53 protein-coding genes (2 of these 53 running past the window's edge) are annotated in these 57,671 nt (G+C 44.0%); 20 read left to right on the top strand and 33 right to left on the bottom strand.

The window, feature by feature from the left end; genetic code table 11:
* Positions 1–941, top strand: partial view of a sulfur carrier protein ThiS gene (gene thiS, locus AB1Y31_11565; GenBank protein ID MEW4983817.1) — the 3' portion only. 34 nt of this gene lie to the left of the window's left edge; 941 of the gene's 975 nt are visible here — the last part of the coding sequence; its start codon lies beyond the left edge, outside the window; it ends in the stop codon at positions 939–941.
* Between the two features lie 15 nt (positions 942–956).
* On the top strand, positions 957–1,652 hold the full coding sequence (gene trmB, locus AB1Y31_11560) for a tRNA (guanosine(46)-N7)-methyltransferase TrmB (GenBank protein MEW4983816.1): 696 nt from the start codon (positions 957–959) through the stop codon (positions 1,650–1,652).
* Here the strand turns inward: trmB and AB1Y31_11555 are convergent.
* From AB1Y31_11555 to AB1Y31_11535, 5 genes are all read right to left on the bottom strand, one after another.
* On the bottom strand, positions 1,645–3,528 hold the full coding sequence (locus tag AB1Y31_11555; protein ID MEW4983815.1) for a dynamin family protein: 1,884 nt from the start codon (positions 3,526–3,528) through the stop codon (positions 1,645–1,647). The genes trmB and AB1Y31_11555 overlap by 8 nt on opposite strands.
* A 113-nt stretch (positions 3,529–3,641) precedes the next feature.
* Complete coding sequence (locus AB1Y31_11550; GenBank protein MEW4983814.1) at positions 3,642–3,926, bottom strand: DUF167 family protein; 285 nt, start codon at positions 3,924–3,926, stop codon at positions 3,642–3,644.
* 101 nt (positions 3,927–4,027) lie between these two features.
* Positions 4,028–4,576: a YggT family protein gene (locus AB1Y31_11545; protein ID MEW4983813.1), complete on the bottom strand. Its 549-nt coding sequence runs from the start codon at positions 4,574–4,576 to the stop codon at positions 4,028–4,030.
* Positions 4,576–5,403 carry a pyrroline-5-carboxylate reductase gene (proC, locus tag AB1Y31_11540; protein MEW4983812.1) on the bottom strand — a complete coding sequence of 276 codons (828 nt, stop codon included), beginning with the start codon at positions 5,401–5,403 and terminating at the stop codon, positions 4,576–4,578. The genes AB1Y31_11545 and proC overlap by 1 nt, the downstream gene beginning before the upstream one ends.
* Before the next feature lie 31 nt (positions 5,404–5,434).
* On the bottom strand, positions 5,435–6,124 hold the full coding sequence (locus tag AB1Y31_11535) for a YggS family pyridoxal phosphate-dependent enzyme (GenBank protein MEW4983811.1): 690 nt from the start codon (positions 6,122–6,124) through the stop codon (positions 5,435–5,437).
* A gap of 123 nt (positions 6,125–6,247) precedes the next feature.
* On the opposite strand from AB1Y31_11535, the gene AB1Y31_11530 reads away from it, so the two are divergent.
* Entirely contained in the window at positions 6,248–7,285 is a 1,038-nt protein-coding gene (locus tag AB1Y31_11530) for a type IV pilus twitching motility protein PilT (GenBank protein MEW4983810.1), read from the top strand.
* Between the two features lie 16 nt (positions 7,286–7,301).
* The gene (locus AB1Y31_11525; GenBank protein MEW4983809.1) at positions 7,302–8,438 is read left to right on the top strand and encodes a PilT/PilU family type 4a pilus ATPase; all 1,137 of its coding nucleotides are present in this window, start codon (positions 7,302–7,304) and stop codon (positions 8,436–8,438) included.
* A gap of 235 nt (positions 8,439–8,673) precedes the next feature.
* On the opposite strand, the gene AB1Y31_11520 is transcribed toward AB1Y31_11525, so the two are convergent.
* Complete coding sequence (locus AB1Y31_11520) at positions 8,674–9,093, bottom strand: type IV pilin protein (protein MEW4983808.1); 420 nt, start codon at positions 9,091–9,093, stop codon at positions 8,674–8,676.
* Positions 9,094–9,267: 174 nt separating this feature from the next.
* Between AB1Y31_11520 and AB1Y31_11515 the strand changes: the two genes are divergently transcribed.
* The 6 genes from AB1Y31_11515 (at position 9,268) to AB1Y31_11490 (ending at position 16,726) form a co-directional block, all read left to right on the top strand.
* Positions 9,268–9,828, top strand: a complete 561-nt coding sequence (locus tag AB1Y31_11515) for a GspH/FimT family pseudopilin (protein MEW4983807.1) — start codon at positions 9,268–9,270, stop codon at positions 9,826–9,828.
* Positions 9,829–9,830: 2 nt separating this feature from the next.
* Positions 9,831–10,466 carry a prepilin-type N-terminal cleavage/methylation domain-containing protein gene (locus AB1Y31_11510; protein ID MEW4983806.1) on the top strand — a complete coding sequence of 212 codons (636 nt, stop codon included), beginning with the start codon at positions 9,831–9,833 and terminating at the stop codon, positions 10,464–10,466.
* Positions 10,467–10,471: 5 nt separating this feature from the next.
* Positions 10,472–11,833, top strand: a complete 1,362-nt coding sequence (locus AB1Y31_11505) for a PilX N-terminal domain-containing pilus assembly protein (GenBank protein ID MEW4983805.1) — start codon at positions 10,472–10,474, stop codon at positions 11,831–11,833.
* 15 nt (positions 11,834–11,848) lie between these two features.
* Positions 11,849–13,615 carry a prepilin-type N-terminal cleavage/methylation domain-containing protein gene (locus AB1Y31_11500; protein ID MEW4983804.1) on the top strand — a complete coding sequence of 589 codons (1,767 nt, stop codon included), beginning with the start codon at positions 11,849–11,851 and terminating at the stop codon, positions 13,613–13,615.
* Positions 13,616–14,028: 413 nt separating this feature from the next.
* On the top strand, positions 14,029–14,739 hold the full coding sequence (locus tag AB1Y31_11495) for a transposase (GenBank protein ID MEW4983803.1): 711 nt from the start codon (positions 14,029–14,031) through the stop codon (positions 14,737–14,739).
* Entirely contained in the window at positions 14,711–16,726 is a 2,016-nt protein-coding gene (locus AB1Y31_11490; GenBank protein ID MEW4983802.1) for a hypothetical protein, read from the top strand. The genes AB1Y31_11495 and AB1Y31_11490 overlap by 29 nt, the downstream gene beginning before the upstream one ends.
* Before the next feature lie 127 nt (positions 16,727–16,853).
* Here the strand turns inward: AB1Y31_11490 and AB1Y31_11485 are convergent, their stop codons facing one another.
* The 12 genes from AB1Y31_11485 to AB1Y31_11430 all read right to left on the bottom strand — a co-directional run bounded on the left by AB1Y31_11485 (position 16,854) and on the right by AB1Y31_11430 (position 32,453).
* The gene (locus tag AB1Y31_11485; protein ID MEW4983801.1) at positions 16,854–17,144 is read right to left on the bottom strand and encodes a SelT/SelW/SelH family protein; all 291 of its coding nucleotides are present in this window, start codon (positions 17,142–17,144) and stop codon (positions 16,854–16,856) included.
* Positions 17,145–17,172: 28 nt separating this feature from the next.
* Positions 17,173–18,231: a uroporphyrinogen decarboxylase gene (hemE, locus tag AB1Y31_11480; GenBank protein ID MEW4983800.1), complete on the bottom strand. Its 1,059-nt coding sequence runs from the start codon at positions 18,229–18,231 to the stop codon at positions 17,173–17,175.
* A gap of 41 nt (positions 18,232–18,272) precedes the next feature.
* On the bottom strand, positions 18,273–19,691 hold the full coding sequence (locus tag AB1Y31_11475) for an FAD-dependent oxidoreductase (GenBank protein MEW4983799.1): 1,419 nt from the start codon (positions 19,689–19,691) through the stop codon (positions 18,273–18,275).
* Between the two features lie 19 nt (positions 19,692–19,710).
* Complete coding sequence (gltB, locus tag AB1Y31_11470; protein ID MEW4983798.1) at positions 19,711–24,189, bottom strand: glutamate synthase large subunit; 4,479 nt, start codon at positions 24,187–24,189, stop codon at positions 19,711–19,713.
* Between the two features lie 177 nt (positions 24,190–24,366).
* A complete protein-coding gene (locus AB1Y31_11465; GenBank protein MEW4983797.1) occupies positions 24,367–25,815 on the bottom strand; it encodes an SPOR domain-containing protein in 1,449 nt (482 codons plus the stop codon).
* A complete protein-coding gene (gene aroB / locus AB1Y31_11460) occupies positions 25,816–26,895 on the bottom strand; it encodes a 3-dehydroquinate synthase (GenBank protein ID MEW4983796.1) in 1,080 nt (359 codons plus the stop codon).
* 8 nt (positions 26,896–26,903) lie between these two features.
* Positions 26,904–27,422 (bottom strand): shikimate kinase AroK, encoded by a 519-nt coding sequence (gene aroK / locus AB1Y31_11455; GenBank protein ID MEW4983795.1) that lies wholly within the window; start codon positions 27,420–27,422, stop codon positions 26,904–26,906.
* Positions 27,423–27,613: 191 nt separating this feature from the next.
* On the bottom strand, positions 27,614–29,671 hold the full coding sequence (locus AB1Y31_11450) for a type IV pilus secretin PilQ (protein MEW4983794.1): 2,058 nt from the start codon (positions 29,669–29,671) through the stop codon (positions 27,614–27,616).
* 42 nt (positions 29,672–29,713) lie between these two features.
* Positions 29,714–30,190 (bottom strand): pilus assembly protein PilP, encoded by a 477-nt coding sequence (locus AB1Y31_11445; protein MEW4983793.1) that lies wholly within the window; start codon positions 30,188–30,190, stop codon positions 29,714–29,716.
* A 62-nt stretch (positions 30,191–30,252) separates the two neighbouring features.
* On the bottom strand, positions 30,253–30,837 hold the full coding sequence (locus AB1Y31_11440) for a type 4a pilus biogenesis protein PilO (GenBank protein MEW4983792.1): 585 nt from the start codon (positions 30,835–30,837) through the stop codon (positions 30,253–30,255).
* Positions 30,838–31,392 (bottom strand): PilN domain-containing protein, encoded by a 555-nt coding sequence (locus AB1Y31_11435; protein ID MEW4983791.1) that lies wholly within the window; start codon positions 31,390–31,392, stop codon positions 30,838–30,840.
* A complete protein-coding gene (locus tag AB1Y31_11430; protein ID MEW4983790.1) occupies positions 31,392–32,453 on the bottom strand; it encodes a pilus assembly protein PilM in 1,062 nt (353 codons plus the stop codon). The genes AB1Y31_11435 and AB1Y31_11430 overlap by 1 nt, the downstream gene beginning before the upstream one ends.
* Positions 32,454–32,708: 255 nt before the next feature.
* Between AB1Y31_11430 and AB1Y31_11425 the strand changes: the two genes are divergently transcribed.
* The gene (locus AB1Y31_11425) at positions 32,709–35,189 is read left to right on the top strand and encodes a penicillin-binding protein 1A (protein MEW4983789.1); all 2,481 of its coding nucleotides are present in this window, start codon (positions 32,709–32,711) and stop codon (positions 35,187–35,189) included.
* Between the two features lie 61 nt (positions 35,190–35,250).
* Here the strand turns inward: AB1Y31_11425 and AB1Y31_11420 are convergent, their stop codons facing one another.
* The 3 genes from AB1Y31_11420 to rpmE form a co-directional block, all read right to left on the bottom strand.
* Complete coding sequence (locus AB1Y31_11420) at positions 35,251–36,543, bottom strand: citrate synthase (GenBank protein ID MEW4983788.1); 1,293 nt, start codon at positions 36,541–36,543, stop codon at positions 35,251–35,253.
* Between the two features lie 90 nt (positions 36,544–36,633).
* Positions 36,634–38,061 carry a M48 family metalloprotease gene (locus AB1Y31_11415; protein MEW4983787.1) on the bottom strand — a complete coding sequence of 476 codons (1,428 nt, stop codon included), beginning with the start codon at positions 38,059–38,061 and terminating at the stop codon, positions 36,634–36,636.
* A 110-nt stretch (positions 38,062–38,171) separates the two neighbouring features.
* Positions 38,172–38,378: a 50S ribosomal protein L31 gene (gene rpmE, locus AB1Y31_11410; protein ID MEW4983786.1), complete on the bottom strand. Its 207-nt coding sequence runs from the start codon at positions 38,376–38,378 to the stop codon at positions 38,172–38,174.
* A 147-nt stretch (positions 38,379–38,525) separates the two neighbouring features.
* On the opposite strand from rpmE, the gene AB1Y31_11405 reads away from it, so the two are divergent.
* A complete protein-coding gene (locus tag AB1Y31_11405) occupies positions 38,526–39,305 on the top strand; it encodes an exodeoxyribonuclease III (protein MEW4983785.1) in 780 nt (259 codons plus the stop codon).
* Between the two features lie 11 nt (positions 39,306–39,316).
* Complete coding sequence (locus AB1Y31_11400; protein MEW4983784.1) at positions 39,317–40,852, top strand: MFS transporter; 1,536 nt, start codon at positions 39,317–39,319, stop codon at positions 40,850–40,852.
* A 29-nt stretch (positions 40,853–40,881) separates the two neighbouring features.
* On the opposite strand, the gene AB1Y31_11395 is transcribed toward AB1Y31_11400, so the two are convergent.
* The 3 genes from AB1Y31_11395 to AB1Y31_11385 are packed head-to-tail and all read right to left on the bottom strand — an operon-like array spanning position 40,882 to position 43,066.
* Entirely contained in the window at positions 40,882–41,328 is a 447-nt protein-coding gene (locus tag AB1Y31_11395) for a DUF4426 domain-containing protein (protein ID MEW4983783.1), read from the bottom strand.
* Complete coding sequence (gene metW / locus AB1Y31_11390; GenBank protein MEW4983782.1) at positions 41,325–41,927, bottom strand: methionine biosynthesis protein MetW; 603 nt, start codon at positions 41,925–41,927, stop codon at positions 41,325–41,327. The genes AB1Y31_11395 and metW overlap by 4 nt, the downstream gene beginning before the upstream one ends.
* Positions 41,924–43,066: a homoserine O-acetyltransferase gene (locus tag AB1Y31_11385; protein ID MEW4983781.1), complete on the bottom strand. Its 1,143-nt coding sequence runs from the start codon at positions 43,064–43,066 to the stop codon at positions 41,924–41,926. Before AB1Y31_11385 ends, metW begins: the two co-directional genes overlap by 4 nt.
* A 111-nt stretch (positions 43,067–43,177) precedes the next feature.
* Here AB1Y31_11385 and AB1Y31_11380 point away from each other — a divergent pair, with 111 nt between their 5' ends.
* Both AB1Y31_11380 and AB1Y31_11375 read left to right on the top strand, forming a co-directional pair.
* Complete coding sequence (locus AB1Y31_11380) at positions 43,178–44,821, top strand: nitrite/sulfite reductase (GenBank protein ID MEW4983780.1); 1,644 nt, start codon at positions 43,178–43,180, stop codon at positions 44,819–44,821.
* Complete coding sequence (locus AB1Y31_11375; protein ID MEW4983779.1) at positions 44,808–45,242, top strand: DUF934 domain-containing protein; 435 nt, start codon at positions 44,808–44,810, stop codon at positions 45,240–45,242. Before AB1Y31_11380 ends, AB1Y31_11375 begins: the two co-directional genes overlap by 14 nt.
* Positions 45,243–45,369: 127 nt before the next feature.
* Here the strand turns inward: AB1Y31_11375 and AB1Y31_11370 are convergent, their stop codons facing one another.
* The 4 genes from AB1Y31_11370 to gpmI are packed head-to-tail and all read right to left on the bottom strand — an operon-like array spanning position 45,370 to position 50,219.
* Positions 45,370–46,134, bottom strand: coding sequence for a divergent polysaccharide deacetylase family protein (locus AB1Y31_11370; protein ID MEW4983778.1), 765 nt, complete (start codon positions 46,132–46,134; stop codon positions 45,370–45,372).
* Between the two features lie 54 nt (positions 46,135–46,188).
* Entirely contained in the window at positions 46,189–47,487 is a 1,299-nt protein-coding gene (locus tag AB1Y31_11365) for a S41 family peptidase (protein MEW4983777.1), read from the bottom strand.
* Positions 47,488–47,511: 24 nt separating this feature from the next.
* On the bottom strand, positions 47,512–48,645 hold the full coding sequence (locus AB1Y31_11360; protein MEW4983776.1) for a peptidoglycan DD-metalloendopeptidase family protein: 1,134 nt from the start codon (positions 48,643–48,645) through the stop codon (positions 47,512–47,514).
* Positions 48,646–48,701: 56 nt separating this feature from the next.
* Positions 48,702–50,219: a 2,3-bisphosphoglycerate-independent phosphoglycerate mutase gene (gpmI, locus tag AB1Y31_11355; GenBank protein MEW4983775.1), complete on the bottom strand. Its 1,518-nt coding sequence runs from the start codon at positions 50,217–50,219 to the stop codon at positions 48,702–48,704.
* A 142-nt stretch (positions 50,220–50,361) separates the two neighbouring features.
* On the opposite strand from gpmI, the gene AB1Y31_11350 reads away from it, so the two are divergent.
* From AB1Y31_11350 to AB1Y31_11335, 4 genes are read left to right on the top strand one after another with little or no spacing between them, the layout of a single operon-like run.
* Positions 50,362–50,670, top strand: a complete 309-nt coding sequence (locus AB1Y31_11350) for a metalloregulator ArsR/SmtB family transcription factor (GenBank protein MEW4983774.1) — start codon at positions 50,362–50,364, stop codon at positions 50,668–50,670.
* Positions 50,671–50,700: 30 nt separating this feature from the next.
* Complete coding sequence (locus tag AB1Y31_11345) at positions 50,701–51,126, top strand: rhodanese-like domain-containing protein (GenBank protein MEW4983773.1); 426 nt, start codon at positions 50,701–50,703, stop codon at positions 51,124–51,126.
* A gap of 22 nt (positions 51,127–51,148) precedes the next feature.
* Positions 51,149–51,610, top strand: coding sequence for a protein-export chaperone SecB (gene secB, locus AB1Y31_11340; protein MEW4983772.1), 462 nt, complete (start codon positions 51,149–51,151; stop codon positions 51,608–51,610).
* 11 nt (positions 51,611–51,621) lie between these two features.
* Entirely contained in the window at positions 51,622–52,632 is a 1,011-nt protein-coding gene (locus AB1Y31_11335; protein ID MEW4983771.1) for an NAD(P)H-dependent glycerol-3-phosphate dehydrogenase, read from the top strand.
* Between the two features lie 9 nt (positions 52,633–52,641).
* Here the strand turns inward: AB1Y31_11335 and trmL are convergent, their stop codons facing one another.
* Positions 52,642–53,100 carry a tRNA (uridine(34)/cytosine(34)/5-carboxymethylaminomethyluridine(34)-2'-O)-methyltransferase TrmL gene (trmL, locus tag AB1Y31_11330; GenBank protein ID MEW4983770.1) on the bottom strand — a complete coding sequence of 153 codons (459 nt, stop codon included), beginning with the start codon at positions 53,098–53,100 and terminating at the stop codon, positions 52,642–52,644.
* Between the two features lie 62 nt (positions 53,101–53,162).
* Here trmL and AB1Y31_11325 point away from each other — a divergent pair, with 62 nt between their 5' ends.
* Positions 53,163–54,092 carry a dihydroorotate dehydrogenase gene (locus tag AB1Y31_11325; protein MEW4983769.1) on the top strand — a complete coding sequence of 310 codons (930 nt, stop codon included), beginning with the start codon at positions 53,163–53,165 and terminating at the stop codon, positions 54,090–54,092.
* A 10-nt stretch (positions 54,093–54,102) separates the two neighbouring features.
* Here AB1Y31_11325 and ntrC read toward each other — a convergent pair whose 3' ends face one another.
* The 4 genes from ntrC to glnA all read right to left on the bottom strand — a co-directional run.
* Positions 54,103–55,512, bottom strand: coding sequence for a nitrogen regulation protein NR(I) (gene ntrC / locus AB1Y31_11320; GenBank protein MEW4983768.1), 1,410 nt, complete (start codon positions 55,510–55,512; stop codon positions 54,103–54,105).
* 79 nt (positions 55,513–55,591) lie between these two features.
* Complete coding sequence (gene glnL, locus AB1Y31_11315; GenBank protein MEW4983767.1) at positions 55,592–56,638, bottom strand: nitrogen regulation protein NR(II); 1,047 nt, start codon at positions 56,636–56,638, stop codon at positions 55,592–55,594.
* 149 nt (positions 56,639–56,787) lie between these two features.
* Positions 56,788–57,288, bottom strand: a complete 501-nt coding sequence (locus tag AB1Y31_11310) for a DUF4124 domain-containing protein (GenBank protein MEW4983766.1) — start codon at positions 57,286–57,288, stop codon at positions 56,788–56,790.
* 105 nt (positions 57,289–57,393) lie between these two features.
* Positions 57,394–57,671 carry the 3' portion of a glutamate--ammonia ligase gene (gene glnA / locus AB1Y31_11305; GenBank protein MEW4983765.1) on the bottom strand. 1,132 nt of this gene lie beyond the right edge of the window, so 278 of the gene's 1,410 nt are visible here — the last part of the coding sequence; its start codon lies off the right edge, out of view; the stop codon is at positions 57,394–57,396.

Here is a 57,671-nt window from a genome sequence, read left to right as displayed (position 1 = left end):
GTCATAACGACGACACGCTTGAACAGCTCATTCAACACATGGGGTTAACGGGCAAGCGCATCGCCATTGAATTAAATGAAGAGATAAAACCCGCGGATCAATTTAATACCATTCAACTCAAAGAAGGCGATATTGTGGAAGTTGTACAAGCCATTGGCGGCGGCCAGCCAGATGACCTTATCATTGCGGGGCAACGTTTTTCTTCTCGACTACTAGTCGGTACTGGAAAATACAAGGACATGGCCGAATCACAGGCCGCAATTGAAATGAGTGGCGCTGAAATAGTGACTGTCGCCATCCGTCGCACCAATATTGGCCAAAATCCTGGCGAGCCAAACTTGCTCGACGTTATTTCGCCTGACAAATACACCATTTTACCGAATACTGCGGGCTGTTTTACCGCCAAAGACGCATTACGAACTTGTCGCCTAGCCCGTGAATTATTGGGTGGACACAAGCTCGTCAAACTTGAGGTATTGGGCGATAAGAAAACACTTTTTCCTGATATTACAGCGACCTTAGAGTCAGCTGAAATTTTGGTTAAAGAAGGCTTTGACGTAATGGTTTATACCAACGACGACCCGATTATCGCAAAGCGCCTTGAAGAAATGGGCTGTGTTGCGGTAATGCCGTTAGCGGCTCCCATCGGCTCAGGCCTAGGCATTCGTAACCCGTACAATATTCTCACCATTATAGAAAACGCCAATGTTCCCATTATTGTAGATGCTGGCGTTGGCACCGCATCTGACGCAGCCATTGGAATGGAACTGGGTTGCGATGGCATTTTGATGAACACCGCCATTGCTCATGCCAACAACCCTATTTTGATGGCATCATCGATGAAAAAAGCCGTACAAGCTGGCCGCGAAGCATTTTTAGCTGGCCGCATGCCTCGGCGCCGCTATGCCTCCGCTTCCTCTCCATTGGATGGTTTAATTTAGCTCTAAGCTTTTTGTATGATCGACGACAACCCTGATTTCTTACGGCGTATTCGCAGCTTTGTTAAACGCGAAGGACGCTTAACGCCTGGACAACAAACAGCCATCAAAACAGGCTGGCCACTCTTTGGATTAGACCTTACCAACCGCATCAACCCTAACGCGCTGTTTGGTAACGATAACCCCATTACGCTTGAAATCGGTTTTGGTAATGGTGAAAGTTTAGTGACCATGGCTAGCGATAATCCAGACCGAAACTTTATCGGCATTGAAGTTCACCGCCCGGGCGTTGGACACTTGCTGCGCACCGTCTTAGAAAAAAAACTCAGTAATGTTCGCGTCTTTGATACTGACGCGATTGAAGTCCTTCAACAAGCCATCCCTGACCATAGCCTAGACTGTGTACAACTGTTTTTCCCTGACCCTTGGCACAAGAAAAGGCACCATAAACGTCGTATTGTGCAAATAGAATTTTTAGACCTTATCCACTCAAAGCTAAAAATGGGTGGTCGTTTTCATGCCGCGACGGATTGGGAAAATTATGCCGAACACATGATCGAGACTCTAAACGCTCACAACGGCTTTGTTAATTCTAGCGACACCACCTATATCGAACGCCCCGAGTACCGGCCATTAACTAAATTTGAAAATCGCGGCTTACGCTTAGGTCACGGCGTATGGGATATGGTTTTCTTAAGCGTCGATCTTAAATAACCGCTTCACGAAATTCTAAGCCAGCAGCCTCATCTATTGCGGGCGAATTAATATCATTAAAAATCGTTTGAAGGCTGTCTAACTGGTCTGTTAAAACGAGCTCCATTGCTTTGTTTTGTGCAATTTTTTCGTCTAACTCGTCTCTACTCGCCGAGACGCTTCGTAAGCTTTCCAGCTTACTTTCCATAAACCTTTTCTGCTCATTCACTTCTCTAATCAAATTAGATAGCGCCACCGACTTCCAAGTATTAACATCTGCCTGCGCCTGTTTGAAAATAGCCATGGCTTGCCCGCCAATGGTATCTACAAACCGTTTAGCCAAAGTGTTCTGCTCCGTTAAAGCGGCCGAAGAACTGGTGCTAAACTCTATCCCTTCACGCAGTAATTGCTCTAATTGTCTCTGATAAACCGTCACATCAAACCCATTCGGTTGCTCAACATCGAGATCATGTTCATCTTTAAATCTTTTATAGATGGCATCCAATAGCTTAATACTCGCCTGCGTTGTACTCAGCGTTTCATTCAACAATGAATTTAAGCCGTCAAAACTATTTTGCATACCCTGACGAATACCCACGCTTGTCCAGCTTTTAATCATTTGTTCGCGGCCTTCATCAACAATACCCGCAACCCGCTCCGGGCTCACAACCTCTAATAAATCCGCTATTTGCATATAAAAAATATGCCGGCTGGTTTTCAAATGGGTCAAATTTTTATTGTAAACCGTCTGTTCCTGCCGTGTTTCCAGCAGTAATTCAGCCGTTGCTAGCTCGCTCTTACTGCAAATACCACGTAATTCACCAGTATGCTTGGCAACGTTTTGCAATCGACTAGTTAAGGTATGACTAGCCAATTCAATATTCTCAACAATATCACCCACAACCTTATGCTGAAGAATCTCTTTTTGTGAACTTAGTATTCTGTCAGACAGAAAATTTTCTAAGCCTGACAAGCGACTGGTCGATAATGCCCCCTCGTCGCTCTTGATCTTTGCGATCAGCGCTTGCTTGGCCGATAAGGGAAAAATAGCCTGCTCATCCAGCTCCAATAAACGCGCTGTTTCCATTGTTTGCTTATGAATGGATTGGAGCCACTCATCATCACTCATCAACTCATCGTTCAAGGTGTCAATCTTATTGAGCACCACCGCCAAACCATGCGGGTGCTTGCTTCGATAAGCCTGAATATGCTGTTCCCACATCGCCATATCGCTTTGCGTCACACCCGTATCAGCCGCTAAGACAAAAATCATCGCCTGCGCATTCGGTAACATACTCAGGGTCAGCTCCGGCTCACTACCCAAGGCGTTCAAGCCAGGCGTATCTAATATCGTTAGGCCTTTTTCTAATAGCGGGTGCGGAAAGCTGATCAACGCGTGACGCCAAAAAGGAATGACGACGTCGGCCTCCCCTTCTTTACCTGCAAGCCCCAAGGCTTTAGCCTGATCAGCCGAGACCGTTTTAGTTTTTAACAGCTCCAAAAAACTGTCCTGCATTTGTTCCGGTGAATCACAATTGAGCTCAATATACGTCCACTGTTTGGCCTCTTTCTTAAAGTCCTCAAGGGACTTATCGCTCAACCTCGTTTCAATATCTAGCAGTCGAAGATAGGGCTTTTCAGTTGCGTCATAAAAAAGTTCGGTGGGGCACATTGTCGTACGGCCAGGGCTAGATGGTAGCAAGCGAATACCCGCTGAGGAAAAAAACAAGGCATTAATCAATTCCGTTTTGCCGCGCGAAAACTCGGCAGCAAATGCAATGGTGATACTGTCCTTTTCCAGTAGCCTTAAATTCTTGATCAACATCAGCTCTGTCTCAGTATCACTAAGGCTTGCGCCATCTAGCCAGCGCTGATAGTCATGTATTGAGTCAGACATTGACTGCTTCCACAGGTCATAACTACGGAGTTGAGCATCAAGATTCATGTGTTAATCACCTGTTATTCTGGACGTTTATCCCATAAACGTTTGCTATAGAGTATAGATGATTATTAAAAAAAACCCGCTGGGGTTTGTGACGGCTCGCACACCCTGACACGTTTGTGTCGACTGTGCTCACCGCTAACGATCGCAATAGCAGATTTTTTCACACGAAATAGCTTGGACAAGAATTTAATAAGCTGCTTATTCGCTTCCCCGTCCACGGGTGGTGCGGTTAATGAAATTTTAAGCGCGTTATCATGCAAGCCCAGCAAGCTATTTCTACTAGCACGCGGTTGCATAAAAACATTAAAAACCAAACTCGTGCCTTGCCACGAAAAATATTCAGCTGCCATGTTGATGCCTAACGATCAATATTTTCACCTTGAAACAGGGCTGCCTCTTTCGAAGAGAGGCTATCAGCTACCTAGCAAGTAAACCCTTCGTGCATTGCTTACTATAACAGCGCAAAAAGAGGTGGAATCAGCAACATTTTCAATACTTGCAATGCCAATAGCGCGGCTATCGGGCTTAAATCCATCCCTCCCATCGGTGGGATTATTCGCTGAAAAGGCTGCATGACCGGCTCTGTTATTTTGTACAACAAACTAACGACCGGGTTATACGCGCCAGGGTTAATCCAACTTAGGATGACCGTCGCAAAAATACTGTAAATGAAGACATTAATGATGAGGCTAATCAGCTCTGTTAGGCTCCAAATAAAAATAACCCAAATATTTGCACTCATGGCTAAAAAGCCTAGGCCCATTTGCAACAAAAGCATAAGAGCTATAGCGGATAAGTTGACGTTTTTAAGTGTTGGAAAAAAGGGCTTTAATAGCGTTAGCGGCGCTTTAGTCGCCTTGATAATAAAGCTAGATACGGGATTGTGAGAGTCCGCGCCTGTGTACTGCAGCAACACTCTAATCACTAATACAAAAATATACGCACCAACCACTGAGCTTATAATCAGCATTAACGGGTTTGATAAATATCCTGCGGGCATCAGCTAGCTCCCAACTCATCAGACAGCTCAGTCGACCGTTCTTTAGCCGCCATCACCGCCTCACGAAAAATAGCCTTGAGTCCTCGTTCGTCCATTACGCCAAGAGCACGTTCAGTTGTACCGCCTGGAGAAGTGACTCGCTGACGTAACACGCCTGCCGACTCACTAGATGCCAGCGCCATTTTCGCAGCGCCCAATGCCGTTTCTTGTGTTAATAGTTGCGCCGTTTTTTGATCCAACCCTGCTTCAATACCTGCCATTTCGAGCGCTTCCATCATCAAAAAGAAGTAAGCTGGTCCACTACCCGACAAGGCTGTCACTGCGTCAAGCTGGGTTTCTTCTTTAACCCAAACCGTAACCCCAACCGCCCGCAAGAGTGATTCCACTAGATCTTTTTGCAGCTCGCTGACCTGAGCATTTGCATAAAGCCCTGTTGCGCCTGTTTTAACCAATGCCGGCGTATTTGGCATGCAGCGTACTATCGGTAAATCGCCACCAAACCAGCGATCTAAGGCATCTACTCGAATGCCAGCAGCAATAGATACCAGCACCGGCCTTTTCTCTTTAGCCGCCGAACTAACCCCTTCAGCGACTACTTGCATGCTTTGCGGCTTCACCGCCAACACCAAAACATCCACACTCTCGGTCAAGGCGCTGCTATCTTGGGTAATATTAATACCAAACGTTTTACTCAAATAGCTTAATTTTTCGGTGCTTAAATCCGACACCGTGATTTTATCAGCAGGATAGCCATTACTCACTAGCCCCCCAATCAAGCTGCTTGCCATATTTCCACCACCAATAAACCCAATGTGTTGTGTATTCATAATCTCACTTAATTAAAAAATTTATGTGTCATTAAACCGTATTTTTTACCCTAGCACCAAAAATAGCCGTACCAATTCTCACCATTGTTGAGCCTTCGGAAATAGCCGCTTCTAAATCACCACTCATCCCCATCGATAACGTACCCAGTTGCAAATTAAAACGCTGGTTAATATCTTGTTGTGCGTCCGCCAAGCGTTTAAAAGAATCGCGTTGCTCAGCCACCGACTCAGCCACTTTAGGAATCGCCATCAACCCACGTAACCTGATGTTTTTTAACTCCAACACCGGCTCAATGACATCTGGCAACTGATCAAGGGCAAACCCCGATTTCGTTTTTTCCTGATCGATATTAACCTGCAAACATATATTTAAAGGCGGCAAGTTTTGCGGGCGCTGTTGGCCTAGTCGAGTAGCGATTTTTAAGCGATCAACACTATGCACCCAGCTAAAATAGCGCGAAATATCGCGGGTTTTATTCGACTGAATGGGGCCAATAAAGTGCCAAGCGATATCCAGATGCGCTAGCAAGCGTTGCTTTTGCAAGGCATCTTGCAAATAGTTCTCACCAAAATCACGCTGCCCTGCTTTATACAATGCCATCACCTCGTCAGCCGGCCTTGTTTTACTCACCGCTAACAAGGCCACCGGCGAACCACGCGTATCCGCTAACCTATTAACTAGTTCACGCTGAGTAATATATCGTTGTAATAAAGAGGGCATTTTTTTAAATTCGTATCTATACTTTTGCTAACAGCTAGATTTACATACGCCTATGTTAGTGTTATTTTCTAGCATACTTCATTATACAAATAACGAAGCTCACAAGGGTAAATGGATTTAAACATGGATATTTCAGACTTATTAACTTTCAGCACCAAGAATAACGCGTCCGATTTACACCTGTCAGCCGGCCTGCCGCCTATGATCCGAGTTGATGGTGATATTCGCCGGATTAATATGCCAGAACTTGAGCATAAAGAAGTTCACGCCATGATTTACGACATCATGAACGATAAGCAACGGCGTGATTTCGAAGAGTTTCTTGAAGTCGATTTCTCGTTTGAACTGCCTGGAACCGCACGCTTTCGTGTTAACGCATTCAACCAAGACCGTGGTGCAGCAGCCGTTTTCAGAACTATTCCAGTAGACATTCTGTCGCTCGAAGATCTTAACTGCCCTCAGTCCTTCAAAGAAATCATCAATGTCCCGCGTGGCATTGTATTGGTGACAGGGCCAACAGGGTCAGGCAAATCAACGACCTTAGCCGCGTTAATGGATTATAAAAATAATAACGTGTATGAACATATTCTAACCATTGAAGACCCGATTGAATTTGTCCATACAAGTAAAAAATGCCTGATTAATCAACGTGAAGTTCATAAACATACGCACGGTTTTAGTGAAGCGCTGCGCGTTGCGCTTCGTGAGGACCCCGATATTATCCTTGTCGGCGAAATGCGAGACCTTGAAACTATTCGTTTAGCATTAACAGCCGCAGAAACTGGTCACTTAGTATTCGGCACCTTGCACACCAGCTCTGCCGCAAAAACTATCGACAGGATCATTGACGTATTTCCAGAAGGTGAAAAAGGCATGGTTCGCTCCATGCTGTCTGAATCACTTCGTGCGGTTATTGCGCAAACTTTGATGAAAAAAATTGGCGGTGGGCGTATCGCCGCATGGGAAATCATGACTGGTACAGCCGCGATCAGAAACCTTATTCGTGAAGATAAAATCGCGCAGATGTATTCCACCATTCAAACCAGCCGCAAAGATGGCATGCAAACACTCGATCAACACCTAACCGAACTTGTTCAGGCCGGTATCATTACAAGGCAAGACGCCAAAATGAAAGCCGTCGACAAAAAAGCGTTTAGCTAGGACTCAGGAGACACTCATGGATTTTGACGCACTCTTACAACTCGTCGTTCACAAAAAAGCATCTGATTTATTTATTACCTCCGGTTGGGCGCCGACCATCAAGGTAAACGGTGTGCTTCAGCAAGTGTCCAAAACGCGTTTAAGCGCCAATCAAGCCTTAGATATCGTTCAAAGCATTATGTCCGATGATCAAAAACAAGAATTCACTGACACCAAAGAATGCCAATTCGCTATTCAGCGCCCTGATATTGGCCGCTTCCGTGTCAGTGCCTTCGTACAAAAAGACGACGCCGGGATGGTTCTTCGTCGAATTGAAACCACTATTCCAACCACCCAAGAACTAAATTTACCGCCCATCTTAGATGAGCTAGCCATGACCAAACGGGGCTTAATTATCTTCGTTGGTGCAACCGGCACAGGTAAATCAACCTCGTTAGCTGCCATGGTCGGCTACCGCAATAGAAACAGTTCCGGCCATATCATCACCATTGAAGACCCAGTGGAGTACGTACACGAACACGCAGGCTGCGTCATTACTCAACGTGAAGTCGGCATTGATACCGAATCCTACGAAGTCGCGCTAAAAAACACATTGAGGCAGGCACCAGACGTTATCCTAATTGGCGAAATTCGTTCGCGCGAAACCATGGAACACGCCATGACTTTTGCGGAAACTGGCCATTTATGCCTATCCACACTTCACGCGAATAACGCCAACCAAGCACTCGACCGAATAATTCACTTCTTCCCAGAAGACGCCCACAAACAACTGTTCATGGACTTATCGCTCAATCTAAAAGCCATGATCGCGCAGCAGCTAGTACCCGCCATTGACGGCAAGACACGAAAAGCCGTTATTGAAATAATGCTCAACACGCCGCTCGCCTCCGACTTCATCAGAAAAGGCGATATACACAAGCTAAAAGAATTGATGAAAAACTCCACCGAACAAGGCATGCAAACCTTCGACCAGGCGCTATATGGCTTCTACGCCAATGGCGACATAAGCTACGAAAATGCCCTTGCATATGCCGATTCAAGCAACGAAATACGCCTAATGATAAAACTCGGCGATGCAGGCGTTAAATCACCATCTGACGATGACGGCGATAATGATGGTGGAATGGAATTAATTGATAATTATGATGGTTAACCGTAAAAGCAATAATTTCATGTAGGTTGATGCTACGCTTTTCAAGCCCAACAAAATAAAAACATACTTTCCAGCGTTGTTATTATCAGTGATTTGTTGGATTGCGCGAACTGGCAAAAGAAAGCTCTAGAAAACAGTAGGTTGCGGCTGAGGCACGAAGCCCAACAGACCTCTCATTAAAGCAAGTTTTGAACTAAAGTTGTTGGGCTTCCTTACGTCAGCACCAACCTACCAATTACCAACAACTAGCTGTCTCAGCTGAAGAGGCATTATAGGATTTTTTGTCATTATTCTGGTCCAACGTAAAACTATCACATTCAGAATCATTCGTTTGAAGGTCAGAGCTATCCACATCAGCAGTCAATAAGTAAGTGTTAGCTGCTGAACTAGTAATTTCCAAATCATAATACCCGTCTAGCGAGTTACCCGTCGCCCACCCCAAATCACTGAGTGTAGAAGTATATCTAATATTATTCGCCCGCCATTTCTCTTGCTCAAGCTGCATATCCAACAGCGCATGCTTAGCATCCGAGCGTCGAGCCTTCTGCGAATAGCTCTGATAAGCAGGCAAAGCTATCGCCGCTAAAATACCAATAATTACTACTACAATCATCAGCTCTATTAAAGTAAATCCATTTGAAGGCGTCGTACGCATTTGTTTGCTCCAGTACTGTAAATTAGCTATATGCTAACGATAAAAACATTATTTCCATCAAAAATAGCACACAAATAGACAAACGGCTATTCTCACGCGATAAGTGGTATGCCTAACACCTTGAAAGTATTAACATCACTACTATAATTAAAGCCACCTAGGAGAACTCTTTATATGGACCTAAAGAAAAATCAAAATATACAAAAAGGCTTTACGCTGATAGAGCTACTAATCGTCGTAGTGATATTAGGAATCCTTGTTGCTATCGCTGCGCCATCTATGTTCAGTATTTTAGAGGGGCGCAAGCTTAAGGGTGCTGCGGAAAACTTCCAAGTTGATTTAATGTTTATTAAAACCGAAGCAATAAAAAGAAACTCTCCCGTAAGAATTCAATTCAAATTCGACTCTGTAGATACAGCTAAGTGGTGTTACGGAATGAAAGTTAACGCTGCTTGTGATTGCTTTGAAAACGTCGCTACTGAATCTGATTACTGTGAAATTGATGACGTTAAAAAAGTAATCAACCGAGCTGACTATGGTGACAATGTGTTAATTAAAGATAACGATGTCAATTTTGGCAGTGACCTGGTTTCTTTTACTCCCCTACGCGGACATTCAAATGCCGGTAACGTTGAATTTTCCTTAACCGACGGTAGGAGTATAAAAACTAATGTCAATGTCCGTGGGAGAGCAACTATCTGCTCCGACAGCGGAATGGGGTTCGAGGACTGCTAATTATGTTTAATCAAAAACAAGCTGGCTTAACCCTCATCGAAATGATGATAGCACTGGTGCTTGGGCTATTTGTTACTGCTGTCATCATTACTGTTTTTTCAACTAATGTTCGCTCAAGCACAGAAAACATAAAAATGATTCGCCTTAATCAAGAATTAAGGGGTGTTATGACCATGATGGCAGACGAGTTAAAAAGAGCTGGCTATTCCGCTAACCCCTCTGTGTCCGTTTTTATGGACGACCTTAATTTTACGTCAACTTGTTCGCGATACTCCTATGATGACGATGCTGATGGAGTGCAAGATGCTGATGAAAAGTTTGGTTTTAGACTGAACGATAGCAAAGTACAATGGTCTCGAAATGCTACAGGGACGGGTTGTACTGGGGGCACTTGGAACTCATTAACAACCCTAGGTATAGCGTCTATCACCACTTTGGATTTTGATATCACTGGCAGCGTTAACACAGGCGGGGTATCTGGTGTAACGGCTTTGACAACCACGACCGGTGTTAGTGTTTATGATGTGACCATCACATTAACGGGTATAACTGATTTACCGCATAGCTCTGATGCAAACGACCCAAGGCGAACTGTTACCGAAACTATCCGAATTAGAAATGAAGACCCTAAAGACTGAGGTTTATGATGAAGCAGATTAATCCACAAAACTCCGTCAACAAACAAAAAGGTGCGGCTGTTTTACTCGTATCCATTGTCCTATTGATAGGCGTCACGTTAATCACCATTTTCGCCGCGCGAGTAGGCGTGATGGATCAACGCATTGCAGGTAATGAATACCGCCATAAGGAAGCCTTTTCCGCCGCTAACGCTGCTTTAGATCAAGGCGCAGCTTATCTTGAAGAAAATAATGAACTATATGAATCAACTCATGCGTCATGGGTGGCTTGCACGGGTGGCTTGGCCACAAAGTTCCCTTGCCAAGTTGTTGGCTCAACCGTAACCGATACTTACGAATTTGCCTATGACGGCAACCTAACCACAACAAATACCATAGACCCCGTTGAGACGACTGTTGACCTTCCTAATGTGGCTTCTGACAGTTATATGGTTTTTACCACCTCTGTGACAATAGGAAACATGATCACAGTGTTAGGAACAGGGGAAAGTGCGGATGGCACGGGTGAGGCGATTGCCCAACTTTCTTATGCAAAAACCACCACTATTGGTATTGATAGATTACCTCCTGTTTTAGCTCCGGTTGCCAATTTAAGTGGTTCTTTTATGATCGTTGCCGACCCTCAAATGAACCTCATAGAGGGTAGGGAATGTACAGACGGACGATCTGCTTTTGAAGACCCAAAAAATGCGACCGACATTTCTGTTTGGACGACGACGGCAACGGGCGCAAATGGCAACTGGACAACTTGTTTAACGGGTGATTACCAAAATTCCTTAGGTGAGGAATGCGCCGATGTATACGACGATTCCACCCCCCATGCCACTTGGACTAGCTGTACATGTAATAGCGTTTTAAGTACAGGTGGTGGCGGCGGCCCAGCCGATTTGGATTACGATATTCGCATTGAAGGCAGTAACTCAACAACACCCTTCCCAGCCTCACCTTTAGCTTATATTTTCGGCACATCAGATATGGGCGTAATCTCGATCCTCGCTGACGATAGCCTTACGTGCGCAGAGGCTGGTGCCAACGACTATGCGAGCCAGCCTTTTATTTTTGTTACCGAAGACTGTAGTTTTAGCTCTATCGGCACCCAGCTCAACCCCGTTTTTGTCGTGGTTAACGGCGACCTTACTATATCTAATAACTCCGATATTTGGGGAATTATGATTAGTAATGGCAATATTACTTTTAATGGTAACCCGATGGTTCACGGGTCCGTGGTTTCAGAGGATCCTACGAATTTAACTAACGGTAACTACACGCAAGTTTTTGATTGGTGTGTAGGCAGCAATTTAATTAAGTCCATAAATGAGCCAAAGCTTTTAAAAGTTAAATATAGCTGGCGAAATTTTATTCCCTAAATTTCTGGAAAAGTCATGAAAAAAAATATGAAAAAACAGCAATCTGGCTTTAGTTTGATAGAAGTCATGCTGGCTGTGTTAATTTTGGGTATTGGTATTCTTGCTGTTTCTAAATTACAAACATCCCTACTAAGGAGTGGTGCGGATGCCAATAACCGAGCGGTGGCGGCCTCGATTGCTCAGAGAAAAGCTGATGATTTAAGGCGTTTCATACACCTTAGCTCAAGTACACCTGGCATTATATGGGATAACATTGGTGTTGATTCTGACGGTCTAAAACACCCCGCATCATTGGCATTTGAACATATTGCCGATAATAAAGGTGGGCGCATGCAATCAGGTACAGCAACGCTCGGCGGGCAAACATATGAACTAACTTGGACTATTTCAAATTATCATTTTGATGGCGCAGGTACTGTTGCCACAATTACTACTCCTGCCTCATCAACGCTGAAATTAGCGCATGTCAAAGTAACTTGGGATGGCGTGGGCGATACGACTAATAATGTGGTTTCATTCGACACTGCTTTGTACGGCTATAATACAAAAAACACGGCATTGGCTGGAACTCCGGCATCAGCGGGTGGCGGTGAAATCGACCTACAGAGCAGTGCTGATGAAGTTTTCGATAATGGCGACGGGTCAAGTTTTGGTCACGAAGAAATAGCTCCCGAGATCAGTAACAAGGGCAGTAGCATTTTAACAAGAACCGTTTCAACTACCTTTAGAACAAGTGATCGCGTCATTACATCGCGAGATGAATTTAGAACCGTGGCCTGCCCCTGTAAAAATGGTACAAATAATACCGAACAAATTTATTATGTTCCATCTTGGGATAACGTTAAAAAAGAAAGAACTGATGTACAAAGCCTCCGAAATGACACAATAACACAAACGGCTATTGCGCCACTCGGTGGCGATGCTAGTACTATTGCTGGCGAATGTACTCTATGCTGCGAACAAGGTCTTGGTATAAACGGTGACCCGACTGAAACAGATAAAATTTGTCGCCTAAAATTAATAGGTGGAAAGCTCTTTATGTATGACCCATGGAAAGCCATAGCAATTAATGTTATCCCTGAAAGCTACTTTACAGAAGGCGTATCTGTTTCTGGGCAAGGTACAACAGGAACGACGACGACTGACGCAAATAAATCCTCTTACGTTAACTACCTTGGCACGTTAATTAGACAAGTTCTCCTAAATTACACAACAACAGCTGAGCTTCTCGCATTAACTACCGTCGACACCACCTTTCCAACAGCTTCGAATTTTAATGATGGCAGCATTAATCACGCCTCGTTTGCTGGCGGAGCAAGCAGAAAAATGCAAGCTAGAGTGTTGTATTTAGACCTGCCCGCCAATGGGTCATATGAAGGTAGCACTTACACAGCCACTAATATTCCACTCGAAAGAATACCTTTTTTCGAATTTAATTTTACACAGCTTGTCGGCTGGGCTCCGGACGTCAACTTGAACTATGATGATTCAACAGCGATTGGTGACAGATCAGTAGGCGTTGATTATGTTGATAACCACGATGATATGAATGGCAATACTTGTGCTACTGACAGCGTATCTACAAGCCGTGCTTATATCACCAATGAAGAGTTGACTGCTAAATGTGATGCTGTTTATACGCGAGGTGATCTAAATCCAACTAGCGGTGGCCCAACTGAAAGCGTTAAAGCTGTAATATTTACTGGTAATAACGGGCCCGTAGATAGAGCTACCAATACTTCTGAAACTATTGCCATAAGTTCCATGGATATTACCCAATAAAGAGAACATCAAGGGGTCATATATGGACACGCGGTTAAAAACAACTTTTAATTCATTCATCTCTACCTTTCTTGATGGTTCCTATTCTTTTTTTGATGTTAAAACAGATTGATTAGCAGTCATATATTCGGCTCTTAAGTAAGATCATAATGATCTATAGCCATGATGAAAACCGCATACCTACACCTTATCAGCCAGACGGTGCTTATCACCATGACCCCTTTCAGGTCTCGTAGGTATCGGTTTAACCTGTTAATACATCAAACTTGCCACATCGGAACGATTACTCTTTAAATTGAAATGATTAATTCATGACTACATAGTCATGATCATTGGCCATAACTGACCAAAAATCAAGAAATCAAGGGGTCAGCCAGCTTGATTCCATGTATTGATTAGGTTAAATTACCTCAATGGCAAGACTCCCTCGACTCGTTATTCCTGATCAACCTTTGCATATTATGCATAGGGGTAATAACAAGCAGCATATCTTCAATACTGAAGATGATATGGTAAGAATCAAAGAGGATATCTCTTATGGTTTAAAGAAGTCTGGGTGTTGTTTGCATGCTTATGTCATCATGAGCAATCATTTACACTTACTGGTAACTCCCGAAAGCAAAGAGCAGTTGGCCATTTTTATGCAGGCAATGGCGAATAGGTATGTGCGATACTTCAACTCACTTCATAAGAGAACAGGTACTATTTGGGAAGGTCGTTATAAATCTTGTTTGGTGGACAGTGACTCTTATCTTTTCAGCTTGTACAAATATATTGAAATGAATCCTGTTAAAGCGAGCATGGTGAATAATGCTTCTGAATACCCATGGTCAAGTTATCCTTATAACGCTCTGGGAGAGCCTGATAAGCTAATAACTGAACACAATTTATACACTGCTTTAGGCAAAACCTCTGAGTTACGCTGTCATAGTTATAAGGGCCTGTTTGAACGGCTAGATATTGACCAGCAACAAAAACAAATAACAAAGGCAACGTTGGCGGGGGAAGTGTTTGGTAATGATCGTTTTCATAAAAAAATAAGCTTGTTAGTTAACAGGGCAACTAGACTTTGTTCTCATGGTGGAGATAGAAAGAGTGAATCGTATAAAAATCAAGCTGGCTGACCCCTTGATTTTTCGCTCACCTCTTTTAGCTTGGAGCATATGCTTTATTGTTATTTTTCTTGCCTATGCGCCTGGCTGGCATGGGCCGTTTGTATTTGATGACCAGCTGAATATTTTAGAAAATCCAAACGTTCCTATTCATGAACTTACTGAGCACGAAATAATTCGCTCTGCGCTATCTAATGAAAGTGGGCCTTTTAAGCGTGTCATTCCTGCGCTTTCTTTTGGCTTAAATTACTTTTTTGCTGAGGGCTTTAAGTCTGTTCATTTCAAGCTGACAAACATTGCCGTTCATTGCATTAACTCTGGTTTGGTCTTTTGGCTATTAACCCTCCTTTGGCCCTGTATTGCACGAACGCCTTGGGCGCAACGCACAAATATATCCAATCCCCGTCTAGTCTTTGCTATCAGCGGTACGCTTATTTGGGCACTACACGCTTTCTTGTTGACCAGTGTACTTTATGTTGTACAACGCATGACCAGCATGGCGGGCATGTTTATGCTAATGGGTGCCTGTATTTATGTAGTTGGGCGATTATCCCTAGAAGAGAAACCATATCAAGGATTATGGCTAATGTGCTTAGGACTTATCGGCGGCACAGTGCTGGGTGCAGCTTGTAAAGAAAATGCGATTCTATTGCCTGTGTATGTCGGCGTACTAGAATTTACCTTATTAAGCCAATTACCCCGCCGAACTGAAACAATAAAAAGAGTCCGCTGGTTTTTTATTGTGTTTTTAGCCTTACCCGTACTAGCCGGTTTAGCATATTGGTTTCAACACCCAACGTTTATTACCGGCGGCTACGCAGGACGACCTTTTACCCTGCTTGAGCGCGTGCTAACTGAACCTCGCGTTTTGTGGTTTTATTTGTATATGATCATTGTGCCCAATATTCAAACAATGGGGCTGTTTCATGATGATTTCCCGCTTAGTTCGGATATGCTGTCTATTGGAACGACCGTTCCGAGCATTTTTGGCATTATCATTTTATTGAGTTTGTCTATTGCTTGGCGCAAACGCTTTCCCATCTTTGCCTTTTCGGTGCTCTGGTTCCTAGTTGGGCACAGCCTTGAGTCTACGGTATTTCCACTAGAAATAATCCACGAACACCGTAATTACCTACCGGCACTTGGGCCATTATTCGGCATGAGTTATTTATTAGTTTTTGCCTTACCTGATAAAATGCCTAAAGCAATTCGAATAGGCTTAATAAGCACTATTGTTTTTTGTTTAGGCTTTGGCACGTTTAATCGCGCTCAATATTGGAGCACCGAATCGGCATTAATTGAAAGCCTTGCCATGAATCACCCTGATTCACCCAGCAGCCAATACCTGCGCGGTGAGATTTTACGCAAACGCGAGAAAGACTTCGAAGGCTCCTATGCCTATTACTTACGAGCTGCCGAATTATCACCTCAGGAGGCTGGGTTTCTAATTAGCTTGAGTATGGTCACTCCTAAATCATTCCTGCAATTAGAAAGCCAACTTAACTCATTGCAACTTGCCCGCCCTGAGTACATTGCCACAACCATTCGTCAGAAACCGATGGGCGCATGGGGAATCCGCGCATTGGATGTTTCAATAAAGTGCGTAATGTCGGGCAATGATCGATGCTTATCGAAGGCTGACGATGTGGCTAGCTGGCTACAAGCGCTTATTGACAAGCCTAATGGCAAGCCCGCTCATCGCTACTATTCCTTGGTACATTTATTTGCTATACGTATGAAACAAAACCGTTTTGCCGATGCATTATCCACCGCCGATTTAGGCTTGAAACTTAACCCGCGTAATCCACGTTTTGGGCTAATGCAGGCACATGCACTCATTGGCTTAAAGCGTATAGATTCAGCAGAAACCTTACTAAATGATATTGCGCAGTCTTCTGCTGGGCGGGTGCGAAAATATGCCAGCCGAATAAATAAATTGAAAAATGCTATTCGAACAATTAAGCACAATAGCCTAAGCGCCATTACACCTGCACTTTAAGTGCTTGCTGGGCTTCATGTTTCAGCCCAACCTACGGTTGTTAGCGTTGACCTTGAGTAGATTGGCCCTGAGTGAGCGAAGCCAATGGGCTTATGGGGTCGGCTAGGCTCTACTGAAGACTTATTTGCTACGGCTTAACGTCAGAATGCCCTAACGACCTATCAGGGCATAAATAATCACGTATTCGTTGCTTAGCTTCCTTCGCCTCGGGAAAGCGGCCTTCTTGTTTGCGTGACCAAATCAATGTGGTTGTTTCGCTATCCATTAAATTAATTTCAAAACGACCGCCGCTGGCAGGGACTAACGTAACCCCACCAAGCTCTTCTTCAAAAGTGGTTAGTAACTCCTGCGCTAACCACGCTGCGCGTAATAGCCAACGGCATTGTGTGCAATACAGGATTTCAACACGGGGTTTCATTTTATAGCTTAGTGAGCGCTTTAATACACTATAAGTGATATGCCGGGCTGCTTTGATGTACTTCATCTATCATTGCCGTAACGTGCTCGGGGTTAATATCTGGCAATATGCCATGGCCTAAATTGAATATATGTTTATGGCCTTGCCCATAGTCGGCTAATACATTACGCACTTTTTGCCGAATGGTGTTGGGATTCGCATATAAACTCGTTGGGTCGAGGTTGCCCTGTAACACAACTTTATCTTGCGTCAGTTCACGTGCGAATCTTAGATCGGTTGTCCAATCTACACCTAAACCGTTATAGCCCGCGTCTGCCATGGTCCGCAACCAAACGCCCGCGCCTTTAGTAAACAACATCCGAGGCACATCAGGGTTCGTTGCTTGCAATGCTTGCGAAATCTTACGGCTATAAGCCAGCGAGAATATTTCGTAATCTGTGCTTGTTAAGTTGCCGCCCCATGTATCAAACACCATGACAATTTCAGCGCCCGCTTCAATTTGCGCTTGTAAATAAGAAATAACAGATTGGCTAATGATCTCCAAAAGCCGATGCATTAATTCCGGTGTGTCATACATCATGCGTTTGATGTGTGCGAAATTTTTGCTGCCACTGCCTTCAACCATATAGCAGGCAAGCGTCCATGGACTCCCCGAAAAACCAATAAGGGGCACGCGACCATTCAAACCTTTTTTAATGGTTGAAACGGCATTCATTACGTATTGAAGCTCTTGATTCGGATCAGGGACAAATAACTTATCTACATCTGCTGCTGTTCGTACCGTGCGTTCAAACCGTGGGCCTTCACCTTCCGCAAAATATAGACCTAAGCCCATCGCATCCGGTATGGTCAAGATATCTGAGAATAAAATTGCGGCATCTAGCGGGTAACGCTCGAGTGGCTGCAAGGTAACTTCACAGGCTAGCTCCGCATTTTTACATAAGTCTAAAAAGCTACCTGCTTCGGCACGAGTTGCGCGGTATTCGGGCAAGTAACGACCCGCTTGGCGCATCATCCATACCGGCGTACGCTCTGTGTTTTCACCGCGTAGCGTTCTTAGTATTAAATCATTTTTTAAAGTCGTCATTATCTAATACTCGCCTATTGAGTGCTGTTTTAAAGAAAGAGTTAAACGTCTAGGTAATCTAAGATGCCTTGAGCGGCTTCACGGCCTTCATATACTGCTGTAACCACGAGGTCGGAGCCTCTCACCATATCACCACCGGCAAAAACTTTCTCATTACTAGTTTGATAACCGAACTCACCATCAGCAGGCGCAACAATTCGGCCTCGCTCATCTTGGTTAATAGCAAAATCAGCAAACCACGGTGATGGGCTTGGCTGAAAACCAAACGCGACTATCACATTATCAACTGCTACGATTTCTTCAGTACCTTCGATAACAACAGGACGACGACGGCCACGCTCGTCTGGCTCGCCTAATTTAGTGGTCACTAATTTAATACCTTCCACCTTGTCAGTCCCTATAATTTCGACAGGCTGACGATTCCATAAGAAATTAACTCCCTCTTCTTTGGCGTTCTCCACTTCTCGACGAGAACCAGGCATGTTTTCTTCATCGCGCCGATAAGCGCACGTTACTTCCAGCGCACCTTGTCGAATACTGGTACGGTTACAGTCCATCGCGGTATCGCCACCACCAAGCACCATTACTCGTTTACCTTTCATGTCGATAAACTGGTCACCCATAATCGTGTTGACGCCTTCTAAATCCATTATCCGATTGATGTTAGAGACTAAATATGGAAGCGCTTCATGCACACCCTCTAAATCTTCACCGGGGAAGCCACCTTTCATAAATTTATACGTGCCCATGCCTAAAAATACCGCGTCGTATTCATCCAGTAATTGCTGGAAAGGGATGTCTTTGCCTATCTCTGTACCTAATATAAATTCGACACCCATGCCTTCTAGAATTTCACGGCGGTTTTTAACCACACTTTTTTCTAATTTAAAGGGTGGAATACCAAAGGTTAATAAGCCGCCCACTTCTGGGTAACGGTCATAGACCACCGGCTTGACACCATTACGCGCAAGAATATCTGCGCAACCTAAACCTGCCGGCCCTGCGCCAATAATAGCTACCCGTTTGCCGGTGCTTTTTACTGCTGAAAGATCTGGTCGCCAGCCTTGCTTAAACGCTTCATCTGAAATGTATTTCTCAATAGAGCCAATTGTCACCGCGCCAAATTCATCATTTAACGTACAAGATCCTTCACATAATCTATCTTGTGGACAAATACGGCCACAAATTTCAGGCAATGAATTCGTTTTATGCGACAACTCAGCCGCTTCGATAACTTTTCCTTCAGAAATCAGCTTAAGCCAGTTTGGAATGTAATTATGCACTGGGCATTTCCATTCACAATACGGGTTACCACAATGCAAACAGCGGTCTGCCTGATCAGCAGCTTGGGTTGCACCAAACTCACCGTATATTTCTTTAAATTCCTGTTTTCTTTGACCTGCAGGTACCTTAATCGGGTCAATGCGGGGTACATCTACAAATTGAAAATTATTTGCCATCTTTCAGTATCTCTGTGCGTTAAGCTGCTTCTGAGCTTAAGGAATCTAGTAGGGATTTAACATCGGCAGCCTTGGGAGCCACCAGCCAAAAGTGTTGTACATAATCAGCAAAATTATCGAGCATATCTTGCCCTCTCACACTGCCTGTTTCAGCGACAAACTCCGTGATTAAACTGCGTAAATAGTCGCTATGCTCATCCATTGACTCTGTATAAACACGATGAATTTCAACGAGTTCATGATTGTACCTGTCCACAAAGGTACGGGATTCATCTAATACAAATGCAAAACCACCTGTCATACCAGCGCCAAAGTTAATGCCTGCCTCACCTAATACAGCGATAACACCGCCGGTCATATACTCGCAGCCATGATCGCCGATGCCTTCTACAACGGCTGTTGCACCTGAGTTCCGAACGGCGAAACGCTCGCCAGCTAATCCAGCTGCAAACAATTTACCGCTAGTAGCACCATATAGACAAGTATTGCCCATGATGGTCGATTCGTGGCTATTAAATACACTCACTTCAGGCTGTTTTAACACGAGCTTACCACCAGCCATGCCTTTACCAACGTAATCATTGGCGTCACCTTCAAGCGTCATGTTTAAACCGCCGGCATTCCAAACACCAAAGCTTTGGCCTGCTGAACCGGTGAAGTTGATCTCGATAGGCGCATCACTCATGCCTTTATTACCGTAGCGTTTGGCAATTTCACCCGATAAACGAGCTCCAATAGAGCGATGAATATTACCAATTTTATAGCTAAACGACCCGCCTGTTTTGCTTTCAATAGCAGGCAGCACTTCAAGCACCATTTCTTCTGCAAATTCAGCATTATCAAATGGGTCATTTTGCGGCGAGATGCAATGCTGCGTTTTAGTTTCATTGCCCGGAATATAGTCCAATATAGGCTGTAGATTAAGGCCTTGTTGCTTATCCGTTGTTCCCTCGATTTGCTCTAACAGGTCTGTTCGGCCAATAATATCTTCTAGTTTCTCGACACCAAGTTTTGCCAACCATTCGCGCACCTCTTGAGCCAGGAAGCGGAAGTAGTTCATCACATACTCAACTTCGCCATGATAATGCTTCATGCGAAGCACGTTATCCTGCGTAGCAATCCCTGTTGCACAATTATTAAGATGGCATATACGTAGGTATTTACAACCCATCGCCACCATTGGCCCGGTTCCGAAACCGAAGCTTTCCGCACCTAAAATAGCTGCTTTAATAACGTCCAAGCCCGTTTTTAAGCCGCCGTCTGTTTGTAAACGAACTTTGCCTCTTAAGTCATTGGCCAGTAGTGTTTGATGTGTTTCAGTTAACCCTAATTCCCAAGGTGCGCCAGCATAGCGCACTGATGTTAATGGGCTTGCACCTGTGCCACCGTCATAACCGGCGATAGTGATTAAGTCGGCATAACATTTGGCCACGCCCGCAGCAATGGTTCCTACACCGGCTTCTGAAACCAGCTTCACTGATACCAGCGCCTTCGGATTAACTTGCTTTAGATCAAAAATCAATTGCGCTAAATCTTCAATTGAATAAATATCATGATGCGGCGGCGGTGAAATCAATGCAACACCCGGCTTTGAGAAGCGCAGTGTTGCTATCATTTTATTCACTTTGTCTCCAGGTAACTGACCGCCTTCACCCGGTTTTGCACCTTGAGCTACTTTGATTTGTAACACATCTGCGTTCACTAAATAATGCGGTGTAACGCCAAAACGCCCCGAAGCAATCTGTTTGATTCTTGATAATTTTTCGGTGCCAAAGCGTGCGGGGTCTTCACCACCCTCGCCGGAGTTAGAACGACCGCCTAGGCGGTTCATCGCGATGGCAAGTGTTTCATGTGCTTCTGGGGATAAGGCGCCAAGCGACATCGCTGCCGTATCAAACCGTTGATACAACCCTTCAGCTGCTTCTACCTTATCTATAGGAATTGCCTTAGCATCATCTAACTTCAAACGGAACATATCACGCATAGATGCTGGCGCTCGATTATTCACTTCATCGGCATAAATGCGGTATTTGTTTATATCCCCAGTACGAACAGCCTCTTGCAAGGAGTTCACTACATCGGGGTTATACGCATGGTACTCACCACCGTGCACATATTTCAGCAACCCACCTTGTTCCGTGCCTTTACGTGGGTTCCAGGCGACTTTAGATAATTGCTTTTGTTCTTTTTCTAGCTCTTCAAAACCTGCACCCTGAATACGGCTTGTGGTTCCTTTAAAGCAAACATCAACCACAACCGACTGCAATCCAACAATTTCAAACAACTGAGAACCACGGTAACTTGCAATGGTTGAAATACCCATTTTTGATAAAATCTTATAAAGGCCTTTATTTATGCCTTTACGATAGTTTTGGGCAAGTGCATCTTCTTCAATGTCGGCAATATCACCTGTTTCCAACATATCATTTAACGTTTCATACGCAAGATATGGGCACACCGCCGTCGCCCCATAGCCAATTAAGGTGGCAAACTGATGCGGGTCTCTAACCGTTGCCGACTCTACAACAATATTTGCTTGGCAGCGCAAACCAACATTAACCAAATGATGGTGAACTGCCCCCGTAGCCAATAATGCATGTACCGGTATCAAGTCCTGTTGCAAGCCCCGATCACTCAAGACAATCACAACACAGCCCTCACGAACCTTTTGCTCAGCTTGTTGGCAGATCTGTTTAACAGCCTCTTCCAAGCATTCTGTTGACGGCTCGTACTGTAAGCTAATAACCGAGCTTTTATATGACTCGTCCGTATTCGACAGTAGCGCATCAAACTTTGATGCTGATAACACGGGTGAACCCACTTCTAAACGATGAGCGTGCTCTGCAGACTCTTCAAACAAGTTCTTTTCGCTGCCAAAACTTGTCATTAATGACATCACAACTTGCTCACGCAAGGGGTCAATTGGTGGGTTTGTTACTTGCGCAAATTGTTGTCTAAAATAATCATATAAGCTACGAATTTTTCTCGATAAAACGGGCATTGGAATATCATCACCCATTGAACCAATTGCCTCTTGGCCCGCTTCAGCCAACACCTTAAGCACTTGATCGCGTTCTTCAAATGTTAGTTGATATTGCTTTTCATACACCTTTAACGAGTCCTTATCAAAAGGCGCTAGAGTCAACGGGTCATCATCTCTTGTGGTACTGAGCTTTTTAGTATGCTCAGCCAACCATGCCTTATATGGCTGGCGCGATTTCAAGCGCTCATCAATCTGTGCCGGCGTAATAAGCTCGCCTTTTTCTGTATCCACAGCCAGCATCTCACCTGGCTTTAAACGGCCTTTCTGAATCACATCTTCAGGCTTATAGTCGTACACTCCAACTTCTGACGCCAGTGTGATATGACGATCTTTTGTAATCACATAACGTGCAGGACGTAAACCATTCCTATCTAAACAACAGGCAACGTGGCGGCCATCAGTCAATACAATAGCGGCGGGGCCATCCCAAGGCTCCATGTGCATCGATGAATATTCATAAAATGCGCGTAAATCAGGATCCATCGTATGAACATTTTGCCAAGCTGGTGGCACTAATAAACGCATAACACGGAAAATATCCATACCGCCGGCAATCAGCCCGTCGACCATATTGTCTAAACTATTTGAATCTGACCCTACTGACGAAACCCAAGGGCGGATATCGTCCATATTTGGAATCAGCGGCGTTTCAAAGGTAAAGCTACGTGCTTGAGCCCAATTTCTATTCCCTCGAATAGTATTAATCTCACCGTTATGCGCTAAAAACCTAAACGGCTGGGCCAAACGCCATTGCGGGAACGTATTGGTTGCGAATCGCTGATGGAAAACACACTGTGAGCTCTCTAATTCAGGATCGCTTAAATCGGGGTAAAAGGTTGGCAAAAACTCTGGCATGACCAACCCTTTGTATGAAATAACATTCGAGGCCAAACTAGCCACATAAAACATGTCATCGCTCTGCTCTATCCTTTTTTCCGCACGGCGTCTTGCAATATACAAATGCCCGTCAAATGCTGCATTATCAATGCCTTCCCTCGCATTAACAAACACTTGCTGAATAGATGGCAGTGTTGCTAGTGCTTGCTCCCCACATGCAGCCGTATTTGTTGGCACAGTACGCCATGCAATAACATCAAGACCTTCTTTTTCTATTTCTTCTTTAAGAATTGATTTAGCTAACTGGGCTTTCGCATCATCTTGATTAAGAAATACCATACCCACTGCAAACAATTCGGCAGCTGTCGCACCTTGCTCTTTTGCTTTTTCACGGAAGAATTTTTCAGGCGTCTTAAGGAGCAAACCACAACCGTCACCTGATTTTCCATCTGCTGCAATCGCGCCACGATGCGTTAGACGAGCAAGTGAGTCGATAGATGTTTTAACCAGCCAATGGCTTGGTTTATTATCAATATGCGCAATTAGTCCAAATCCGCAGCTGTCTTTCTCAAACGCAGGGTCATATAAACCCGCTTGAGGGATTGAGGTTTGTTTCACTCGGCTAACCTTGTACTTAGTTATTGAAAATATGACTTACTTACACGCAAGTCGGCCGGTGATTATAGCAATCACACGAGATATTTTCAATTTGCTGGAGATATCGAATTTGTCGCCACACAATTCGGCAAATAAACTGTCAGTTAAACGCACATAACTGCATAGTTATGTGTTTATTTATTTTTTAACGAATAAGTCTCTTTGAATAGCCCTAAAGTCACGAACCCATGGTTTTAACTTCCCCAAGGAGACAGGGAGTTTCCTAGCCGCGCTGATTGCCATTTCTTTATTTTCAAAATCGCCATAAACCACACTAAACCACTTACCGCCATTCCTTTTATGTTGGAAAAAATGCAGTTGTTTAACCTTTTCATTCTGAGAAAGGTAGTTACTAGCAGATGCTTTTGTAGAAACACTCATTAATTGCAATGTGAAATGGTTCTTGATTCTGCTGTTTATCCATAAGTGATTCGATTGAATTACTGTTAATTCCGTTACCGGTCCAAGTTTGGGTAGCGTTTTTTCGACCTTTAAACTCGCCATCAGCTCTGTAATGATCGGTTTTTCTAGCTCCGTCTTAACCGTCTTATTTCTCTGCCGCTCAGCTTTTTTTTCTATTGTAACAACCGCGGCCTTTTTTATTGTCTTTGCAACACTCGGCGCCTCTTTTTGCCTTGGCTTCGGTAATGCAGTTAACGCTATCGCTGGTGTCTCAACTTCTAGGACTTTTCCCGGTACCCCTGTTGATTTTCTAACGGGCCCTGTAGCCGCTCCAGTACCCGTAAATGGCTTCACCAAACCGCCCACAACTCTATTATTTTGTCTCTCTTCTGTTTCTATTTTTTTTGCAAGCGGCTCGATTTCTTTCTCTGAGTACAAGCCAAAAAACAAATAACCCATAACGACTAACGCCGCACCTACCGCCCAAACCAGTGGCATCGACTGCATTGTCACCCGCCTTTCATTACGATTCACTGCATGACCCATCTGTTCAAGCGCATCATTTATTCGTCCTGGCAAACCACCCGTTTCAATAAAAAGTACTACATCATCTAACTCCACCAAATCAACAATACCTAGGTTCTTTTTATGCACCCTTTGTCTAGCATATTCCGTGGTTTGTTTCTGTGTAAAGGGCTCGATATCAATCAACTGACAACGCGACTCTATGGTCTCCCCCAAGTTCTCCGAGGAAGTTAGAATGATCTGCACACAGTCATAAGTATCTGATAATTTGAACAAAAATTTGAATTTCGTCGCATCCAACTTCTGCGCATCTTCGATGCAAACAATCACTTTCTTTCCAGCTTTTGACCAAGCCTCAAACCGCACAATAATTTGTTTGTTGTTGCCTTCTGAGTTATCGAATACATCAGCAAAAATTTGCAATGGCTCACTTGTTTGCATTAAATCTTCTGCCGGCACTACACAGAACTGCCAGCTTGTATCTACCTGTTTTTCAAGCTGTGTGATAAAAAATGATTTCCCCGATCTTTCTGGCCCCCTCAAAAGAATAACACCCCGAGCATTCGGGATTAAATGAAGAATTAAATCAAGCCGTTGCTGCCTTTCTACGGGAAAAAACTCTTCTTTACGTGATTCTTTATTTGAGTGGCTAAAGTCCATTTAGCCTTGTCTGCTTATTACTTGGCCAATCAATGCTTCATCATTGCAGTCATAAATAGCCGCTTGACCTAGTTCCTTCAATAAAATCAGCCTAATGGATGCAGAAACATTTTTCTTATCCACCTTCATATTTCTAATGAAGTCTGACTCGTCCATATCTTTTGGCTTTTCAACGGGCAGGTTTGCACGCTCACATAACGTTTTAACGCGTGCGCTATTAGCAGACGAAATCCAGCCCAAGTTTTCTGACATATCCGCAGCTAGGCACATGCCCACTGCAACCGCCTCACCATGTAACCATTCACCGTAACCCATGTGAGTTTCTATTGCGTGGCCGAATGTATGACCAAAATTAAGCGTAGCGCGTATGCCTGATTCCTTTTCATCTTGAGCAACTACTTCAGCCTTCTTCTCGCACGATGTCTTTATTGCATAAGCGAGTGCAGCTGTATCTTTTGCTAAAAGGCTAAGTATGTTTTTTTCTAGCCACTCAAAGAATTTTATGTCACAAATCGCGCCGTATTTAATTACTTCGGCTAGACCCGCACTTAGTTCCCTATCAGGTAATGTTGAGAGTACCGACGTGTCTATCAGCACACATTTAGGTTGATAAAAAGCACCAATCATATTTTTACCAAGCCGGTGATTGACACCTGTTTTACCGCCAACTGAAGAATCAACCTGAGATAACAACGTTGTTGGAACCTGAATAAAATTAACCCCCCGTTGATAACTAGCGGCTGCAAAGCCTGTCATATCGCCTATGACACCACCGCCCAAAGCGATCAACGTCACTTGCCGATTGCACCTGTTTTCTAGCAACGAATCAAAAATCTTGTTTAAATACTCTAACGTTTTGAATTTTTCGCCATCGGGAAGTATGGACGCCTTAACATCTACGCTAGAAGGGAATTGTGCGATAAAGCGATCTAGGTAAATTGGTGCTATCGTTTCATTCGTTACAATTAGCACCTGTTTTGACGAAATATGCTTTTCAATTAAAGCCTGATGGCTTAACAAGGTTTCGCCAATATAAATTGGGTAGCTTCTACTCCCTAAATCTACTTTTAATATTTCCATCTCTTTCTTCATTGAGGATTTAACTGTTCGAGGATGGTATTAATCACTCTTTTACTGTTTGTTTTATTTGTACTGATGACAATATCTGCAACTGACTCATAGATTGGCGCTCTTAACTGCATAAGCTCTTCTAGTTTTTTTCTTGGATTATCTATCTGAAGCAAGGGCCTTTTCGTATCAAACTTGGTACGGCTTAACTGCTGATCAACCGAACACTGCAAATAGATAACACACCCTGTTTCCTGCAATACGTCACGGTTTTCGTCTTTCAAAATGATACCGCCACCTGTCGCAATAACTACACCATTCTTTTCAGATAAAGCATGTAATTTCTCGGTTTCACGTTTTCTGAACCCTTCTTCTCCCTCAAGCTCAAAAATTAAAGATATTTCGACACCCGTACATTTAATAATCTCTGTATCAGTATCATAAAACTCCTTATTCATTTGCTTTGCCAAAAGCTTTCCAACTGTCGATTTGCCTGCTGCCATAGGCCCAACAAGGTAAATATTATTTTTTTCTGGCATGTGCGAATCTTTAGATGTTTCTTGTAAGTAAAACTATATCACGAGCTCACTATAACTATTAGGTGCTATTCTTAATTGCATCGACATCGCCCATAAAAAAAACGGGGCGTTGCCCCGTTTTTTTTATATTTCTATATGCTTTATACAAAGACAGGAGCTATAAAACCTCTATCCCAAACAAAGCGGCCTTCTTAATTTATAGTTAAATTATCTTTTAAAATTTTAGGTGTAACAAAAAATAACAACTCACTTCTTTGCTCTGACTTTCTGTTATTCCTGAACATCACTCCTATGCCAGGTAAATCCCCAAAAAATGGTGTTTTATCAACTCCGGAACTATTTGAATGCTCATATATACCGCCTAGTATTACCGTATCTCCATTATCAACTAGAATAGTTGTAGAAACCTCTTGTTTATTTATTCCTGGTGGATTTGTAGAGCGGTCAGGTGAATCTTTAGTGATATTAAGCTCCAAATTCACCCTATCATCTGGCGTTATACGTGGAGTCACTGACAACTCTAGCAATGCGTCTTGAAAGCTTACAGAAGTCGCACCTGAAGATGATGCCTCCTGAAAAGGAATTTGAACACCTTGACTTATAGATGCTTCCTGCTGATCCAAAGTAACCACTCGTGGACTTGATAGCACCTCACCTTTCAACTCCGCTTGTAAGGCTGTTAACTCAAGGTCTAACAATACACTACCAATCTTACCAATTGTAAACTGGGCAAATGAGTTACTCGCAGTCGAAAGATCCACGGCTATTTCACCAGCTTTGAATATGGCCTCTCCCTCATTTCCTGTTCCCAGCCCTGCATTTTGATAGTCAAGCCCTGTAAGACCAAATTTTACTCCTAAGTCTCTTCTGAAATCTTCGTTTGCCAATACAATTCTAGCTTCAACCATTACTTGTCGAATTGGTCTATCAAGGCGCTCAATAATTTTTCGTATCTCTACTAATTTTTCAGCCGTTTCTTGCACTAAGAGTGTATTTGTTCTGCTGTCTACTGATACCCCGCCCCTAGCTGAAATTAGCCTTGTTTTCTCACTCCCTCCGCTTGCTTGTATTATTCCCATCAAGCTTCCAGCTTTAGCGTAACTAATCTCAAAAAATTCTGTTATCAGTGGAGAGAGTTGCTCAACTTGTTTTTTGGCTTCTAATTCTAATCTCTCTTGAGCGGCTACTTCCGCTTGCGGGCCAACCATCATGACATTACCCGTAATGCGTTTAGCTAAGCCCTTACTTTTTAAAATGATGTCTAGTGCTTGGTCCCATGGAACATTATTTAAGCGTAACGTAACGCTGCCGCCTACCGAATCACTAGCAACAAGATTCATATCAGTAAAATCTGCCAATAATTGCAATACCGAACGCACCTCTATGCTTTGGAAATTTAAAGATAATTTTTCACCTGTATACGGAAACTTATCGGCCGCTAACTCTTCTTGTTCTTGCTTTGTTAATGGTTTAAATTCAATCGTTAACAGCTCATCCATTTGGTACGATAAAAACTCGTAGTGGCCAATAGCAGCTATTGATAACCGGGTATTACTTCCGGCAGACATCACATCGATTGTCTTAACGGGCGTTGCAAAATCTAGTACATCTAATCTATTTGCTAGCTGGGCCGGTAACGCAGTGTCATGAATATCTACAATCACCTTGTCGCCCTCTTGTTTAACGTCAACAACTGACGATGTATTTGTAAGGCTCACAAGAACTCGACCTTCGCCTTCCTCACCACGCCTAAAGTCAATACCACTAACTGCCTTTTCAGCTGAGACAACTACCGCGTTAGCAGTGCTTGCTACTGAAGCACCCGTAACATTACCAATTGTTAAAAAGACGCTGTTACCCTCTACTCTTGTTGCATAAGGCGCCGCATCATTAAGATTTAACACAACTCTCGTTCTACCACCTGCTTCAAGAGCTCTTACACTAACTGCTTTACCGATATTTATGGGGATGGTTGTTTTACCCGATCCATTACTAGTTCCTAAAAGGTCTATAGCAATTCTCGCGGGATTATCCGTGCTGAAACTTTTTATTTGGCCTGGGGCCGAATCTAATGCTAACTCAATCTGTACTTTATTACCCGGCAAACCAGAAAACTGAATACTTTCTAGTACAGCAGCTTGCGCCGACATAACCGACATTGAAAACCAACATGTCAAAGCAAGCGCTCCTCTCATCACCAAGGCCTTTTGCTTTGCTACACCCCATCCACTTGCGTTTAACTTGTGCATGAATTTTCCCTTATTTACATGTTTCATTATCAATTCTCTCTATTATTCAACGAGAGCCAAAGAGGCTTCTCTTTCACGCCACTTGCCGGCCGTTGTTGCCACCCACTCTCCAAGATCAATCTGTTGATCTTGAACTCCAACAATTCTGCCAAAGTTTTGGCCTAAATAATTACCAGCCTGAACACGATGTATAACGCCATCACTCGCCTTCACAAGCCCCCATAGCTCACCATTCTTAGACAGCGTACCTACCATCCTCAATGTATCTAGCGGATAAGCCTCTAGCTCTTCTTTTTCTCGGTCTAAGTCTGGCCCCGGTCCTTCCGCATCGACCATATCTTCTATGGCCTGTGGCTCATCAAGTCTTTCAAATGGATTTCGTAATCCCTCTGCTAGATAGTCAAAAGACTCGTATGATTTGATCATCGGCATTGGCTCAATAGGCGTCGCCGGCCTAGCTTTAATTTGCGAAATATAGGCTTTTAAATCATTAAATTCTTCACTAACACAACCAGACATGAATATCAGCAACGTTATGAATGCTAATGATTTTATTGATCTATGTAGAGTAAGGCGGATCATCATTTATCATCCTCATCTAGGTAACGGTATGTTTTTGCAGTGGCATTCATTGTCATTCGACCACCTTTTCCAGCAGGTGTTATTGACACATTATGGAGCGTTACAATACGTGGCAAGGCAGCCAAATTACTAACGAACTGCCCGAACTCGTGATAGCTACCAACCACCGTTAAGCGGATCGGCTTTTCAGCGTAAAAGTTTTTCCGACTTTCGCCTGATGGCTGAAATAAACTAAATTCTAAGCCACTCGCTAAACCCGCTTGAGATACATCAACCAACAAATCGGCAATCTGGGTCTTATTCGGCAATTGCTGCAACATCGCGCCGAACTGCTTTTGCATATCACTTAATTGTTGCTTGTAAGCAGAAAGATTAACCGCTTTTGCTTGTTTTCGTTCAAACGTTTTCTTTAGCGCGAGCTCTTTTTTCTCAACCTTCTCTAAACCATCCCACTGGTCGAGCGTGTCGTAGTAAATCCACGCACCCACCAAAATAATACTCACCAATACGATGGCCGCGGCCTTAATGCTGCTCGGCCAGTTGCCCGCTTCGTTAAAATCCCAATTGATCTCGTCTAAATTCATTTACTTCCCCTCCGTGGGTTCCCCAACTTTAGCTTGGGCAACCTTTAGGGTAAAGCTATTTGCATCAACACCTTTGGAGCGGATAACATTCAAATCCGTACCTTTGAGCCAAGGAGATCGCTCCAAGCTACGCATATAAGCCGACACCCTTGTGTTAGATTGCGCATTACCCGCAATTGAAAGATTTTTGCCATTTTGGTTAAACTTGGTTAAGTAAACACCTTCCGGAACCGTTTTTGCCAATTGGTCAAACATGTGGACAATTTCTGGACGGCTACTTTGTAACTGCTGGATTACTTCCATTCGAGCAAGTAACCGGCTTTTTGTTTTATCCAACGCCTCAATCTCTTTAATTTTTTTATCCAAAACCGATATTTCATTCTGTATAAAGCGATTACGGTTATTTTGGGTCTCAATCAGCCCTTCTATCGAAAAGTGCACCGTTGCCATAATCATGACAGATACCAGAACCCCGGCCCCCAAAAATATTAAGAAATCGACCTGCCGCTGCTTACGCAGCTCTTCACGCCATGGAAGAAGGTTAATTTTAGCCATTAATCAAAACTCCTTAATGCAAGACCCGTTGCAATCATCATTGCGGGTGCATCATTACTTAGCGCCTGAGCCTTCACCTTTGCCGCTAATGTCATTTGAGAAAAGGGGTTCGCAACAGTAGCGGGTGTTCCAAGCTTTTCTTCCAACAACGCGTCAACACCCGGTAGCGACGATGTCCCACCCGACAGAATTATTTGATCTACGCTGTGCTGAGAGCTAGAAGAGAAGAAAAACTGCAAAGAACGCCCAATCTGTTGGCACATGACATCTTTAAATGGGTCTAGCACCTCGGTGATATAGCTATCAGGCAATCCTCCATGCTTTTTGGCCATACCCGCTTCTTCATACGAAAGGCCATAACGCCGCTGAATTTCTTCTGTCAGTTGCTTACCGCCAAAACCTTGTTCTCTCGAGTAAATAACTCTATTGTTATGAACAATATTGAGCGTTGTTACATTAGCACCGGTATCTGCGATGGCAATCGTCGCATCAGAACCATAGTCGGGCAAAGAACTTTGCAAAAGGCCGTAAGCATTTTCTAAAGCATATGCCTCTACGTCAACAATCTTAGCCTTAAGTCCAGCCAAATCTAATACGGCCACCCTATCATCTATATTTTCACGCCTTGACGCTGCTAGCTGAACATCTATCATCCCCGCATTCTTTTCATTACGGCCAATAACGCTAAAGTCTAAATTAACCTCATCAAGTGAATAGGGAATATATTGGTCGGCTATCATTTCAACTTGAGCTTCAAGCTCTTCGTCATTTTCTGGCTCGGGGATGGTCACTATCTTTGTAATGACAGCAGAGCCTGAAACCGAAACCGCTGCCTGCCTCAGCTTTGTCCCCGAACGCTCTACAACCTTACTGAGTGTTTGACCAATCGCTTCAATATCAGCAAAGTTATTATCAATAACGGCATTTTCGGGGAGAGGTGCAACTGCATAGCTTTCTACTCGATAGCGTGCGCCATGCTGGCTGAGCTCTATCAGCTTGACAGCCGTTGTACTGACATCAATGCCCAAAACATTAGGGTTGTTACGTTTGAAAAAAGACATCCTTTTTTTCCCTTCTCTTTTTTATCGTCTCCGTGATGACACAAAGAGCTTTTATATACTTTAAAATACAACGAAATCAAGCCAAAAATCAACAACTAACAACGTTTTCTTAGAGTATAGCCTTGCTTTTAAATATTTGCTGTTTTTATTTAAGTTATGTTCATTAAGCCAAGGTTTATGTGATTTCCTTCACAATGCTAATACAATAGTACAGCATTACTTAACTCACACCTTACTTTTACACCTAAAAACGGCATGAAGCAACAGCCCAAAACGCAATCATCTTTTAAAAAGCTTTTAAAATGGCTGATCATTATCGTCCTGACTCTCGCTGGCCTTGTCGGGCTTTATATCAAATTCAGCGTCATCCCCGCCCTGCCTGATGTTAACTCATTAAAGGACATTCAACTGCAAACACCCATGAGCGTATACAGTCGAGACGGCCTGCTCATCGCTAAGTTTGGAGAGAAAAAACGCATCCCGACGCTATACGCCGACATTCCACAAATTCAAATAAATGCATTCCTTGCCGCTGAGGATAAAGACTTTTTTCAACATTCTGGCGTCGACTTTTTTGGTCTAGCACGTGCCGCCGGTCAACTCATACTGACCGGCAAAAAGAAGCAGGGTGGCAGCACCATCACCATGCAAGTAGCAAGAAACTTCTTTCTTTCCAAGCAAAAAACTTACGGAAGAAAGGTTCGTGAAATACTACTGTCTTTTATCATTGAACAACAGCTCAGCAAACAAGAAATCCTAACCCTTTATTTAAATAAGATTTACCTAGGCCACCGATCTTACGGCATTGCCGCTGCCGCCAAGGTGTACTACGATTCAACTTTATCTGAACTTTCTCTAGCTCAGCAAGCAATGATAGCTGGGCTGCCAAAGGCACCTTCCGCGTTCAACCCGATAACCAATCCTGCAAGAGCCCTATTACGGCGTAACTACGTACTAAATCGGCTTCTTAGCCTTGACTATATAAATCAACCCGAATTTGACGCCGCTATTACCGAGCCCGTTACTGCTCGCTTGCATTCCGCCTCTGTCGAACTTGAAGCCCCTTACGTTGCGGAAATGGTTCGCAAAGACATGCATCAGCAGTATGGTGACGACATTTATACCGCTGGTATGCATGTGTACACCACTATAGATAGTTCACAGCAAAACGCTGCCAACCACGCTGTTAGAAACGCGCTACACGACTATGATAAACGTCACGGTTATCGCGGAATTTTAGGGCATATTGAGCCTAACGAAGCTGACTCAAGCGAGCTAGACCTAACCCAATTATCTGCTTATAAGAAAATTGGTGAAACTGAACCCGCCATTGTTATCGCCCTGTCGGACAAAAGCATCACCGTCACTACCTCCACTCATCTTACTGTCGATATTGCTTGGGATAATTTAAAGTGGGCTTGGCCATATATCAATGAAAACAAACAGGGGAAACAACCGAGAGTTGCTGCGGACATTTTGGCCCTTGGTGACATTATTCGAATACGCCAGCAACTCAACAAGGATGATTTCGAGCTGGCTCAAGTACCAAACGTCTCCGGTGCCTTGGTATCGATGAACCCTCTTGATGGCGCCCTGACCTCTCTTGTTGGCGGCTATGACTTCTATTCAGGCAAATTTAATCGTGCATTTCAAGCCAAACGACAGCCCGGCTCTGGCTTTAAACCTATTCTATATTCTGCCGCTTTATCGAAAGGCTACTCAACGGCAACTCTAATTAACGACGCCCCTGTTGTTTTTGATGATGCTGGCCTCGAGCAGCAATGGCGGCCGCAAAACTATAGCGGCAAGTTTTTTGGTCCGACACGTATGCGTGAAGCATTAATTCATTCCAGAAACCTCGTTTCTATCCGCATTCTCAGGGACATAGGCATAAAGCACGTCCGGCACTTTGCAGGCCGTTTTGGTTTTGACTCCTCTGCCCTACCCCGTAACCTTTCGCTCGCTCTTGGCAGCGGCAGCGCAAACCCTTATCAAATGGCAACCGCATACTCCGTCTTTGCCAACGGCGGCTACAGCGTCACCCCTTACTTTATTGAGCGAGTGACTTCCGCATCTGGCGACGAGTTATTTAAGGCCGAGCCTGCCATTGCCGGTGACGATGATCCGGGGCCACAAAAACATGAACTTACACCAGAATCAAGCATTACAACGCCTCTAGAAATGCCCACTCCCGTAGAGGACAACGCATCAACTAACGGCCTTAATGAACCGCTTATAAAAAAAGCTGAGCGCGTCATCTCACCCCAACTCCACTTTCTTATTAACTCTTTATTAAGAGACGTAGTTAAACGCGGAACAGGGCGACGAGCCCTCAGCCTAGGGCGCTCAGATTTAGCGGGGAAAACAGGCACAACCAACGACCAACGAGATGCTTGGTTCAATGGCTTCAACCCTTCACTGGTTGCCGTTGCCTGGGTTGGTTTTGATAACAGCAAGCCGCTAGGCAACAAAGAGACCGGAGGGCGCGCGGCCTTACCCATTTGGATCGACTTTATGAGGGAATCACTTAAGAACACGCCAAATATCCCTCTAGCGCAGCCAGACGGTATCGTCGGTCTTTTGATTGACCCAGAAACTGGCTTGAAAACGGAACCCTCCAATCAAAGGGCTATTTTTGAATACTTCCGAGAAGAAAATGCCCCTCTATCAGACAGCCAAGGTAGTGAAGCTGGAGACTCTACTGCCGAACAACAAACCCTCGAAGAACTTTTCTAAAACTTATAGCCATAAAAAAAACGCACCAAACGGTGCGTTTTTTACTGTGCCCTATCAAATATTAACGCTTATCAATAGAGACATAATCACGTTTTGGTGCACCTTTATATAACTGACGAGGGCGACCAATTCGACCATTTGGATCAGCCATCATTTCTAACCAATGAGAAACCCAACCTGACGTTCTTGCCAATGCAAACATCACCGTAAACATGCTCACAGGAATCCCAAGTGCTTTATAAATAACACCCGAATAGAAATCAACATTTGGGTATAGTTTACGCTCAACAAAGTAATCGTCTTTTAATGCGATTTCTTCAAGTTTCATCGCTAACTCAAACATTGGGTCTTCCGTGCCTGTTTCTTCCAACACTTCATAACAAACTTTTCGAATGATCGTTGCTCTAGGGTCAAAGTTTTTATACACGCGATGGCCAAAGCCCATTAGCTTGAACGGGTCGTTCTTATCTTTTGCTTTTGCTAAATACTTAGGAATGTTCTCAACGCTGCCGATTTCACTCAACATTTCTAACACACCTTCATTAGCACCACCGTGTGCAGGACCCCATAACGCGGCAATACCCGCTGAAATACACGCAAATGGATTTGCGCCTGTGCTACCCACTAACCTAACCGTTGATGTACTTGCGTTTTGTTCGTGATCTGCGTGCAAAATAAATAATAAGTTGAGTGCTTTAGCGGCAACCGGGCTGACGATATATTCTTCACAGGGCACAGAGAACATCATGTGCAACAAGTTTTCACAATAGTTTAAATCATTACGCGGGTACACAATCGGCTCACCAATTGAGTGTTTGTAGCACGCCGCTGCAATTGTAGGCAGCTTAGAAATCAGCCTATGCGCAGAAATCATCAAGTGCTCTTCATCATTCATATTTAGCCCTTCATGATAAAAAGCAGCTAATGAACCAACAACACCCATCATCATCGACATCGGGTGAGCGTCGTGACGGAAACCATCAAAGAATTTCTTTAACGCCTCATTAATCATTGTATGACGGCGAATAATCGTACTAAAAGACTCAAACTCCTCTGTCGTCGGCAATTCACCATGTAGAAGCAGGTAAGCCGTTTCTAGGTAATTACTGTTCTCCGCCAACTGATCAATCGGATAGCCACGGTGTAACAAAATACCTTTATCACCGTCAATAAACGTAATATCACTTTCACAGCTAGCCGTCGTTCCAAAACTTGGATCATGTGTAAAGTAACCTAACGCAGCAGGAATCCCTTTTACTTCAATAGTTGAATTACCAAGCGTGCCTTCTAACAATGGTAACTCTACGCTTTTCCCCGTTGTGTTATCTGTTAACGTTAAACTCTTTGATGACATCTATAACTCCTTATTCATTTATAGCGCTTGCGCTATCTGCACACATTACTGTGCAATCACTAAATTAATTTCAAAACTTGACCGGCAATTCTAACGAATTATCTTGATGAGGTCACCTAGTTTGGGCTCTCCTTTGGGGAAAAAGTCATTTAACAGCCTAAGTTGATCTTCCGAATGATGGCTAATCGGTGATTTTTTCGCAATGCTAGCCATTTTCCTATTTCGCCGACTCACCTTAACCAAGCTGACTTTCAACTCTTTAGCTACCTTCCTATCTTTAGGATTCAGTGCCGAAAAGCTTTTGATGGTGTTAAGAACTAGCGAATCAATATATTCAAACCTATCGGCCTGCTTTGCCGCCGCGAAAAATACAAACGCCCTCAACCCTTCGAATAAAACCGCCACACGCACCTTACCCTGCCCATACGGTGTTTTACCCTCAACAACGGCCATATAGCCTGAAAATCCCTCGACCGACAGCGCCATTTCGCTGACCGTTTTCCCTATCCCCAGCCTCGTGCTCAGAAACTCTTTCGGCGTTATTTTTTTATTTAAATCCTCCAGCCTTACCTGTATAAAGGCTTCATTGCGCGGAGCGGATCCTGCTATAGAGCCAGGCCTATTCAAAATTCGCCAATTAGCTGGAAACCTTAACTTGAAATTCAAATCTGGATGATAAAAGTGACGCCCACGAACTATTCCATCTTTTTCACTGTCACCGAACGTTAAACCGTCTAACTTCTTTAAAAACCCTATATCTTGCTTATCACTTGCCGAGGTTGCAAGCCCCTGCCCAATTCGCCCCAGAACTTGCTGCAAGCGCGTATCATTATCAGGGTGTGTTGAAAAAACACCATGATATGCCCGCGGTTCACGCCCCTCTTCAAGCGCCAGCTTCTTATCAAATAACTCCTGATTCTTCAGCGTCACAATCACTTGGCGCATTGCCGCTGCAGGGTATCCCGCCTTAGCAAGGTACTCGACGCCTAGGCCATCGGCTTCTAACTCATACTCTCTCCCGTAACCCCTTACTATACCCGTGCCTAATATATTGGTTAATTGGCCAACGCCTTGCACCCCTGAAGCTGACACTATCAAACCGCCCAAGACATTAGTCGCGGTCGATAAGCTATGCTGACGAACCGAGTGCCTTGCCGTAACATGGCCCAATTCGTGCCCTAATACCGCCGCCAATTCCGCTTCACTATTAAGGTAAGCCAACATTCCACGCGTGATATAAATGTAGCCACCCGGCAATGCAAATGCATTCACTTGGGTGCTATCAAGTAACGTAAATCGATAGATTAAATTCTGCCGATGGCTGACAGCTGCTACCCGATCACCTACCGATTGTATGTACTGTTGAAGTGATGGCTTATCGTAAACACGGTATTCCTTTAATACTTGCTGACTGTGCTTGCGCCCTAGTGCCAATTCTTCCTGTTCTGACATTAAAACAAAATCACGCTGACCCGTAGCGGGGTTAATTGAACACCCACTCACTAGCAATAAAGCCATTATTATAAAAAAGCACCGGCTCAACATATCTTTACTCCCATTATCTTCAGGCAAAAAAAATGCTACCTATAAGGTAGCATTTTTCTGACTATACGTTTTTGAACGCCTATTTACCCACGCTGATAACGCTTGTTAAACTTATCAACACGACCAGCAGTATCAACAATACGTTGTTTACCAGTATAAAACGGGTGGCATTCTGAACATGATTCAATATGCAACTCTGTTTTGCTTAGCGTTGAACTAGTTTTAAAAGCATTACCGCAACTGCAAGTAACGGCAACTTCGTTATATTCAGGATGTGTATCTGGTTTCATAGTATTCTCTAAAATCTTGTGTCGGGACAACTCTGTCCCTTGCTCGGTCGCGCATCATACGAAAAATGCCGCATTTTAGCAAGCCCTTTCATTGTTACCTGTGTTCGGTATGATATCCGTTTTATTCATTTATAAGCACATACCCACATGAAAATTGTTTCAATCAATATAAACGGCATTCGCGCTGGTGAACGGAAAGGCTTTTTTGACTGGATGAAGCAATTAGATGCTGACGTTCTTTGCCTACAGGAAATAAAGGCTCAAGAAGACCAACTCACGGCTGATAGCTTCTGGCCGAGCAATTATCACTGTTTTTACCACCCCGCTGAAAAGAAAGGTTATAGCGGTGTTGCCATTTTTTCCAAAATGAAACCAGATAACGTCACGAAAGGAATCGGTTGGGCAGACTTTGATAGTGAAGGCCGGTTTATCGAGGCCGCCTTTGGCGATCTTCGTGTATCGTCTATTTATATGCCCTCAGGCTCATCAAAAGAAGAACGCCAAGCGTTCAAATATGACCTCATGGATCGACTAATCCCCGTATTACGCGAAAAACAAGCGGATGGTAAGCAGCACATTATCTGCGGCGACTGGAATATCGCCCACAAAAAAATAGACATTAAAAACTGGCGCGGAAACCAAAAGAACTCCGGTTTCTTACCTGAAGAGCGCGCTTGGATGGATGAGTTATTCGGTGCTGAAGCTTGGGGCGACGCCTTCCGGCTCGTTAATCAAGAAGCCGATCAGTACACCTGGTGGTCTAACCGAGGCCAAGCATGGGCAAATAACACCGGTTGGCGAATTGATTATCAGGTTATTTCACGTAACCTCGCCGATACGGTAACCGACGCATCTATCTATAAAGATCAGCGTTTTTCTGATCACGCCCCCTTAATCATTGATTACGAGATTCCCGCAACCTCATAATGCCCCAACCTATGGCACAGACTAGCTGGTTAGTATCCATTCGTGCTTTCTCTCAGCCGCGCGTCATTACCATGTTTTTTTTAGGTATTTCTGCTGGTATTCCACTATTACTGATCTTTTCGTCTTTGGGTTTATGGCTACGTGAGGCCGGCATTGAACGCGCCACCGTCACTTATTTTAGCTGGGCGGCTCTAGGCTATTCATTTAAATTTGTTTGGGCGCCCTTGGTCGACAAATTGCCGCTACCCTTTTTAACTCATTGGCTAGGGTATCGACGGAGCTGGATTTTACTGTCTCAATTAATGATTATATTGTCCATCGCTCTGATCGCCTCCATAAACCCTGCTCACGACAGCCTAACCCTGATGGCCTTTGCCGCTATTTTGCTCGGCTTTTCGTCCGCCACCCAAGATATTGTTATAGACGCCTACCGTATTGAGTCTGCCGAAAGCGACCTGCAAGCGTTAATGTCATCTAGCTATATCGCAGGATATCGCATCGGCATGATCACATCCGGCGCTGGCGCTTTATTATTGGCCAGCTATTTTGGCTCCAGCTTAGCCAGCTATAGCTATATCGCTTGGCAGGGCACTTATTTCTCAATGGCCGGCTTTATGCTCATTGGTGTTGTCACAACCCTCAGTATTTCCGAACCTAACAAACAAGTACATAACGACTTTTTTCACGATAAACGTGATCACTTACAGCTGTTAATGCTCTTCACATTGGCCGTCGCCAGCTTTATCACTTTTTATCTTTTAAGCTCGACTGTCGCCAACGTTGCAAAAGCCGGCTTGGTTTCTCTCTTAGCCAATGCACCCTTGGCAAGCGCTTTCATCGAATTTCTGCGTTTAGCAATTGGCCTATTTGTAACCAGCATCGTTGCCTATACCCTCGTTTCTAGCGGCCTTATTTCATATTCCCTTGTTGCTAAAAGCTACATCGAGCCCGTCAACGATTTTTTCCGCCGCTACGGCTGGTCATTGGCATGGTTGTTATTAGCACTGATTGGCCTCTACCGGATTTCTGATATCGTTCTCGGCGTTATCTCTAACCTTTTCTATCAAGACTTAGGCTTTACAAAGCCTGAAATTGCCAGCGTCGTCAAAACATTTGGCCTACTGATGACACTTGTCGGCGGCTTTCTGGGCGGTCTACTAGTATTGCGCTTTGGCGTGATGCGTATTTTATTTATTGGCGCGGTATTGTCTGCGCTAACAAACTTGTTATTTATGCTTCTAGCGCAAGTTGGGCATAACATGCCGATGCTTTATATAGTCATTTCTGCCGACAACCTATCCGCCGGCCTCGCCAGCGCCGCCTTCATTGCGTTCTTATCAAGCTTAACCAACGTTTCATTTACCGCCGTTCAATACGCTATTTTTAGTTCGCTAATGACACTGCTTCCTAAAATACTCGGCGGCTATTCAGGCTCTATGGTTGAGTCACTGGGATACGAGCAGTTTTTCCTTATTACTGCGCTAATGGGCTTGCCCGTCTTGGTTTTAATTGCTTTCGCCAATAAGCACTTCAAGCTGGACAAATAGTATAAGGAAATCAAGCCTTCACGGCTTAGTTAGTCTATATAAAACTGGCGTTTAAAGCTAAAGTCTAACCATTTTGTTTCGCCCTCGGGCTTCAAGCGGATATTAAACGTAACCCTCTCTTTATTAGACACCCTAAATTCACTGATGTAGTAAATCGCCGCGCCTTCTGTTACCCGCCTTGAATCCAGAGATTTTAATTGCCCCACAAGGTTAATGGCATCCACTTCAACTCTTGCATTAACTGGCTCAGGCAAGCTCCCCGGGTTCTGCTTTTTTTGAATAGAAAGGTTCAAGACACCCTTATATTTACTCCTTAAAATGCCGTAAGCCGTCGCCATTTGTGCCGGCAATGTGTCTGCTGTAAATGCGTTGTAATACACAATATAATCGCCAAAAACATAAGCGTTATCCGCTGTACTGACTGTCGGCATTAAACATAAAAGTAACACGCAATATTTCTTAAGTTTCTTGATCATTTTTCATCCAATTGATACAGCGCTACCTCGCCAAATAGGTTTGGCCATAGTTTCATTAGCGCGCTAGGCTGGTGATTATAGTCGACGATACCTCTCTTAGAGATGACCATCGAGCGTTGCTCACAAAATCGCTCAAAATCATTCACCGTACATAAGTGAATGTTTTTTGTGTCGTACCACTCTGCCGGCAACGCCTTAGAGACTGGCATACGCCCTTTTATAGACAAATACAATCGACATCGCCATAAGCCAAAGTTAGGAAAGGTGACGATACTCTTTCGCCCGACACGAAGCATTTCTTCCAACGTTTTATCTGGCCGTTGAAGCGCTTGTAAGGCCTGCGTCATAATCACGTAATCAAACGATGCATCTGCAAAATCCGTTAGACCCGCATCTAAATCCGTCTGGATAATGCTCACCTTCTTTTTTAAGCAACTCAGAACATTTTTTTGATTGATTTCAATTCCATACCCCGTCACTTGGCGGTTTCGTTGCAACCAATCTAAAAGAGCTCCGTCACCACAGCCTAAGTCAAGCACTCTAGAACCCGGTTCAATCCATTCGCAAATTTTCTGTAGTTCGGGCCTTAACTCACTCATTTAGACACCTCAATATTCTGCATATAGGCACTAAATGCATCAATATAGTCATCATTTTTCACTAAAAACGCATCATGACCGTGGTTTGACTCAAACTCTAGGTAACTCACCTCGCGCTTGGCGTCTGCCAACGCACTGACAATCTCTCGTGAACGCGCAGGTGAAAAACGCCAATCCGTTGTAAAAGATGCTAAGAAGAATTTTGCTTGAACTTTTTTGAAAACGGCGGCCAAATCGCCCCCTTCTTGATCCGCGGGGTCAAAATAGTCCAGCGCTTTAGTCATCAATAAATAGGTATTCGCATCAAACCGGCTAACAAATGATTCGCCTTGATAGCGCAAGTAACTTTCTACTTGAAACTCCACCCCGTAGTCATAATTGAGTTTATCGCCTTTCAACTCACGACCAAACTTATCGCCCATCGCGTCGTCTGATAAGTAAGTTATATGACCTAGCATTCTGGCCGTTTTTAAGCCACTCGTCGGCACCGTGTCATGGTCATAATACCGACCTTCGTGAAAATCAGGGTCACTCATAATCGCTTGCCTAGCCACTGCATTAAATGCAATATTCTGCGCGGATAACTTGGGTGCCGAGGCAATCACAATACTATGCCGTATCATCTCAGGAAATTGAATCGCCCATTGCAGCGCCTGCATACCACCAAGACTTCCGCCTGCAACTGCCGCCCACTGCGTAATACCTAAGCTGTCGGCTAAACGTTTTTGATAATTAACCCAATCAACCACCGTTACAATGGGGAAATCTGGGCCGTATGCCTTGCCGGTTTTTGGGTCCACGCTACGCGGCCCAGTCGACCCACTGCAATGCCCAAGATTGCTTGGAGACACCACAAAAAAACGATTTGTATCTATCGCTTTTCCGGGGCCGATGCAAATCTCCCACCAGCCTGCTTTAGCGTCTTCGTCGCTGTGGTAACCCGCCGCATGATGATCCGCTGATAGCGCGTGGCAAACTAATACTGCGTTATCAGCCTGCGCGTTTAACGTGCCATACGTTTCATACACGATATCGTATTGTTCAATTTTTTTTCCACTCACCAATGCTAGAGGCTCATCAAAATGAAGCTTTTCGGGCCGAACAATGCCCACTGAATCTGTTGGTATTTTAGACAAAATATTCTTTTAGGTTATATAAATATCAATTAATATTATTTTTAATCATATGAAAAAGCCTTTATATTCGCCGATCTAAACTAAACTAACCGCGTCTTAGATAGCGATAATAACATGTACTTGTATAACGAATTTGATCAAACTCTCGTCAACGAACGCGTTGAACAGTTCCGCGATCAAACCAAACGATTCTTAAGTGGCGACCTAACAGAAGAGCAATTTCGTCCGTTGCGCCTTATGAACGGGCTCTACATTCAAACTCACGCACCGATGCTGCGCGTCAATATACCGTACGGCTTGTTATCAAGTAAACAGCTTCGCATGTTTGCTCATATTGCGCATAAATACGACAAAGATTACGGGCACTTCACCACTCGTCAGAACATTCAATACAATTGGCCTGCCCTTGAGCAAGTGCCTGACATTCTTGCCGACCTTGCAAGCGTCCAGATGCACGCCATTCAAAGCAGTGGTAGCTGCATAAGAAATGTCACGAGTGATCCACTAGCGGGTGTCTGCGCTGATGAAATTGAAGACCCAAGACCGTATTGCGAAATCATTCGTCAATGGTCAACATTACACCCAGAGTTTTCATACCTGCCGCGTAAATTTAAAATAGCCGTTAGCGGATCACCAAAAGACCGAGCAGCGACTCAAGTGCACGATATTGGCTTACACGTTAAAAAAGATGCTAATGGGAATATTGGTTTTGAAGTCTTAGTTGGCGGCGGCCTTGGGCGAACCCCAGTAATCGGGCAAACCATCAATTCTTTTATCGCCGAAGCCGACCTACTATCGTATCTTGAGGCTATTTTGCGAACCTATAACCGTTTTGGTCGTCGCGATAATAAATACAAAGCACGTATTAAAATTCTTGTGCGTGAAACAGGTTTAGATAAATTTAAAGAACAAGTTGAAGCTGAGTGGGCCTCTATTAGAAACGGAGAGCTAACCCTTTCAGCAGAAGAAATTCAGCGTGTTAAGCACTTTTTCACCCCGTTTAAATACGAAACATCAACGGACGAGGTTCTGGAGCAGCATTTAGAAAACAGCGGCTTATTTCGTCAATGGTTCAAACAAAACACGAAAGAACACAAACAAACCGGTTATCGAGTCGTTTTTCTATCACTAAAATCGCCAAACCGCGCGCCTGGCGATGTCACGACAGAGCAAATGGAACAAGTTGCCGACATGGCTGATCGCTATAGTTTCGGACAAATTAGAACCACGCACGACCAAAATTTGGCCTTCACCGATGTCAAATCAAGCGACTTATATGCACTCTGGCAGCAATTGCAAGAGCAAGACCTCGCCACCGCCAATATCGGCACCATTACCGATATGATTTGTTGCCCCGGTCTAGACTTTTGTAGCCTAGCTAACGCCAGCTCGATTGACATTGCTCAAGGCATTACCGATCGCTTTACTGAAAGTGCCATCGACATGGGCGATATCAGCTTAAAAATGTCTGGCTGCATGAATGGTTGCGGCCATCACAGCATCGGCGAAATTGGCATTTTGGGCGTTGATAAAAAAGGCGAGCAGTGGTATCAACTCACCCTTGGCGGCTCAGATAGCCATCAAAGTAAGCTTGGCGACAGATTAGGCAAAGCCATCGCCAAAGATTCTGTGGTCGATGCTATTGACGATATCGTTCAAGTCTATAAAGAAAATCGCACAGAGAATGAAAAATTCGCCACCACACTAAAACGAATCGGGCTAAAACCCTTTAAGGATCGAGTGTATGACGCTCATTAAAAACAAACAAATTATTGACGACAGTTGGCACTATCAAGCCGCTGAGCAGGACTTACATGGCAGCCATAACATCGTTGATTTAGCCTATTGGCAGGCCAATAAAAGCGACCTAATCTCAGAAAAATCTTCACTAGGGCTGCTAGTTGACGGAAATGAGGGCCTAGAGTCCTTTATCGACGACCTCCAGTATTTTTCGCTTATCGCTATAAACTTCCCCACGTTTGCCGACGGCCGCGGTTACTCACTTGCTAAAACACTGCGCGAGCAATGTAAGTACGCGCAAGAACTAAGAGCTACCGGCGATATACTGCCCGACCAAGCGTTGTATTTAGCACGCGTAGGGTTTGATGTGCTGGAATTAGCTAACGAAAAGTCTGCCCAATTAGCGCTTAGCAAATTAGACGAATTTAGCATTTTTTAACGAGCCAGCCTCTCTACAGTAGAGTTTTTATGCTCATTGCATACTAATTTATCAAATTAATATGCAAGCCACACACGATGAGAAGAAACTAGAAGTGAAGCTGACGCATTTATTGCGCTATGACGCGTCAATGAAGAACCAGCTGAGTAGCTTGCTGTTGAAATTGGTATGAAATTGGCTCAAGCACAATGCCTTGTAACTCTAACGTGGGCAACAGCTCTTTAAGAACGGCTATTGTTTCAGGGTGTGGGTGACCAATACCTATCGCAGCGCCATTCTTCTTGGCTTTTTTGATGAGCTCATTAAATTGTGCTTTGATACTCGACATATCAACATCGTGATCAAGAAAAACATCCCGCCTCAGTACACGAACGCGCTGTTCCTTGGCTATTTTTTCAGCAACGGATTGTTTTGACGTGCGGCTATCGATAAAAAAGTAATCTTTTTTAGCCATTTCTTTCATCACCCACGCCATATGACCTGGATGCCTTGTTAATAAACTGCCTTGGTGATTATTCATACCAACAGCATGGGGCACTTTAGAAAACGCTTCACGCAAGGCATTAACGACCTCTTTTTCACCCATATCAACTTCCAGCACGCCCTTCTCCGCGACCGCCCCAAGTGTTGATTGCATCGGCATATGCAAAATAACTTCCTTGCCTAGCTGGTGTGCATAATTTGCCAATTGCTTGGCCTTTGGCCCATTAGGTAGCACGGCGTAGGTCAATTTACCCGGCAGCTCAATCATCTGCCTGTCTTGCTTAAGCCGGTAACCAATATCATCAATAATAATACTCACCACAGCCGGTGAGTTATCGCCCGCACTTTCGCTGCCGGTAGGTGCAAAAGCCAGCATCATCATGACTATAACGACGACTAAGTGCCGCACACCCTCTTTTTCAGAAAAGTTACCGATAGCGCCCTGCCCTCCGTCTAGCTTGAACTACCTTCTCAGGATATTAATCCCTTTCAGAAGATTTAACGCCTCATTCAATGGGTAATCACTGCTCAAGGCTTTTTCTTTCTTACCTACTTGCTCATTATTATCGGCTTCACCGTCTGGATTAGCCAAGTGTTTGGTCAAATCTTTTTCTTTGATAGAAGCAAATTCGTCATCCAGCTGCTCTAGTTTTACTTTAGACAAGGTCACGTCGGGGGTGATGCCTTCCGCTTGAATTGAGCGACCTGATGGCGTGAAATAACGCGCCGTAGTCAACTTAATTGCACCACCCTTATTATTTTCAAGAATGGTTTGTACCGAGCCTTTGCCAAAGCTTTGTTGCCCCATAATCACCGCGCGCCTATGGTCTTGCAACGCACCAGCGACAATCTCAGATGCCGATGCAGAGCCACCGTTAATCAACACAACAATAGGCGCACCTTTTAAGATATCGTCTGGCCCCGCTTTGAAACTCATTTTGGAATGTTCAATTCGGCCCTCTGTATAAACAATGAGGCCGCTGTCTAAGAACGAATCACTCACCGAAACGGCGGCATTTAACAGACCTCCAGGATTATTACGCAAATCCAACACCAAACCTTTAAGTTCACTGTTTTCACTTTCTTTTTTCAGCTTAGAAATCGCTTCGTTCAAGTTCGCACCCGTCCGCGTCTGAAAGCTTGCGATTCTGACATAACCATAGCCTGGTTCTAACATGCGATTCTTCACGCTGACGACCTTTATAACCGCCCGTGTAATGGTGATATTTAGCGGCTTTGGTTCACCTTCTCTTATGATCATTAATAAAATATCGGTGCCCGGTTTACCGCGCATGATTTTTACAGCGTCGGATAACGTCATTCCTTTAACCGGCTTTTCATCTAGTCGGATAATCAAATCACCCGCTTCAACACCTGCTTTAAACGCCGGTGTGTCATCGATAGGAGTAATCACCTTAACAAAACCATCCTCCATGCCGACCTCGATACCTAGGCCACCAAACTCCCCACGTGTTCCTTCACGCAAGTCCTTAAACGCTTTTTTATCTAGGTAGGTTGAATGCGGGTCTAAACCCGATAACATGCCTTTAATGGCACTTTCCAATAAATCATGATCGCTGACTTCTTCAACGTAAGACGCTTTAATTTGCCCAAACACCTCTGAAAACGCCCTTAAGTCTTCGAGCGGCAAAGAACTCCGTAGCCGATCTTTTTCAGCCAGCACCGTGCCGCCAACACTCAACATAACACCCAGTGCCGCACCAGCTAACAACACCGGCAACGTTTTACGTAAAAAACTCATATCAACTCCATTAACTCACTATATTTATCCGACGCGGCCTTTTTTAACCGCTCGACACCAGTGAATAGGATTCACTGGTTTTCCATTTTTTCTAATGCTGAAGTATAGACCGGCTTTTTGTTGGCCGCCACTCACACCAACCGCCGCTATGGTCTCACCCGTCTCCACCCAGTCACCCACCTCTTTATAAAGGCCTTCATTGAAGGCATATAAGCTCATATAATTTGAGCCATGATCGACAATGATTAATAAACCGTAACCACGCAACCAGTCAGCATACACCACTCTACCATGTGAAATAGACCTGATACCTGTCCCTTCGCTTGCATTTATTACTACGCCATCGTAACGGCCGGATTTTCTTGCACTACCAAAACGCTTACGCAAGTGCCCTTTTATCGGCCATGAAAGTTTGCCTTTCAAACTTTTAAAGGGTTTGTTTTTTTGTGCTAAGACGGGGATATCAATAATGGCTTGACGAATACTGGCCAATAGCTTGGTTAAGCGCTTTTCGTTCTCTTTTAACTCTGCCAGCTCTTCAGCCGACGATTTAATTTTTTTACTTAGCTGTGCCAAGATTGATTTACGCTGTTTTTTTGCAACCACTAGCGTTTTATTCTCGGCCTTTTTCGCAGCAACAAATGATGCGAACTCTCGCCTTTTACTCATCAGCTGCTCTTCAACACTCAGCAGCTGCTGAATATCTGTTTCAAGCACCTTTACGTTATCCATTCTGGCTTGATTAAAATAATCATAATACTGCATAACCCGACTCATTCGATCTGGTTGCTGTTGGTTTAGCAACATCTTTACTCGCTGCTGCTTACCCATTAAATAGGCTGACTTTAACTGTTCAGCTAATAATGATTTTTGCTCTTTTATACCCTGTTTTAACGCCCCTTGTTCTGCCTGTAATTCCTTTATTTTTTTATTCGCGTTAACCAACTTAGCTTTTAAAAATCGAAGTTTTTTTGATGACTCACTCAACTTCTTGTCGAGTTGCTTAAGCGCTTGTTCTTCTTTTGTTTTAGATTGCTGAGTTGACGCGATACTTTTTTCAACTGACTGTACGCGCGCGCGCAATAAAGCTAACTGTTGCTTTTTTTCGCTCTCTGCTGAGGCCACTAAAGGTGTTGAACATAGCAACAAAAGCAGCATTAAAATGCTGCAAATAAGCCGCCTGTTCAACACTGTTAGGTACAAGGTAAGGTCTGTTATTCGTCTAAATGCAGCAGGCTGTGACCACTCATTTCATCTGATGGGCTAACGCCCATTGCTGCTAACAAAGTTGGTGCTACATCCGCTAAATCCCCAGTACTGTCAAGCGTTGCAGAACGACCAACATAAACAAAAGGCACCGGGTTTGTCGTGTGAGCGGTATGCGTTTGCCCCGTTTTAGGGTCTGTCATCTGCTCCGCGTTACCATGATCGGCGGTAATAAAAACCTCACCACCCACTTTTTCAAGTGCTTCAAGCAATCGCGCTATGCAGATATCAATGGTTTCCACTGCCTTAACTGCTGCATCAAAATTGCCGGTATGACCGACCATGTCACAATTTGCATAATTGGTAATAATCGCGTCATATTTCTCTGAGTTAATTGCTTCAATCAATTTATCGGTCAATTCTGGCGCACTCATTTCGGGCTGCAAATCGTATGTCTTAACATTCGGCGAAGGAATCAAAACCCTGTCTTCGCCCTCATTGGGCTCATCAACGCCACCATTAAAAAAGAATGTGACGTGAGCATACTTTTCTGTTTCCGCTATTCGCAGTTGCTTTAAACCTTTTTTTGCCAAAATCTCGCCAAAACCATTTTCAACCAATGTCGGCGGGTAGGCCACTGGCAGACCAAAACCCTCATGGTATTGCGTTAAACAAACAAATTGCTGCACATTCGGCACAACCTCACGCGTAAACTCATCAAAACCTTGCTCGGTAAATGCCCGCGTCAACTCTCGTGTCCTGTCTGATCTGAAATTCATAAACACGACGCTGTCGCCATCGCATATTGTCACCGCCTCTTCGCCGTCAGCCTGAACGCGGGTTGGCAACACAAATTCATCGTATTCCTCGCGTTGATAAGAAGATAACAAGCCACTAACCGCGCTCTTAGCAACAAAGCCTGAACCACCCTGTGTTAACAAATCGTAAGCTGGTTGCACACGATCCCAACGATTATCTCTGTCCATTGCGTAAAAACGACCAACCAATGATGCTGTTTTACCCACACCCAGCCGCTCAAATAACGCGTCCATCTTTTCTAAAGACGCTTGTGCACTTCGAGGTGGCGTATCGCGCCCGTCTAAAATGGCATGTAAATACAATTTCTTAACACCTTGCTCTGCCGCCATCTCCAACATCGCTTGGATATGATCCTCGTGGCTATGCACCCCGCCTGGCGACAATAAACCGATCACGTGTAAGGCCTTTTCTTGTTGCACCACGCCTGAAATGGCATCACAAAGGGCGTTATTCTTTTTAAACTCACCGGATTGAACTTCATTATTTAATTGGGTAAACGTTTGCGCTAATAAGCGGCCTGCACCCAAGTGTAAATGACCCACTTCGGAGTTACCCATCTGCCTATCCGGTAAACCCACCGCAGAACCAGAGCAATCTAGCAATGCTTTAGGTTTGCTCGCCCATAACTTGTCCCAAGTTGGTGTGTTTGCCATATTAATCGCATTAAAATCTTCTGAGTTGGAGTAACCAAACCCATCCAAAATCATTAAAACAATGGGGCGTTTTACTAAATGTTGCTTCAAAATGTTTTCTCCACGATTTGCTTGTTATAATGATCGAATATATTAGATTCATTTTACAATATATGCCTTTTAAATGCTTAAAACTATAACGTAAAGACACAACACTATGAGCGACCAAGCCATTAACACACTCATCAATAATGATGATGAAATTAGTAAAGCCGCCGAGCTTCTAAAAGTCCTTTCTCACCCTATTCGATTAAAAATAATCTGCCAATTGGGGCTTGAAGAAAAGACCGTTCAACAATTGATCGACAGTGTTGGGTCTACTCAAAGTAATGTCTCTCAACACCTTGCTATTATGCGTAACAATGGGGTTTTACAGTATCGAAAAAATGCAACTCAAGTGTTATACAGCGTGTCTGAAAAAGCTGCTATAGACTTGGTGCAATTACTAAAAAACATTTACTGTTAACTTGATGACTCAATAAGGTTCCCCCTCTAGATGGATATTTATTTCGAATTTGTAAGCAATCACAGCCTCCTTTTTGTCGGCCTGCTACTGGTTATTGTCTTGCTGTTACAAACCGTTTTTAGCGACGTGACACGTAAATTTAAACTGATCTCCCCACCCGAAGCAATCAGCCTGATTAATCGTGAAGATGCAGTTATCATTGATACACGTAACAAAGCTGAATTTAAAGCTGGTCATATATCGGACGCTATATTAATTCCCTTTCCAGAAATAAAAGATAGCGCTGACAAGTTAAATAAGTACGAAGGAAGACCCCTTCTCTTTTATTGCAAAACCGGCACGCGCTCTGATGAGGCCTGTAAGATTTTAAGCAAACAAGGCTTTGATAAACTTTACGCCTTAAGTGGCGGCATTCAGTCTTGGGAAGATTCCAATATGCCGCTTGTTAAAAAATAAAACTCACATACCTTAAAAACATATGGCCTCTACTGAACCAACGTCAACACCTGAAAAGCAATTTGCAATTCAAAAACTATTTGTAAAAGACCTGTCTTTTGAATCCCCCAACACCCCCATTATCTTTACTGAGAAATGGGAGCCCGCTGTTGACATCAATTTAAACAGTAATGCTAAAAAGGCGCCTCAAGATTTATTTGAAGTATCTATTACGGTGACCGTGACGGTAAAGAACAATGACAAAGTAGCCTACCTAGTTGAGGCGACTCAAGTTGGTATATTCGGCGTTAAAGGTTTCCCTGATTCCGAAATGGGCCCGCTGCTAGGAAGCTTTTGCCCCAGCGTGTTATTTCCCTATTTACGTGAAGTCGTCTCCGAAATTATCACAAAAGGTGGTTTCCCTCCCATGTTGCTGAACCCTGTTAACTTCGACGCCTTATACGCTCAGCACAGTCAACAGCGTGATACATCTAAAGCAAACTAAGTAACCACGCAATGACCCCTGAGAAAATTGCAGTTCTAGGCGCTGGCTCATGGGGTACAGCAATGGCCATCATGATGGCGCGTTCAGGCCACCACGTAACCCTGTGGGGACATGAGCCTGTCCATATCAAGCAACTTCGCTTAGACAACAGCAATGTACAGTTTCTTCCCGGTACCGATTTTCCTGAAACCCTGACGGTTTCAGATAACTTAGAACAAACCGTTGCCGAGCATAAATTTATAATGCTCGCTGTACCAAGCCATGCTTTTAGAGACACCTTACTGAAGTGTCAACCACACCTTCAACAAAACGTCATCGTCACTTGGATCACCAAAGGGTTTGAGACCAATACGGGGTTACTTGCCCATGAAGTTGTTTTGGATACCTTAGGCAAAAACACCAACATCGCTTTAATATCTGGGCCCAGTTTTGCGCTTGAAGTAGCCGACAACTTACCGACAGCCGTCGTTGTTGCCTCGCCTGACATCAGTGTTGCGACACAGGTTGCAAACACGTTAAGAACATCAAATTTTCTCGCCTTCCCAAGTGACAATATTGCCAGCGCCGAAATTGGCGGCTCTATGAAAAATGTATTGGCCATTGCCGCAGGAATTTCTGACGGCTTAGGTTATGGCGCGAATGCTCGTGCAGCCCTCATTACACTCGGTCTGAATGAGATGGTACAGCTTGGAAATATCTACCAGTGTTCAGAAAGTTCTTTTCTTGGCTTAGCCGGTGTCGGCGATCTCGTTTTAACCTGCACCGATGATAAATCACGTAACCGGCGTCTCGGTTTACAACTTGGCCAAGGCAAAACGATTGATCAGGCCAGGCAGGCCATTGGGCAGGAAGTAGAGGGTATTCACGCCGCACGTGAAGTGCATACTATTTGTAAAAAATGGTCTCTTGATATGCCTATTTGCATTCAAACTTATCGTATTTTATATGAAGGCCTCGCGCCCGATGTTGCCGTTAAATACCTACTCAGTAGAGCCCAGTTGGCTACGCCTCATTTAAGTTAAAAGCCGCTACTACCACTCAAAGTCCTGTTGACGCCAAGCCTCATACACAGCAACAGCAACAGAATTTGACAGATTAAGGCTTCTATTGCCTTCCTTCATAGGAATTAATATCCGTTGCTCTTCTGGCAGCGACTCCAGCAAAGTTTTTGGCAAGCCCCGCGTTTCCGGCCCAAAAACAAGCGCATCACCGGCCTTATAGCTCACTTGTGCATAGTTATTTTTGGCAAACCGAGAAAAGGCAAATACCTTATTTGGCTTTTCACTCGCTAAAAACTCATCAAAACTCTGATACTCTTTAACATCAGCCAGATCACGATAATCCATCCCAGCTCGCCTCAGCTGTTTATCATTGATCTCAAACCCAAGCGGGTGAATTAAATTCAATCGAACGCCCGTATTCGCACAAAGACGCATGACATTACCCGTATTAGGGGGGATTTCTGGCTCAAATAAAACAACATGTATCATGGTGATCTCGACTCTCGCTTAACTGGTATAATTCCGAGCATTATCTCATTATCATTAATCAAATGCTGCATCCTAAATTAGCTTCTTCTTTCTGTGGAATGCATTTCCAAACACCCGTCGTCTTACTGTCTGGTTGCGTAGGATTTGGCCAAGAATATACCCGAGTTGAGGGTTTTTCTCATCAAGATGTCGGTGCTGTGTGCCTAAAAGGCACGACATTGGACGCCCGTCCGGGTAACCCCACTCACCGTGTTTATGAAACGCCTTCCGGCATGCTAAACGCCATAGGCTTACAAAACCCTGGTGCTGACAAGGTGGTCAACACTATTTTACCCGCGCTAGATTTTAATGAAACTCGTTTCATCGCCAATGTATCAGGTTCCACAATAGAGGAATATACAGCGGTGACTCGCATATTTGATCAGTCCCCCGTTGATGCAATCGAAATAAACATTTCTTGTCCAAACGTAAAAGAAGGTGGTGTAACATTTGGCAACGACCCGGAGATGTCGGCCCGCGTCGTTGAGGCCTGCCGCTCTGTGACAAAAAAACCCATTATTACCAAGCTTTCGCCTAATCAAACCAATATTGCTGATAATGCGAAACGCTGTATCGAAGCGGGTAGCGATGCCTTTTCCGTTATTAATACCCTCATGGGTATGGCGATTGACACTAAAACTAGAACGCCGATCATTGGTAACATTCAAGGCGGTCTGTCAGGTCCTGCCATCAAGCCCATTGCCTTGTTAAAGGTCCATCAGGTTTATCAGGTCTGTAAAGAACACAGTATTCCTATTATCGGGCAAGGCGGCATCACCACCGTTAACGATGCGCTTGAGTTTATCATTGCGGGTGCTAGTGCTATCGGGCTGGGTACAGGCTTGTTCTATGACCCGCTATTAAGTAAAAAAATTAATAGCGGCATAGCGGACTACCTAGACAAACATCAACTCAAACACCTGTCTGAGTTAGTTGGTAGCCTCGACTATTAAAGAACGCCGACTAGGCGCTAAAGTCTTTAATTTTCCGCGTTAAGGTATTACGCCCCAGCCCGAGAAGCTTGGCTGCTTCTTGACGGCGGCCATTTGTCACCTCTAATGCCTGCATAATCAGCACCTTTTCTACCGATGCGACGACTCTTTTCGCAATATCCGGTTCCCCTGCTGATAAGCGTTTACTAATATCCACTTTTGCAGCCTCCAACCAATCACCATCAACCGTGGCTGCCTGCGCTGTTTTAGCGTCTTTAAGCTCTTCCGGTAAATCCTCTAACTGGATTGTATTGCTTGGGCACATCGCCGTTAATAAATGACAGGTATTCTCAATTTGCCTGACATTCCCAGACCAAGGAAGATCCGACAGATAGCGCATAGCCTCTTCATCTAATACCTTGATATCATCGCCCAACTCCTTCGCTGCTTTTGCTAAAAAATGCTTCAGCAACAATGGAATATCTTCGCGTCGTTCTCTAATCGGCGGAATTTTTATCCGTACAACGTTTAAACGATGAAACAAGTCTTCCCTGAAAAGCTTTTCTTCAACTAGTTTTTCTAGGCCTTGATGTGTCGCCGCAATGATTCGAACATCAACCTTTATCGGCTGATGCCCACCCACTGAAAAGAACTCACCGTCTGAAAGCACGCGCAATAAACGCGTCTGCATTTCCGCAGGCATATCGCCAATTTCATCCAAAAACAAGGTTCCACCATCCGCTTGCTCAAAGCGTCCTTTACGGCGACTCGTTGCTCCCGTGAAAGCGCCTTTTTCATGCCCAAATAACTCCGACTCTAATAAGTCTTTGGGGATAGCCGCCATATTTAAGGCTATAAATGGCTGTTCCTTTCTAAGACTATGTTGATGCAGAGCTTTGGCAACCAACTCTTTTCCCGTGCCCGACTCACCATTCACCATAACGGTTATATTTGATCGCGATAAACGGCCGATCGCACGAAACACTGTCTGCATTGCAGGAGCACTACCAATAATTCCTGACTCACTTGCCTCTTCTTGAGCGCGAGCATTTTCAGCACTGGCTTTCTTCTTGTTATGCTCATACGCACGCTCTACCTGATTAACCATCTCATCAACGTCAAATGGTTTAGGTAAATATTCAAAAGCCCCTCCATCATAAGCAGAAACAGCGCTATCCATATCTGAGTGAGCCGTCATAACAATAACGGGCAAGCTTGGGAACTGATCTTGTATATCCGCTAATAACTCTATTCCACTCTTACCCGGCATACGGATATCGGTTAGAAGCACGTCGGGCATTTCTTTATGCATGAGGTTCATAATGCCTTCCGCATTATCAAAACTTGTCACATGATGACCTTCTCTTTTAAGTGCCGTTTCCAACACCCACCTTATTGAACTGTCATCATCGACAACCCACACTTTTACCTTTTCACCCATACTTAATATGTTCCATTTCTCTGCCAACTGCGTATTTCTCTTCGTTTGACCATCCATTGTGAATATTGCTCCATTTTTCTTACTTTTTTTCTAACGGTAGTATTGTTGAAAATACCGTCATCCCCGGTTCACTTGCCACCTCAATAATGCCGTTATGGCGCTGGACATTTGTTTGAGCAATCGATAAACCTAAGCCCGTGCCGTCTATTCTGCCCGTCACCATTGGGTAGAAAATCTTTGTTTGCATGTCCTTTGCTATACCGGGCCCATTGTCAATAACATCAATTTTTACTGCTAGCTTGTATATTTCTTCGCCAATGGCGAAATTACGTTGTATCCGAGTTTTAAGAATGATCGTTCCACCACTATGAACGGCTTGTGTGGCATTTATAACCACGTTTAATAAAGCCTGAATCAGCTGATCCCTGTCCGCCTTTATCTCAGGTATGCTGGGGTCGTAGTCTGTCTGTATTACAATTTTTTCGCTGACCTCCGCCCCCACTAATTGACGAACGCGTTCCATAATCACATGAATATTAATATCTTCGTGATTCGGCAATTCTGATGAACCGAGCATTCTGTCAACTAATGTCCTTAACCGGTCCGCCTCTTCGATAATGACATGAATGTAATCTTTGAATTGTCCGTTCAGTTCTTTTGACAATAGCTGAGCCGCTCCCCTGATACCACCTAAGGGGTTTTTTATTTCATGTGCAAGACCACGCAACATATCAGTTGCTAATTCATTTTGTGATAACAGCTTTTCATCGTTATCTATTTGCAGATAGTGATTAAAATCAACCATCTCAACCAGAATACCTTCGCTGTTCTCACTGCCTGTTGATATTGGCGTCACCGATAAACTGATGTTCCTTTTGATTCCAATCGGCCCACCGATCGACACTAAATGTTCCGTTATCTTGGAGCCTAGTTGCCGACAACGTTTTAGTGCTTTATCTATATTAAAACCAGCCGATCTAAACAACCTTTCCGCTCTAATCCCGGTAGCTTTCCGTTCACTGATGTCTAACAATTCTTCTGCTGCGTTATTAATATAGATCAACACATTCTTTTCGTTAAACACAACAATGCCAATGGAGAGCTGTTCCATCACAGAATTAGGCATATAGGTTTGTTTTTTCATTTCGAGATTAAGAAGCAATTACTACGCCAAGCCAGATAAGGCCAACCTTCAAACAAAGTAAGCCATGTACTGGCTGTCACCACCAACTATACGCACCACAATAGTGCATGTCTATTTATTTACGCCAAAACTTATAGCCTTGAACTGCGTTGTAGATAAAAAGTTACGTCCGGACTGCGAATTTGTATGTCTCCATTTTCATTCATCACCTCTACCGAAACAACATGCGCCCCCTTTTCTACCCCCCGAACATTAAGGCCTTGCCGCTTAATTCCATCAAGTAAAAGATTAACACTGTCTCCTTTTTGTAAAGCCGGTTGTAGTTCATAGGAAACATTCAAAATCCCTTCATTACTCCTTACAGTTCCTTCTGCTCTCGGCGCTGTTATTTCTAAAAATTGATACGGGATATGCTGCTCAAAAGGACTTTTATTTTGTTCTATGATCTTGGTTGGAGCAACTGTAATAACTGGCGCTTCATAAGTCATAACCGGCGGCACGATCACTTTCTCCGCACCTGCTACAGGCCTATCAGAGTACGCTGTTTTACCTTGCTTATTGATGTATTTATAAACATCTGCTTGCACAAAACCTACCGCAAACAACCCTATTAATAAAATATTCAGCTTCATCTGCGCTCCCTTTCAACTAGTCCTACTGAACATAAGACCATAAATCTTAATTTTTGTGCAAAAAAAACCCCGCAATTGCGGGGTTTTTCACAACTTTAATGCTTCTTACAAGCTGTAGTACATATCAAGCTCGACAGGGTGAGTGCTCATACGTAAACGAGTCACTTCTTCCATTTTAAGGTCGATATAAGCATCAATCATGTCATCTGTAAATACGCCGCCTTCTGTTAAGAACGCACGATCTTCATTCAATGCATCAAGCGCTTCATCAAATGATTTTGCTACTTGAGGAATTTTTGCTTCTTCTTCAGCTGGTAGGTCATAAAGATCTTTGTCCATCGCTGCGCCTGGATCAATTTTGTTTTTGATACCGTCAAGGCCAG

The organism is Cycloclasticus sp., from assembly GCA_040743155.1.
Lineage (GTDB): Bacteria > Pseudomonadota > Gammaproteobacteria > Methylococcales > Cycloclasticaceae > Cycloclasticus.
Note: the sequence above shows the minus strand (reverse complement) of the source record. Positions and strands in the feature narration are given on the sequence as shown.

What these genes read in the sequence shown, in the direction of transcription:
- trmB (MEW4983816.1), top strand. Translation starts at nt 957, where the DNA reads ATGATCGACGACAACCCTGATTTCTTACGGCGTATTCGCAGCTTTGTT.
- AB1Y31_11555 (MEW4983815.1), bottom strand. Translation starts at nt 3,528, where the DNA reads ATGTCTGACTCAATACATGACTATCAGCGCTGGCTAGATGGCGCAAGC.
- AB1Y31_11550 (MEW4983814.1), bottom strand. Translation starts at nt 3,926, where the DNA reads ATGGCAGCTGAATATTTTTCGTGGCAAGGCACGAGTTTGGTTTTTAAT.
- AB1Y31_11545 (MEW4983813.1), bottom strand. Translation starts at nt 4,576, where the DNA reads ATGCCCGCAGGATATTTATCAAACCCGTTAATGCTGATTATAAGCTCA.
- proC (MEW4983812.1), bottom strand. Translation starts at nt 5,403, where the DNA reads ATGAATACACAACACATTGGGTTTATTGGTGGTGGAAATATGGCAAGC.
- AB1Y31_11535 (MEW4983811.1), bottom strand. Translation starts at nt 6,124, where the DNA reads ATGCCCTCTTTATTACAACGATATATTACTCAGCGTGAACTAGTTAAT.
- AB1Y31_11530 (MEW4983810.1), top strand. Translation starts at nt 6,248, where the DNA reads ATGGATATTTCAGACTTATTAACTTTCAGCACCAAGAATAACGCGTCC.
- AB1Y31_11525 (MEW4983809.1), top strand. Translation starts at nt 7,302, where the DNA reads ATGGATTTTGACGCACTCTTACAACTCGTCGTTCACAAAAAAGCATCT.
- AB1Y31_11520 (MEW4983808.1), bottom strand. Translation starts at nt 9,093, where the DNA reads ATGCGTACGACGCCTTCAAATGGATTTACTTTAATAGAGCTGATGATT.
- AB1Y31_11515 (MEW4983807.1), top strand. Translation starts at nt 9,268, where the DNA reads ATGGACCTAAAGAAAAATCAAAATATACAAAAAGGCTTTACGCTGATA.
- AB1Y31_11510 (MEW4983806.1), top strand. Translation starts at nt 9,831, where the DNA reads ATGTTTAATCAAAAACAAGCTGGCTTAACCCTCATCGAAATGATGATA.
- AB1Y31_11505 (MEW4983805.1), top strand. Translation starts at nt 10,472, where the DNA reads ATGATGAAGCAGATTAATCCACAAAACTCCGTCAACAAACAAAAAGGT.
- AB1Y31_11500 (MEW4983804.1), top strand. Translation starts at nt 11,849, where the DNA reads ATGAAAAAAAATATGAAAAAACAGCAATCTGGCTTTAGTTTGATAGAA.
- AB1Y31_11495 (MEW4983803.1), top strand. Translation starts at nt 14,029, where the DNA reads ATGGCAAGACTCCCTCGACTCGTTATTCCTGATCAACCTTTGCATATT.
- AB1Y31_11485 (MEW4983801.1), bottom strand. Translation starts at nt 17,144, where the DNA reads ATGAAACCCCGTGTTGAAATCCTGTATTGCACACAATGCCGTTGGCTA.
- hemE (MEW4983800.1), bottom strand. Translation starts at nt 18,231, where the DNA reads ATGACGACTTTAAAAAATGATTTAATACTAAGAACGCTACGCGGTGAA.
- AB1Y31_11475 (MEW4983799.1), bottom strand. Translation starts at nt 19,691, where the DNA reads ATGGCAAATAATTTTCAATTTGTAGATGTACCCCGCATTGACCCGATT.
- AB1Y31_11465 (MEW4983797.1), bottom strand. Translation starts at nt 25,815, where the DNA reads ATGGACTTTAGCCACTCAAATAAAGAATCACGTAAAGAAGAGTTTTTT.
- aroB (MEW4983796.1), bottom strand. Translation starts at nt 26,895, where the DNA reads ATGGAAATATTAAAAGTAGATTTAGGGAGTAGAAGCTACCCAATTTAT.
- aroK (MEW4983795.1), bottom strand. Translation starts at nt 27,422, where the DNA reads ATGCCAGAAAAAAATAATATTTACCTTGTTGGGCCTATGGCAGCAGGC.
- AB1Y31_11450 (MEW4983794.1), bottom strand. Translation starts at nt 29,671, where the DNA reads ATGCACAAGTTAAACGCAAGTGGATGGGGTGTAGCAAAGCAAAAGGCC.
- AB1Y31_11445 (MEW4983793.1), bottom strand. Translation starts at nt 30,190, where the DNA reads ATGTCTGGTTGTGTTAGTGAAGAATTTAATGATTTAAAAGCCTATATT.
- AB1Y31_11440 (MEW4983792.1), bottom strand. Translation starts at nt 30,837, where the DNA reads ATGAATTTAGACGAGATCAATTGGGATTTTAACGAAGCGGGCAACTGG.
- AB1Y31_11435 (MEW4983791.1), bottom strand. Translation starts at nt 31,392, where the DNA reads ATGGCTAAAATTAACCTTCTTCCATGGCGTGAAGAGCTGCGTAAGCAG.
- AB1Y31_11430 (MEW4983790.1), bottom strand. Translation starts at nt 32,453, where the DNA reads ATGTCTTTTTTCAAACGTAACAACCCTAATGTTTTGGGCATTGATGTC.
- AB1Y31_11425 (MEW4983789.1), top strand. Translation starts at nt 32,709, where the DNA reads ATGAAGCAACAGCCCAAAACGCAATCATCTTTTAAAAAGCTTTTAAAA.
- AB1Y31_11420 (MEW4983788.1), bottom strand. Translation starts at nt 36,543, where the DNA reads ATGTCATCAAAGAGTTTAACGTTAACAGATAACACAACGGGGAAAAGC.
- AB1Y31_11415 (MEW4983787.1), bottom strand. Translation starts at nt 38,061, where the DNA reads ATGGCTTTATTGCTAGTGAGTGGGTGTTCAATTAACCCCGCTACGGGT.
- rpmE (MEW4983786.1), bottom strand. Translation starts at nt 38,378, where the DNA reads ATGAAACCAGATACACATCCTGAATATAACGAAGTTGCCGTTACTTGC.
- AB1Y31_11405 (MEW4983785.1), top strand. Translation starts at nt 38,526, where the DNA reads ATGAAAATTGTTTCAATCAATATAAACGGCATTCGCGCTGGTGAACGG.
- AB1Y31_11400 (MEW4983784.1), top strand. Translation starts at nt 39,317, where the DNA reads ATGGCACAGACTAGCTGGTTAGTATCCATTCGTGCTTTCTCTCAGCCG.
- AB1Y31_11395 (MEW4983783.1), bottom strand. Translation starts at nt 41,328, where the DNA reads ATGATCAAGAAACTTAAGAAATATTGCGTGTTACTTTTATGTTTAATG.
- metW (MEW4983782.1), bottom strand. Translation starts at nt 41,927, where the DNA reads ATGAGTGAGTTAAGGCCCGAACTACAGAAAATTTGCGAATGGATTGAA.
- AB1Y31_11380 (MEW4983780.1), top strand. Translation starts at nt 43,178, where the DNA reads ATGTACTTGTATAACGAATTTGATCAAACTCTCGTCAACGAACGCGTT.
- AB1Y31_11375 (MEW4983779.1), top strand. Translation starts at nt 44,808, where the DNA reads ATGACGCTCATTAAAAACAAACAAATTATTGACGACAGTTGGCACTAT.
- AB1Y31_11365 (MEW4983777.1), bottom strand. Translation starts at nt 47,487, where the DNA reads ATGAGTTTTTTACGTAAAACGTTGCCGGTGTTGTTAGCTGGTGCGGCA.
- AB1Y31_11360 (MEW4983776.1), bottom strand. Translation starts at nt 48,645, where the DNA reads ATGCTGCTTTTGTTGCTATGTTCAACACCTTTAGTGGCCTCAGCAGAG.
- gpmI (MEW4983775.1), bottom strand. Translation starts at nt 50,219, where the DNA reads ATGATTTTGGATGGGTTTGGTTACTCCAACTCAGAAGATTTTAATGCG.
- AB1Y31_11350 (MEW4983774.1), top strand. Translation starts at nt 50,362, where the DNA reads ATGAGCGACCAAGCCATTAACACACTCATCAATAATGATGATGAAATT.
- AB1Y31_11345 (MEW4983773.1), top strand. Translation starts at nt 50,701, where the DNA reads ATGGATATTTATTTCGAATTTGTAAGCAATCACAGCCTCCTTTTTGTC.
- secB (MEW4983772.1), top strand. Translation starts at nt 51,149, where the DNA reads ATGGCCTCTACTGAACCAACGTCAACACCTGAAAAGCAATTTGCAATT.
- AB1Y31_11335 (MEW4983771.1), top strand. Translation starts at nt 51,622, where the DNA reads ATGACCCCTGAGAAAATTGCAGTTCTAGGCGCTGGCTCATGGGGTACA.
- trmL (MEW4983770.1), bottom strand. Translation starts at nt 53,100, where the DNA reads ATGATACATGTTGTTTTATTTGAGCCAGAAATCCCCCCTAATACGGGT.
- AB1Y31_11325 (MEW4983769.1), top strand. Translation starts at nt 53,163, where the DNA reads ATGCTGCATCCTAAATTAGCTTCTTCTTTCTGTGGAATGCATTTCCAA.
- ntrC (MEW4983768.1), bottom strand. Translation starts at nt 55,512, where the DNA reads ATGGGTGAAAAGGTAAAAGTGTGGGTTGTCGATGATGACAGTTCAATA.
- glnL (MEW4983767.1), bottom strand. Translation starts at nt 56,638, where the DNA reads ATGCCTAATTCTGTGATGGAACAGCTCTCCATTGGCATTGTTGTGTTT.
- AB1Y31_11310 (MEW4983766.1), bottom strand. Translation starts at nt 57,288, where the DNA reads ATGAAGCTGAATATTTTATTAATAGGGTTGTTTGCGGTAGGTTTTGTG.